The following is a 42,468-nucleotide window of genomic DNA, read 5'->3' on the forward strand; positions in this document are numbered from 1 at the left end:
CTCAATTGTCTATCTTTTGGTATTAACCTGTTTGTGCCTTAAGTCCTTCCCTGTATGGATTTCAGCTACTTTTGAGCGTAGGCGCTCTCATCGAATTTTATTTTAAGTTAATTATTTGCATAACAATTCCCGAAGAGCCGATTTTTCTTTGATAAAAATAGTTGCCTGAGTAAAGATCGGCCATTTGTTGGTCAGCTTGCAGAATTTCCCAAAGGGAGAGATTTTGACTAATTTCTCCTCTATCTCCTGCCAGTTGTTGGGCAGTTTTATAAGCATTTTTTGCTTCTGTCCAAGCTTGTTTAACTAAATAGACATTGCCTAAATTGATATAAAAAGGATAAAAATCTGCGCAGCTATTAATTCCCTGCTGATAGAATTTTTCGGCTGACTCTAGCTGCCCTAATCGATAAAATAAATTGCCCAGTTTATTATAAGCATCGACAAAATTAGCATTGAGATCAATCGCTTTTTGATAAGCTGATAAAGCTATATCTAAACGTGATTGTTTTTCTAGCACCATGGCCATAGTATAATGATATAAGGCTTGATTTTCCTCTAATTCGATGGCTCGTGCTAAACAGTTAAAAGATTCTGTTAGTCGGTTAATTATATAGTATAAGTATCCTAAATCGTGCCAGATGTAAGCTAATTGTTCACGCCAAGATAAAATTCTTAAGTAAAAGTCCTCAGCTAAAGTATATTCTCGCCGATTAATTGCCTCTTGCACCTCTTGAAGACAGGAGTTTATCGCAGTCAGGGCATAATTTTCTATCTCTTCATCCCCTTCTATTTCCTCTAATTCTAGCCACTGAAGATAGATTAATTTAGCTTGGCCAAACTGCCAGCAATCGAGATTTCTAATTATCTCTTTTTTGAGGAGCATAATTAAATCTTGACTAGACTCTGATTGTAATAGCCAAAATAACCAAATTTCTTGCGCTGTTGCTTGCTGCTCTAGCAGCAGATAAGCTAATCCCAGATAGGGATAATAATCAGTCACTTCCGGATGAACCGCGAGCGCTTGTTGACAAAATAACAATAACTGATTATAGTCTCCCGATGCTAACATTAGCTCGATCGCTTGTTGGTGATTACTGTTGATCATTATCTTTCACTCTCGTTGCTCTCATTCCACAATACCCTCGATCGAGCTTAGGGTAACATTTTGGGCTTATTGAATTTAACTAGCGATAGATTCGAGGATTTATTAGCCCCATCAAAACAAAAAACCCTGATTTTACCAGTATTTTCCCCCATTTACCGCCCTAGCCCGACAAATAATTTCTCGCACAGATAAGAATTATTCTCAATAGCTGTACAATAGGAAAAGACAACTTTGCCAAGAATCGAGCAATGAACGATAAAATAACTCGGAGAGTCTTTCTAGGCGCGGGAACAGCCACCTTAGCGTTAGCAGTGGGTCAATTAGGGAAAATAAACGAAGTTTCCGCCCAAACTAAACAATTAAACCTCTATTCCTCCCGTCACTACAACACCGACCGACGATTGTATGACAACTTCACCCGACAAACGGGAATAAAAATTAACCTCGTGGAAGGGGAAGCGGATCCATTAATCGAACGGATTAAAAGCGAAGGCAGCAATAGTCCTGCCGATATACTCCTGACGGTAGATGCGGGGAGACTATGGCGCGCCGACCAACAGGGAATTTTTGCCCCCGTCAATTCCCGCATTCTTACCCAAAGAATTCCTGCTAATTTGCGTCACCCCAAAGGTCACTGGTTCGGGTTTAGTAAACGCTTGCGGGTAATTATGTACAACAAAGACAGAGTTAACCCCAGAGAAATCGATTCCTATGCAGATTTAACCAATCCCAAATGGAAAGGAAAAGTCGTCACCCGGTCATCCAGTAACATCTATAGTCAATCTTTTACCGCTTGGTTAATCGACATCCAAGGGGAAGCGGCCGCAGAAAAATGGTGTCGAGGATTAGTGGCTAATTTTGCCCGTCCACCCCAGGGTAATGATAAGGCACAAATCGAAGCTGTAGCCGCAGGAATTGCCGATTTAGCCCTAGCTAACACCTATTACTTAGCGGGGTATGCCGAAGAAAAAGACCCCGCTAAACGGGCAATTTATGACCAAGTAAGCGTAATTTTCCCCGACCAAGCAGGCCGCGGCACTCACGTTAATATTAGCGGTGGTGGTTTAATTAAAACTGCCCCCAATCGAGAATCGGCCATTAAATTTTTAGAATATCTTTCTAGCAATGAAGCACAGAACTTTTTTGCTAAGGGTAATCGAGAATATCCCGTCGTTCCAGGGGTTGCTTTAGACCCTTTCCTAGCAAAACTCGGACGCGGGAAAGAAGATACAGTTAGCGTGGCTAATTATGGTCCTAATTTAGCCAAAGCGGTACAGGTAATGAATCGCGCTGGTTGGAAATAAGTTATCAGTTATCAGTTATCAGTTATCAGTTAAGGCAATTGAAATAAAACCGAGAGATTATTAGCTGGCATAGGAATTACTTCTAACAATTGTAAACCTCGATCGCTCGCTGCTTGCACCACATCTTCTAAATTCCTAACTCCCCAAGTAGAGTTTTGAGAACGGAGAGAAAAATCAAAGCTTTCGTTACTAGGAGAAGTATGTTTTCCCTGCCGTTTATAGGGACCATAAAGATAGAGAATTCCCCCCGAACCGAGAATGCGACTCGCTCCTGCCATTAACGCTAAACAAGCGGACCAAGGGGCGATATGAATCATGTTAATATTAACAATCGCATTAATAACGATATTTTCCGTCTCTACCGCCCAAACTGACTGATGAACATCGATAAATAGGGGGCGATCGAGATTAGAACTAGGACAATAATCGCACCAACTGCGAATACTATCTAGAGCCAGAGGGTTACAATCCGAGGGAATCCAACGACAAGGAGCAAGACGAGGAGCAAAAAAAACAGCGTGTTCACCCGTGCCGCTAGATATTTCTAGGATATTCCCAGTCTTCGGTAAAAATTGGCTGAGAACTTCTAAAATCGGCTGACGATTGCGTTCTGTTGCCGGAGCATATTGACGTAAATCAGACATAACTAGGGTTTGCGGCAAAAAGTTGGTTGGTGGGGTTAGGAGTCGGTCGTCAGGCGTTGGTCGTCAGGCGTCAGTCCTGATGAAAAAATTTTCACCACCACAGATGAAAGAGGTTTCCTTCCCTACACCCCACACCCCACACCCTACACCCTCTTTCCAGTCAGGAGGATTATTTTTATTTTTTCTCCCTTCTCCCCATCCTACTCTGCAATAACTACTGGCAGCCAGAAATACGTTGGGTTCATATCATACTTTGTGCTTTTTGTCAAAAAAACTTTTTTTTTGCAATAAAACTACACAAAAAAAAGATCATCGTTGTTGGTGAAATTGACTAATTTACCCGTCCTAATTAGGGGCTGCTGAAAAAGCTTTTCTGGGGGCAGGGTGTGGGGTGTGGGGTGTGGGGTGTGGGGTTTGCTCGATTTTCAGGTGGTCAACTACCTAATTTTCAGGGAAAAAGTACCTGAATTTTCCCCCCTATCCCCGCAATGGCTGGCACTTTTTGAGGGGAAAAAAGTCCAAAAGTCTTATCCAACAAGGTTTTTAGATTTATTCAGCAAACCCTAATTAGGATAACCTTCTAGGTTTGGTGAGGGTTTCAACCATTGCTGCCTAAAAAAGCACAGAATATCCCATTATGAAATTCAGTAAAATCGCTGTAACCATTGTAACATCGTTGTTAAATAAAAATCTTTCTCAATTAATTTTTAAGAATTTGTAAATATTGCGGAATGTTAATTTAAATATTCTCAAGTTTTTGGAGTCAATAAATAATTTTTGCTTATCTTTGGCGAACATTGGGTTAGGAGTCAGTATTCTCCGAGTCAGCTTTTTTCTCCCTTCTCCCTGCTCCCATCTCCCTGCTCCCATCTCCCTGCTCCAGAAAAATATTAAGTTTTGTTAAGAAGTTAGTGACAAAAGACCAGCTTTAATCTCTATTATCGTAGTAAGTGGCTTTTGACCCGAATCAAGCCGGTCAAGATAAATAGTAACTTTTGTCCATCATCAAACAACGATTGTCAGTCTAACTAAAACAGTCGCTGTGGCCATGCCCTCGTGATCAATTCCTATGTCAACCCTGGTTATTGTCGAATCCCCCACCAAAGCTCGGACGATCAGCAATTATCTGCCTAGCGGCTATCGAGTTCAAGCCTCCATGGGCCACATCCGCGATCTGCCCGCCTCCGCCGAAGAAATTCCCCCCGCCCACAAAGACAAATCCTGGGCCAACTTAGGCGTGGATGTGGAGAACGATTTCGATCCCCTCTACGTCGTCCCCAAAACCAAAAGTAAAGTCGTCAAAGAATTAAAAGAAGCCCTCAAAGGGGCCAGCGAACTGATCCTCGCCACCGACGAAGATCGGGAAGGCGAAAGCATCAGTTGGCATCTCTTGCAGGTACTCAACCCGAAAATACCCACCAAAAGGATGGTATTTCACGAAATCACCAAAGAGGCAATCCAAGCCGCCCTCAAAAATTGTCGCTCCATCGACGAAAATTTAGTTCACGCCCAAGAAACCCGCCGCATACTCGATCGCCTCTACGGTTATACCCTCTCCCCCCTACTTTGGAAAAAAATCTCCAAAGGGTTATCCGCCGGCCGGGTGCAATCCGTGGCGGTACGTCTGCTCGTACAACGGGAACGAGAAAGACGAGCCTTTAAAACCGCCAATTATTGGGACCTGAAAGCCACCCTCGAAAAGGACAAAAATCAATTCGAGTCGAAATTAGTCACCTTAAACGGTCAAAAAGTGGCAAATGGGAGCGATTTCGATGCCGACACCGGCAGAATGCTCCCCGGTCGCCAGGTGACACTTTTGGATCAAGCCACCGCCGCCGCCTTAAAAGAACGCATCGAAGACAAAATCTGGCGCGTTAGCCACACCGAAGAAAAACCCACCACTCGCAAACCTTCCCCCCCCTTCACCACCTCCACCCTACAGCAAGAGGCTAACCGGAAACTGGGCATATCCGCCCGCGACACCATGCGAATCGCCCAAAATCTCTACGAACAGGGCTACATCACCTATATGCGGACCGATTCCGTCCATCTTTCCGATCAGGCCATCACCGCCGCCCGCAGTTGTGTAGAACAAATGTACGGAAAAAATTACCTCAGTCCCCAACCCCGGCAGTACACCACCAAAAGCAAAGGCGCACAGGAAGCACACGAAGCCATCCGGCCCGCCGGTAGTAGCTTTCGCCTGCCCCGGGAAACCGGCCTGAGCGGACTAGAATTCGCCCTCTATGATTTAATCTGGAAACGTACCGTCGCCTCACAGATGGCCGATGCCCGCATTACCCAGATCGCCGTCAATATTCAGGTAGAAAATGCCGGATTTCGCTCCTCTGGCAAAAGAATCGACTTCCCCGGCTTTTTCCGCGCCTATGTGGAAGGTTCCGACGATCCCGAAGCCGCCATCGACGACCAAGAAATAATCTTACCCGCCCTCAACGTCGGTGACACCCCCAATTGTCGGAAACTAGAAGCGATTAGCCACGATACCCAACCCCCCGCCCGTTATAGCGAAGCCTCACTCGTAAAAACCCTCGAAAGTGAAGGAATCGGGCGACCCAGCACCTACGCCACCATTCTCGGCACAATTATCGATCGCGGTTATGCCCAAATGCGGAATAAAACCTTGATTCCCACCTTCACCGCTTTTGCCGTGGTTAGTTTGTTAGAAAATCATTTCCCCGACCTGGTAGATCCCAAATTTACCTCGAAAATGGAGGAAACCCTCGACGATATCGCCACCGGTTCCGCCCAATGGTTGCCCTATCTCGATCGCTTCTATCGCGGCGAAAAGGGGCTAGAAAGCCAAGTAAAAGAGCGCGAGAGTCAAATTAACTCTAGCACCGCCAAATCGGTGATTTTAGAGGATTTACAGGCAACTATCAAGATCGGCAAATACGGTCCCTATCTGGAAGTCTCCCGAGGCGATGAAATCCTCACCGCTTCCATCCCCGCCGATTTAACCCCCGCCGACCTCAACCCCGAACAGGTAGAAACCCTGCTGCGACAAAAAACCGAGGGTCCCGATAAATTAGGTCTTCATCCCGACAGCGGAGAGCCAATTTATCTGCTGGTGGGTAGTTACGGCCCCTACGTCCAGTTAGGAGATGTCAGCGATGACAACCCCAAACCGAAACGCGCCTCCCTACCCAAAGGAGTCAAACCAGAGGATGTCACCCTCGAACAAGCGGTGGGTTTATTGGCACTGCCGCGACTACTGGGAACCCATCCCCTCACCGGAGGCAAAATTAAAGCCAGTTTAGGTCGTTTTGGCCCCTATATAGTTCAGGAACAGGGTAAGGAAAAAGAATATCGTTCCCTGAAAGCCGGCGATGATGTCTTAACCATAACCCTCGATCGAGCTTTGGCCTTATTAGCCGAACCGAAAAAAACTCGCAGCGCCCGCGGTTCCACCAAACCACCCTTAAAAGAATTGGGTAAACATCCCGACGATGGGGAATCCGTGGGATTGTACGAAGGTCCCTACGGAGTTTATATCAAACACGGTAAGACCAACGCCAAGATTCCCGAAGGAGAAACCGCCGAAACCCTGACTCTAGAACAAGCTTTAGTCGCCCTAGCGGCCAAGACAACCACTGCCAAGAAAACCACTACTAAGAAAACTACTTCTAGCACCACTAAAAAAACTACTTCCCCAGGCAGTAAAACTGGCAAAAGTAAGACGGTTTAGCGGTTAGTGGTGGGGCGATTTTCTCCCTGGTTAATTCCTCGCCCTGATGCGAGGACAAATCTGGCTGGCTTTTTTGTCTTTTGCACCACTTTGAACGAGCTGCTCATATACCCCAAATTCCCTACTGTAAAGCAATCGCCATCGCTTCTTGGGGAATTTGCCGGTAAATTGGTTTTAAAAATTGTTCTATGGCATCTGATTCGGGGGCAGCGAGGGGAAAATTGCCTAAAATGTCGAGAATGGTTTGATTTTCATTCCCCGGCGTAATCACAACTAGGGAGGGGTCTAGCTCCTCATCGTACTGCCAAAAGCGATCAATAGTGCTGTCGGGGGCAGTTTTTTCGACTACTGTGGGGGGTTCACTGACTGCTAAAGGTTGATTATCAGAGGAATAGGAGCGTTTTTCCCGTAAAGCTTCCAGAATTTGGCTTTTGCTTCGGCCGCGCAGTTGCAAAAGCAGGAAGGGATCGACAATAAAACGATCACCCAATTGATAGTATACTGCTCCTATATGTTTGCAGGGGTTGGCTTGATCGGGACAGGTACAACGAGAGCGAATATCAGCTAGGGAAAAGGGAAATAAATTCACCCCACTATCGATAAAAACACGCTCGATATGATCGGGCATTTGTCCCGTGAGCAATTGAGCGGAATAAATGGCCTTTTTGGAGAGAAGCTTAATAATATAGTCCCATTCTTCATCACTAAAAGCGACTAGGGATAAATCCACTATATAAGGCTCTGGTTCACTGCCTTGTACTCTGGCAATAACTTGCGAGTCTTCAAAGTCAATACTTAAAACATTGCCTTCTCTGGCGTAAAGTCTAGCTCGTTCCAAGCGTTTTTTAAAGCGATAGGAATCGAGTAGTTCTAGCCATTTTTGTACCCACCAAGCTTGTTCTGTCATTTTTTATTTCGCCAATTCAAAAATGAAACACATCAACCTTAAGAGTTGACAGAGAAAGGCTCATCAGGTATATTCTGATCTTTAACAACAACAAATCAGACCCAAAAACGAAGCCCTCAACATCTTAACATAGAACAAAGAAACTTGCTCTACCAACTTGGTCAAGAGGTAAATTTATCTCAACGGCAAATAGCCGTCTTGCTGGGATGTCATGTCATCTATGAAGCAGAAACCCAAATTGTGAGTTTTGGGAATCGCCGTCCGTTTTACGGCGGTCAGGATGTCAAGAAACCATCTACAAAATTTCTTGGGAGAGGGGATTAAACGAGCATACTAATGGACTGTTAAGACAATTCTTTCCCAAGAAAAGGAATTTTAAAATCCTTAAGCCAGAGGAAATAGAAAGAGCCGTAAACTTGATTAACAATCGTCCTCGATAATGTCTTGACTATCGTACCCCGAATGAGCTATTATGTGATAGCTCAGACAGTGATGAAATTCAGGGCTCTTCTCGACTTTGTGTGATAATCTTTGCTTATGGAATCGTGAAGTGCTTATCGGGCAAGACTTTTAGGACTATTTTGCGGAAGAAACTATCAGTATAGACCTCGTTTCCACACAGAAACCAGAAGAGCCAATTCAGAATTGAATTGAATTGGCAAGATGTACACAAAAACGAGGATTTTAGGTATGAGGACAGAACAGAAAAATCCACAATTAAATTGTCAGAAATTAGCAGAAGTCTTTTTATCAAATCCCTTAATTGAAGATTGCTATTTTATGGTACGAGAGGATGAATTAGTCGCCTATATCGTTTCCTCTGGAGCTTGGAATTCTGAACAATTGTCCTCCGATTTACAGTCTCAGTTACCGGACAATCTTCTACCTAATATCTATGTGCAGATTTCCAGTTTACCCTTAACCGATAGCGGTGATGTCGATGAAACTGCATTAAAGAATATTGAAATTATCGATGATCATCAAGTTCAGAAAACAGAAGAAAAACTACGCTCTTTGTCAGATATTGATCAAGTTGCCGCTGTCATGACTTCCAAAAAAATCAAAATTTTACCCCTACATCTATCGGACTTATTGCCCTTAAAACTAGAGAAAAGAAATGATCATCAAAAATCTGAAACCCCGATTCATCTGGGGATTCACACTTCTAACACTCAAGCTAGAATCAGTCACGGACAGCTTTTAGAAGAATCTGAAATTCAGCCTAAAACCTTGGCAGAAATCCTCCAAAAAGCTGCTGAAAATCATTCAAATAAAGGGATTATTTATATTCAATCTAATGGATCAGAAGTTTTTCAATCTTATCAACAATTATGGGAAGAAGCTCAACAAATACAAGCCGGATTACAAAAGCAGGGTTTACAAGCTCAAGATAAAGTGATTCTTCAGCTATCGGAAAACTATGATATTATTTCCGCATTTTGGGGGTGTCTTTTAGGGGGATTTATTCCTGTTATTATTTCAGTGCCACCCAGCTATAAAGATTTTAATAATGAAATTCATAAAATATGTCAAGTTTGGCAGTTGTTAGATGAGCCTATTATTATCACAAATCAATCCCGTCAGCAAGAGATAAAATATTTAGAACAATGGTTGCCTAATCAAACCTTAAGCTTGAGTTTTATTGAAGAATTAAAAACTCATTCTCCCCATCAGCCTCCTATTGGTCAACCGGATGATATCGCGTTCTTTAATCTCACATCAGGCAGTACAGGAATACCGAAATGTATCTCATTAACCCATAAAAATGTCATCTCTCGTGCGCGAGGAACAAACATAATTTGTGAACATCAAAACGACGATATTATTCTTAATTGGCTTCCTTTTGATCATATTGGAAGTATTTCAGACTGGAATATTCGCTGTGTCGAGTTAGGATGCCAAATGGTTTATGTTCAAACTGAATATATATTAGGTCGTCCTTTGAATTGGTTAGATTTAATTGATCAATATCGAATTAGCCATAGTTGGGCTCCTAATTTTGCCTATAATTTGATCAATGAAGCTTTAAAAAAAGAACCGGATCAAAATTGGAATTTAGATTGTGTCAAATTCTTTTTAGCAGCGGGTGAAGCCGTTTCTGGTCAAGCAGTTGGAGAATTTATTAACACCCTTCATCTTCAATATAATCTGAAAAAAACGGCGATGCGTCCTGCTTTTGGGATGGCAGAAATGGGTTCAGGGATTACCTATTATCAGCCTACAGAACAACAGCCATTACTCTTTCACACGGTTGATAAATCCTCCTTGAATTCTTCCTTAAAACGAGTCCATCCTGAACATCCCAATGGTGCAACCTTTACGGATTTAGGATTACCCATTCCGGGTATATCAATTAGAATTGTTAATACTGATAATTCCCTATTACCAGAAGAAACCATTGGTCATTTACAAGTTAAAGGAGATGCAGTTTCACCGGGGTATTATAAAAACCCAGAAGCGAATCAAGACGCTTTCTTAAAAGATGGCTGGTTTAAGACAGGAGATTTAGCATTTATTAGTAACGGTCATTTAGTCATTACTGGAAGAAGTAAAGAAACCATTATTATTAATGGAGTGAATTATTATAGCCATGAAATTGAAACTGTAGTGGAAACTATTGAAGAAGTAGAAGTGTCCTACACCGCCGCTTGTGCTGTTTATGATCCTAGGAATAGTACCGATCAATTAGCTTTATTTTTTAGTGTAGAAACCTTTGACCACCAGCATCTAGCGGAACTTCTGAAAAAGATTAGACGAAAAGTAATTAACAGTTTTGGCGTTAATCCTGAATATTTAATCCCCTTAAATAAAACTGAAATTCCTAAAACTTCCATTGGTAAAATTCAGCGATCGCAATTAACAAAACGGTTTGGAAATGGAGAATTTAATTCTATTTTAAAAGAAATAGATATTTTGTTAGAAAATGCTCAAACCCTTCCTGATTGGTTTTACCAGAAAGTTTGGAAACCTCGATCTCCAGTTAACTTAAAACCCGAACTTTCCAAGTATTGTAGTTTAATTTTTCTGGATTGCTTGGGTTTAGGAGCATCTTTAGCAGAAAAAATTCAAGGGCAAAACTTACCCTGTATCACGGTTTTAGCAGCGGAAGAATTTTCTCAAATCAGTCAAAATTGCTATACCCTCAGACCCGGGACAGCCAATCATTATCAACAGTTAATGGCATCTTTATCCGAGCGAAAAATTATCCTTAGCAATATTATTCATCTGGGGACTTATCAAGACTATCAGGGAGAAATTTCAACAATTGAACAGTTAGAAAAAGCACTAGAAAAAGGAACCTATGATTTATTATTTCTAGTGCAAGCCTTAGCTAAAACTCATGATTTTAACTCAAAAATTCAATTGCTATTTGTTTCTAGTTATAGTCAATTTGTCATAGAAACCGATGAAATTGCCTATGAAAAATCTCCAGTTTTAGGACTGATCAAAACCCTAGCTCAAGAACTTCCTTGGTTAAATACTCGTCATCTGGATTTACCTCTGGATCAAACCGAAATTAATCTCAGTTATCTGCTGCAAGAACTATCGGTTTTATCCAAGGAAAGAGAAATTGCCTATCGCAACGGGAAACGTTTAATCGCAGGTTTGGAAAAAGTCAATTTACTTCAACACACCCAACAGGAATTACCCTTTAAATCAGGGGGAATTTATCTGATTACCGGAGGACTAGGAGGGATTGGCAGACAAATTGCTCAGTATTTGCTCAAAAATTATCAAGCTCGTTTACTATTAATTGGAAAAACACCTTTACCAGAAAAACACCTCTGGAGTGAGTACCTCAAAGTCGAAGATCAATTATCCTTAAAAATCAAAAATCTCCAAGCTTTAGAAAACCTTGGGGGAGAAGTCATTTACCAGTCGGTAGATGTGGCTAATTTCACTCAAGTTAAACAGGCTGTAGAACAGGTGAAAAAACAATGGCAAGGAGAACTTAATGGGGTGATTCATCTAGCTGGAATTTACAAAGATTGTTTACTTCTGGACGAAAATCAAGAGGGTTTATCGACAATTCTTCGTCCTAAAGTAATAGGAACTTGGGTTTTACATCAACTTCTCAAAGAATCTCAGGGAATTTTTATTAGTTTTTCTTCCTTGGCTAGTTTTTTTGGAGGAGCGGCTTTGGGTTCCTATGCGGCGGCTAATAGTTTCCTTGAGTCTTTGAACAGCTATCAAAAATCTAAGAATTTGTTCCCCAGTTATTGTTACAGTTGGACAACTTGGCAAGAAACCGGGATTAGCCAAGGTTATCAGATGCAATACATAACCCGATCTCAAGGGTATTATGATATGACAGTACGGCAAGGTTTAGACTCATTTCTAACCAGTTTATATCACAACCAAAGACAATTAATAATCGGTTTAGATGGGAGTAATAGCAAGATTAACCGGTTCACATCTAGGTCGGAAGGATGCCAAAAGTTAACGGCTTATTACACCCGTAAATCTACAGTTCAATCGGTCAATCTACCTAATCATGTTAGTCTAAAAGATCGATTGGGAACGTCCTATCAATGTCCCCTGGTGCTGCGACAATCTCTGCCTATTAAGGATAATGGAGACATTGATAAGCGGCAATTACTCAAGGAACTGCAAGGTAAAGAAAATAACGAATTGGTAGCACCCAGAACGGAAGCTGAACATCAAGTTGCTAAGATTTGGCAAAAGGTGTTAAATCTATCTCAAATTGGAATTCATGACAATTTCTTTGAACTAGGAGGACATTCTTTGCTGGCGAGTCAAGTCATCTCTCGTTTACGCGATATTTTCTCGGTAGAATTGTCGTTGCACAGTTTATTAGAATACCCAACCGTTGCCAGTTTAACTCAAACGATTGAGGTGCTTAATGTATCCAAAAATACTCAAAGTGCATCCAAAAGTGGTAAAGTTATGACAACAGCCGCAGAAAATTATGAAGAAGGAGAATTATGAAAATAGGTTAACTAAAATTTAAGCTTTTCAGAAGCCTTTTGGAAAAAAATGTAAAAAATTGTATCCATCACTAAAATTTATCATCCAGAATGTGCTATAAATAGCTTCGGTTTAAAACAGTCTTTTTGTGGAGTATGTAAGCGGTTGCTCCCATAGCAACTGACTTTAACAATAACCACCGACTCCCCGCCATTGATAATTTTTGTTTGGTCTATAGTGTTTAGTCTTTGAGGGACTTAAATTTATGAAAACAGTTGAATTTTTATCGAATCTGAATCATTTAGGTGTGACAATTTGGATGGAAGGGGATAAGCTGCGCTATCGTTCTCCTCAAGGTGTTATGACTCCCGATTTACTCGAACAATTGAAAGAGCATAAAGAAGAACTCATCGTTTTATTGCGTGAACAAGCTGACAATTTTAGTTCGGAAACAGACTATGATGTGGCAATTTGTGGCGGTGGATTAGCGGGTTTAACCTTAGGGAGACAGTTAAAACTTAAACAACCTAATCTTTCCGTTGTTGTTCTTGATAAAATGGCTCGTCCTTTACCCGAAGCTGGTTTTAAAGTGGGGGAATCAACCGTTGAAGTTGGTGCTTTTTATTTAGCAAATACGCTGCAGTTAACCGATTATTTTAACAATCAACATTTATCTAAACTGGGATTACGTTATTTTTTCAAACCTCAAGAAACTGAATTTCATAAAAGACCTGAACTGGGATTATCAGAGTTTCATGATCCTAAATCTTATCAAATTGATCGGGGGAAATTAGAAAATGATTTACGCCAATTTAATATTGAAGCTGGAATTGATCTTAAGGAAAGTTGTTCAGTTCAAGACATCGAGTTTGCTGAAGGGCTACAGCAACAGCATAAAATTATTTATACTCAAGGTAGTGGAGCGAATCAAAAAACTCATTGTATTAAATCCCGATGGGTTGTCGATGCGATGGGTCGCCGTCGATTTATACAGAAGAAACTCGGTTTAGCGAAACCTAATCATAATAATTACAGTGCGGTTTGGTTCCGAGTTGAGTGTCGTTTTGATGTCAGCAATTTTGTGCCAGCCAGTGAAGAAAAATGGCATCGGCGTGTTCCTAATAACAACCGTTATTATTCTACAAATCATTTATGCGGTGAAGGATACTGGGTTTGGTTAATTCCTTTATCCACAGGTTATACCAGTATTGGCATTGTGACTCGTCAAGATATTCACCCGTTAAAAAATTATCATAACTATGAATTAGCCTTGCAGTGGTTAAGGGAAAATGAACCCGTTTTAGCGGCTCATTTAGAAGGTAAATCCCCTGAAGACTTTAGAAAGATGCCGAAATATAGTTACTCCTCCAAACAAGTCTTTTCCTTTGATCGTTGGACTTGTGTTGGTGAAGCCGGTTTATTTCCCGATCCTTTTTATTCCCCTGGTTCAGATAGTATTGGTTTTGGCAATTCTTTAACCACCCAAATGATTGAACTTGACCTTAAAGGTCAACTAACTCCCGAAAGAGTTGACGATGCCAATCACTTTTATTTAACCTATCACGATGGGTTAACCTTTAATATCCAAAATTCCTACAACTGTATGGGAAATGGGATAGTGATGGCAACAAAAATGATCTGGGATACGTTAGCTGGATGGACATTTGGTTGCTTAATGATGTTTAATTCCATCTTCCTTGACCCGGAACTTAAGATGAAAGTTCAACAGATTAATGCAGAATTTTTCCCTCTTTCCTATCGAATACAACAACTATTCCGAGATTGGGCAAATCAATCCCTGGGTCGGGTTAGCTTTGAATTTATTGATTACTTAGCAATCCCCTTTGTGAATGAACTGCGAACCCGGAATTTACAATCTAATAAAACCGAAGCTGAAATCATAGAAGCTTATCGAGCCAGCTTAAAATTATTAGAAGAATTTGCTCAAGTCATTTTTCAAATTGCCTTAGAGGATACCAGTCCCGAACTGTTAACTAAAATTAACGAACACCCCTGGTTAAATGCTTGGGCAATTAGTTTGGATGCCAGTAAATGGGAGACTGATGGGCTGTTTTCGCCTAAGAGCGAACCTCGTAATTTACACAGCATTAAAAAACAATATTTAGAGGCAATAAACCGATAAAAATAGACGAATCAAGTTGATTATATCTCTAACAGTAGCTCTAGCTTGAGCTACTGTACTCAGCCAAATATCACCCCCATTCCAAAAATACCAGAACATTAATTAAGGAAAAGGATACTATTGATGAAAGTCGCAGAATTTTTATCTTACTTAAATAGTTTAGACATCAAGCTTTGGCTTGAGGAAGAAAAGTTAAAATATCAAGCTCCCCAAGGAGCAATGACACCAGAAATTAAGCAAGAAATCGGGACAAGAAAACCAGAAATTCTCACTTTTTTAAGAAGTGCAACAACACCATCTAAACCCCTTGAATCCGTAATTAATAGCGTTGCCCGAACTGAAGATTTACCCCTATCTTTTGCTCAACAGAGAATGTGGTTTCTCTATCAGATGGAGCAGCAAAATTCGGCTTATAATGAAGCTCTAACCATCCGTTTAACGGGACGCTTAAACATTGATATTTTAGAGCAAACGATTAATGCTATTATTCAACGCCATGAGAGCTTACGGACAACCTTTCCAGTGGTTGAAGGAAAACCTATTCAAAAAATTGCTCCATCTCTAAAGATTAAATTATTAGTTATTAATTTAAAAGATATTTCCCAAGATCAAATTGATAAACAGATTATTGAAGAACTACAAAAACCCTTTGATTTAACCCAATCTCCCCTATTACGATGTACTCTGTTTGATCTGGGATATGAAAATTATATTTTAGTTAACGTTTTCCATCATATTATTATCGATGGTTGGTCAAAGGGCATTTTATTTAAAGAATTATCTAAATTTTATCAAGCATTTTTATCCAATTCAACCGTAGATTTACCCGAATTACCTATACAATATGCGGATTTTGCGGTATGGCAAAGACAATGGTTACAAGGTGAAATCTTAGAAAATCAGTTAAATTATTGGAAAAAACAATTAACGGGCGCTCCTCCTTTATTAGAACTTCCAACCGATAAACCCCGTCCAGCTACTGCCAATTTTCGAGGTCATAGTATCTCGTTTCAAATTAACTCAGAACTCACCGAAAAACTGAAACTTTTGAGCCAAAAGTCGGGGGCGACTTTATTTATGACCTTACTGGCTGCTTTAAACACTTTACTCTTCCGTTATAGTGGCCAAGATGATATTTTAATCGGGACACCCACCGCCAACCGAAACCGACAAGAAATTGAACCTTTGATTGGTTTTTTTGTCAATACTTTAGTGCTGCGGAATTCCCTAGAAGGAAATCCGACTTTTTCAGGATTATTACAGCAAGCTCGCAATGTTGTTTTAGAAGCTTATGCCAATCAAGATGTACCCTTTGAGCAAGTGGTTGATGGGTTAGAAATCGAACGAAGTTTAAGTTATAATCCCTTATTTCAGGTCATGTTTGCGCTGCAAAATGCCCCCCTCAATGCTTTAGAATTACCCAATTTAAAAGCTCAATATCTAGCCGTTGAACAACAGAGAATTAAATTTGATCTCAGCTTAGTTTTAGAGGAAATCGAAACCGAAAAAGGAGCTTATTTAGAAGGTTTTTGGGAATATGATGGCGACCTATTTACCCCAGAAAGAATTACCCGCATGGTAGGTCATTTCCAAACTTTATTAAAGGGGATTGTAGCCAATCCTCAGCAAACCATCGGGGAATTACCGTTACTGACTGAATCGGAAAAACAGCAATTATTAGTAGAATGGAATCAAACTCAAACGTCTTATCCTGATCATTACTGTATTCATCAGTTATTTGAAGAACAGGTTGTTAAAACACCTGATGCTATAGCGGTCATCGATGGAGAAAAATCTTTGACCTATGAACAGTTAAATCAAAAAGCCAATCAACTCGCTTATTATTTGCAAAACTTAGGCGTTAAAACCGAGGACTTAGTAGGAATCTGTATCGAGCGTTCTGTTTTGATGATCATCGGACTTTTAGGCATTCTTAAAGCGGGTGCAGCTTATATTCCTTTAGATCCGAACTATCCATCAGAACGTCTAGCTTATATGTTAGAAGATTCTGCCGTATCGGTGTTATTAACTCAGGAAAACTTAGTTGACACTTTACCCAACTATTTAGGAACAATATTTTGTTTAGATCAGGATGGGAAAATTCTTGATCATCATCCGCAAGATAATCTCCTCCATCCGATGACATCTGAGAATTTAGCTTATGTCATTTATACTTCTGGTTCCACTGGAAAACCCAAGGGAGTTTTAATTCAACATCAAAGTTTATTAAACCTAGTTTCTTGGCATCAAAACGCCTTTGATATTACAACAATTGATCGAGTCACTCAATTAGCTGGAATTGCCTTTGATGCTTCAGTTTGGGAAATTTGGCCTTATTTAACAGCGGGGGCGTGTCTGGCGATTGTTCCCCCAGATTTGCTAACATCACCAAAACAACTGCAAGAGTGGTTAATTGCCAAAAAAATCACCGTTTCTTTCTTACCCACTCCTCTTGCAGAAACCCTAATTCCCCTAGATTGGTCTCCCAATTGTCCATTAAGATTAATGTTAACTGGAGGAGATAAACTCAATGATTTTCCCCCTACCTCCATTCCCTTTACATTAGTCAACAACTATGGTCCGACTGAAAATACTGTTGTTACAACATCTGTTAAAATAACCCCAGATTTATTAACCGAAAAAGCACCGCCTATTGGTCGTCCCATTAGCAATACTCAGGTCTATATTTTAGATCAATATCAACAACCTGTACCGATTGGAATTCCAGGAGAATTATACATTGGTGGTTCAGGATTAGCTAAAGGATATCTCAACCGTCCAGAGTTAACCGATTCTAAATTTATTGCCAATCCTTTTAGTCAAAAACTCAGTGATCGCCTTTACAAAACCGGTGATTTAGTTCGTTATGGAAACGACGGACAAATTGAATTTGTGGGTCGCATTGATCATCAAGTTAAGATTAGAGGTTTTAGAATTGAATTAGGGGAAATTGAAACCGTTCTCAATCAACATCCCCAAGTTAAAGAAGCGATTATTATTGCCAGAGAAGATCAACCCGGCGTTAAACGTTTATGTGCTTATGTGATTGCCTCTCAAAACTTAACTGTTTCTCAATTGCGTCTATTTTTGCAAGAAAAGTTACCTCAATATATGGTTCCTGCTTTCTTCGTTTTGTTAGACGCTTTTCCCCTAACCGCTAATGGTAAAATTGATCGTTGCGCTCTCCCACAACCTACACTAGAATTAGAGGATGAAGCTGCCCTCAATCTCAGTCCAGGTACAGAAAAAGAACGCATTCTCGCTGCAATTTGGCAAAGGGTTTTAGGACTTAAAAATATTAGTATTAACGATAACTTTTTTGAGTTGGGAGGAGATTCTATCTTAGCCATTCAAATTATTGCTCAAGCTAATCAAGCGGGATTACAAATTACTCCTAAACAATTATTTAGTCATCAAACTATCGCTCAATTAGCCACCGTAGCGGAGCGAGTTTCGGTTAATCAAACCACACAGGATTTAGTCATCGGTCACGTCCCCTTAACTCCGATTCAAAAATGGTTTTTTGAACAAAACTGGCCCGAACGTCATCACTTTAATCAATCTATCTTGTTAGAGGTTCCCAATAATCTACAACCAGATTTATTAAAACAAACTATTTCTAAATTACTCTATCACCATGATGCCTTGCGGTTACGGTTTGTTCAAAAAGGGGAACAATGGCAACAAAATCACAGCGATGATTGCAATAATTTTGCTTTTGAAAAGGTGGATTTATCCCGTCTATCTTGCGATGAACAATTGACCAAGATCGCAGAAATTTCCGAGGTTCAACAACGGGTACTGAATTTAGAGGAAGGCCCCTTAATGGCGGTGGTTTTCTTCGCCTTGGGTGAGAGGGGAAAAATGTTAATTGTAATTCATCATTTAGCAGTAGATGGAATTTCTTGGCGGATTATCCTCGAAGATTTCGTCACTATTTACCACCAATTAGAAACCCAAAAGCCCCTGCAACTTACTCCTAAAACCAGTTCTTTTAAAACTTGGGCTGAGGAACTGCAAAACTATGCGAAAACCCCAGAATTTCACGCTCAATTCAAGTATTGGCTAAACCGTGATTTTCCCTCAATTTCTCCTCTTCCTTTAGACCGTCAAGGTGAAGCTCAGTCCAACGTTGTTGCCCATGCAAAAACGGTCTCTTTCACCTTAACCGAAGAACAAACCCGCTTACTCTTACAGGAGGTTCCGCAAGCTTATAACACCCAAATTAATGATATTCTATTGACCGCTTTAGTCCAAGCTTTTGGCCGTTGGACAGGAAATTATAAGCTTTTGCTTGACATGGAAGGTCATGGAAGAGAGAATGTAATTGAATCCGTGAATTTATCTCGAACTGTGGGTTGGTTTACCAGTATTTTCCCCGTCTTTTTGACCTTAGAAAATCTTCACCATCCGGGTGAGTGTCTCAAGTCCATTAAAGAGCAGTTAAGACAAATTCCGAATCGAGGATTTGATTATGGAATTGGATATTATCTGAGTTCAGATTTAACGATTCAATCCCCGTTAAAAAACTATCCAAAAGCTCAAGTCAGCTTTAATTATTTAGGTCAATTTACCAGCCATCAAATCGGCGAGATAGGCTGGAAATTATCTCAAGAATCCACTGGTTCCATTCATAGTCCTTTGGGACAACGTTCCCATTTAATTGCGATTCATGGAATTGTGGTTGATGGGCAACTTGACATGGAATGGCAATATAGTGAAAATTTTCATCATCAAACAACGATCAAAAATTTAGCCGCTGCTTATCGAGATTCTTTAGAAAGCCTGATTAACCATTGTTTATCGGTAGAAGGAGGCTATACTCCATCGGATTTTCCCGATGCGGATCTTAATCAGGCAGAATTAGATGAACTGCTTTCAGAACTCGATTTTTAACCTCAACTTAATGTTTAACCCTCCTGCTTGATAACAACTATGCCATCACCTAATCTTCCCAGTGAAATTGAAAATCGTAAAAGTGAACATCTGCGAGTTTGTATCGAAAAAGATGTAGAATTTCAACAACTTACAAGCGGTTTAGAAAAATATCGTTTTACCCATTGTTGTCTTCCTGAACTTGACCGTAGCGATATTGAACTGGGGACAACCTTTTTAGGGAAATCTTTAAAAGCTCCAATTCTCATCTCTTCCATGACCGGAGGAACAGAATTAGCCCATTTAGTCAATACTCGATTGGCAACGGTCGCTCAACGCTATGGTTTAGCGATGGGGGTGGGTTCTCAACGCATTGCACTCGAACAACCGGAATTAGCGCCGACCTTTGCAGTCCGTTCTCTGGCGCCGGATATTCTCCTGTTAGCGAATTTAGGGGCTGTACAGTTAAATTACGGCTGCGGTTTAGAAGACTGTTTAAAATTGGTGGAATTATTAGAAGCTGATGCCTTAATTCTGCATCTCAATCCTTTACAAGAATGGGTGCAATCGGGAGGCGATTCTAATTTTAAAGGGTTACTCGCTAAAATTCAGCAAATTTGCGCTCAATTACCCGTTCCTGTCATCGCCAAAGAAGTCGGAAATGGCATCTCTGCGGTGATGGCCAAACAATTAATTGAAGCCGGAGTCGCCGCGATTGATGTGGCGGGAGCCGGAGGCACGTCCTGGGCCAAAGTCGAAAGCCAAAGAGCCAAAGACAACAGACAAAGGCATCTCGGACAAGTTTTTGCCGATTGGGGTTTACCTACGGCTGAATGTATTACCGCCATTCGGTCGATGAATTCAACCATTCCTTTAATTGCTTCTGGGGGCTTAAAAAATGGCTTAGATCTTGCCAAATCTATCGCTCTAGGAGCCGATTTAGGAGGGTTGGCTCGTCCGTTTCTCGTAGCAGCGATTGAATCAGAAGCCGCCGTTGATGAGTTGGTAAAATTTTTAATTGCTGAACTTGAAATTGTTTTATTTTGTACCGGAAATCCTAATTTATCCACCCTTAAAACTTCAGGAGCCTTAAAACCATGTTAAAGTTTTCAATGGAATTGTGTTATCCTCAGCTTGATATCAAAACTTTAAGCGTTGGCACTTTGGGTCCTAAAGAAACCAGCAGCGAACAAACCTTAAATTATCTAATTTCTCAATGGAAATTACAACAGATTTCGGTTAATAGTCATTTATTTGATAGCTTTACAGATTTAAAGGAATCTTTACTCCAAAATCAGATAGATTTGGCGTTAGTCCCCCATGCCTATGAAAAAATTAATGATTTCTATATGGAACAGAGGTTTAAACTAGGTTTTATCTTCACCTATCCCACACCCGTTTACGGATTAGCCAAGCGAAAAAATGAAGAAATCGTTTTAGAAAATTGTACCCTGGTTACTCATCCCGCTCCTCTTCCTTTACTTCCCTATTTATTACCTGGCGACCTGAATCAAAATAAGATTAAAATCAAATTTGTCAATTCTACCAGTGTGGCCGCTATTCAAGTTAAACAAGGGTTGGCAGATTTAGCCATTACCAATGAAAATGCCCTCCGAGAATATGATTTAGAATTTATTTCACAATATGGTAAAATTGAGATGAGTTGGTCTTTATTTCACAAAAAGGAAAACACCATGATTCAAAGTATTTATAGCGTTTCTGATTCACAAGAGGTACATTCCCGATCCTGAACAGCTTAATCAGCAAAGGTTTAAGTGTGCCGCACAGATGCGAGAACCGCTATATTTACCTGTGCATACCTAAAAAAGCTCCCTATCCGCTCAAAATAGTTGCCTTCATCACATAAAAATAATTGAGATTTAACCTCTCAATTTCATTTTGAACCTGTACCCTAAAATCATGTCTGAATTTTTCCCAATTCCCGATCCTCTTAAACTCAATCCTCATGTAGAATTAGAGGTTTTTCAATGCCAAGATACCATTTTTCAATTATCCGTTGTCGCTCCGAAGGCTAAACTTGAATCCCACCAACATCCTGAAAGTCAAATTGGCATGGTACTCTCAGGAGAACTGGAACTGTATATTAAAGATGTGATTAAACCTTTGAGAGCTTTACAAGATATTCATGTCGCCGATGCTAATGTTTCTCATGGTTTTGTTAATCCCTTGTCCGAAGCGATGATTGGATTTGATCTTAAACGGATTACCTATTCTTTTCCTTCAGAAGACGTTGTATTAACCCTATCAAACAACCAAGATAAAATCACTCATTTACCTTGTCAATCGGTTAAGGGTTCTTGGTTTGAAATCGTGATGATGAAAATACCTTCTGGTTATTCCATTCCCCCACATCAAGGTGAGCAAGAAGAAATCGGATTTATTTTGAATGGAAAATTAGAAATTTTCATAGAAAATGAAGAACAGTGTTTAGAATATGGTCAAATTTATTATGCTCCTTCAAAAGTTTTAAAAAAGGGATATAATTCATCGAACCAAGATATTAATTTGATTAAAATTTTAATTTAGTTCGTTTTATGATTTTAAGTTTAACCTCAAAATGCTAGGACAAAGTTTATGGATTTAGGATTAAAAGATAAAGTGGCTTTGATTACGGGAAGTAGTGCGGGAATTGGGTTTACTATTGCTGAAAAATTAGCAGAAGAAGGCTGTCACTTAATTATTTGTGGTCGCAATTCCCAACGCTTAGAACAAGCTTATCAATCTCTGGCTCAAGCTTATCCTGTCCAAGAAATTCTGAGTTTAGTGGCTGATGTCCATCAAGCTCAAGATTCTGAACAATTAATACAGAACTCTTTAAATCAATATGGCAAAATTGACATTTTAGTAAATAATTCTGAAGGAGCTAACTTTGCTGAGAATTTAATTGAAAACCTTTCCGATGAAGATTGGTTAAACGTTTTTCAAGGAAAATTAATGGGTTATATTCGATTAACCAATTTAGTGTTACCGATTATGAAAAAACAACATTGGGGAAGAATTGTTAATATCATTGGGACATCGGGAAAAGAACCATCTCCTCGTTTAGTTAAATCGGGTGTTGTCAATGCAGCTTTAATGAATTTTACCAAATCAGTAGCTAGACAAACCGCCCCCTATAATGTTTTAATTAATAGTGTTAACCCCGGCGTTATTGACACCCCTAGACATCGAGAATATTTAGAAATTTATGCCAAAAAGCAAGGAACAACCCCAGATTTAATCCGAGAAGGAATTCTAAAAACAATTCCCATGAATCGGATTGGTACGACTGAAGAATTTGCTAATCTCGTTGTATTTTTAGCTTCTGAATGTGCGAGTTATATAACGGGAATTACGATTCCGATAGATGGGGGTTTATCCTCGTCAGCATTTTAAATTGATCTGTCAAGCCAAAATCAACAACCACAAGTGTTATGAATAGCGAATCTAAATCTCAAATGTTAGACAAATTTGTTCCCTATTATCCGACTAAAGATACTCGTAACTTTCCCATTTTTTCCTATCTTATCAATAATGTTAATATTTGGAGGCTGAAACACAAATTTAAACAAGAGCTTGAACAACCTTCGGTGATCCTGGTTTATCAAATGGGTAAAGTTGGTTCTGCTAATCTTTATCTGGCTATTAAAAGAACCTTTCCAGAAAAAGCGGTGTATCATGTTCATAATTTAAACCCAGAAATTGTTGCCAAAATTTGGGATAAAATTCATCTTACTCAACCTTATTATTTGAGTACGATAGAACATTCTTTGACCACCAAATATTTAAGTGATCATCTCGAAACAATTAAGGATAAGGATAAGATCAGAATTATTGCGGGAGTAAGAGATCCCATCGCTCGTAATATTTCTTGGTTTTTCCAAATTATCGATTGTGAGTCTGCTTTTCCCCAATTTTTCCGAAAATTTAAGGAAGGATTAATTACAATTGACGATATGGTAAATTGTTTTTGGTCACAAAAATTTGTTTTTAGCAAACAGTTTGATTGGTTTGAATTAGAGTTAAAATCTGTTTTTGGAATTGATATCAGTGAGATTGATTTTCCCAAAGAAAAAGGTTATACAATTGTTGAATTTCCTGACAAAAAAATTGAGTTATTATTATTCAAATTAGAAAAACTTGACTCTTGTTTACAAGAAATGACACAAGCTTTCTTTGGAATTGAGAAATTAGATTACCAAAAATTGAAATTGATTGACGTAGATTTGGAGTATCATCGTATCTATGAAAATTTTAAAAATAGTCTCACCTTTAGTGATGAATATTTAGAAGAAATTTATGATCAACCATTAGTGAGTCATTTTTACACCGATGAAGAAATTAACAAATTTAAACTCAAGTGGTCTAGTCAACGTTAAAGGTAATTCGTTCTAAGTTTATCGTATTTATTGAATAAAATTTGATTCAATAAACTCACGCACATTTTTATTTAATCTATTGGGAAAAATAATGGTAACACCTCAACAATCTAGGGTTAGTAAAAAAGATATTGAATCCATTTATCCCCTTTCTCCCATGCAGCAGGGGATGCTGTTTCATTCTTTATATAATCCAGAATCAAAGACGTATTTATCACAAATTCAAATCACCTTGCAAGGCAATTTAGATATTAATGCGTTCCAACAAGCTTGGCAAAAAGTAGTAGATAGACATAGTATTTTACGGACTTGTTTTGCTTGGAAAAAAACCAAACAGCCTTTACAAGTGGTTAGAAAAAATGTCACCTTGCCTTGGTTTAATCAGGATTGGCGATCACATTCTCCCGCCGAACAAGAAACTAAATTTCAGGAATTATTAACCTCTGATAAAGAGCAATATTTTGAATTAGATAAAGTCCCCTTACTTCGATGTCATTTAATTCAAGTCGAAGATCAAAAATATGAATTTATCCATACTGGACATCATATTTTATTAGATGGTTGGGCAACAGCAATTCTGTTGAAAGAAGTTTTCGAGTTTTACGCTGGACTCATCAACTATCGACCCGTCAATTTACCGACACCCCGCCCTTACCAAGACTATATTAATTGGGTACAACAGCAAGATCAAACTGAAGCCGAACGATTTTGGCGACAAAATCTTCAAGGTTTTACCTCTCCAACTCCATTAGTCGTTGATAAACCGTTAAATCCTCTTGTTACTCAAAGTAAAAATTATCTTCATCAAAAATCAAAACTTTCTCCAGAAATTACCAGTCGTCTGAAATTACTCGCCCAAGAATATCGCCTTACTCTTTCTACCCTAATTCAAGGAGCTTGGGCTTTATTATTACATCATTATAGTAGTGAATCTGATATTGTATTTGGGGCAACCGTTTCGGGACGATCGCCCAATTTTACTGGGATTGAATCGATGGTAGGGATGTTTTTAAATACCTTACCCGTTCGCCTCCAAATTGAGCCTCAACTTGAATTATTAACTTGGTTTCAACAACTACAACAAGAGCATTTAGAACGAGAGCAATATAGTTATAGTTCTCTAATTGATATTCAAAAATGGAGTGAAATTCCGTCCCCTCATTCAGTTTTTGAAAGTTTTGTTGTCTTTGAAAATTTACCCTTTAGCGACAATGATAGTCAGAATTTAGGCGGTTTACAAGTCGGTGAAATGCAAGATTATGGCAATGCTGATTATCCCTTAACGGTTATTGTCACCCCTGGAGAAGCCTTAAGTATTAAAATTATTTATCCTCAAGAACGATTTGAAAATGACACCATTGAAAGGATATTAGGTCATTTTAAAACCTTATTAGAAGGAATCGCTATTAATCCCCATCGTCGGATTCAAGACTTACCTTTATTAACGGAAGCTGAACGTCAATTATTATTAATTGAATGGAATCAAACTGCACCCCAAAAGCCTCTTAAACACTGCGTTCATGAATTATTTGAACAACAAACCCTCAAAACCCCTTCAGCCATCGCCGTTGTTTTTCAAGAGCAAGAATTAACCTATCAAGAACTGAATGAATCTGCTAATCAATTGGCTCATTATTTACAAAAAATTGGGGTGAGTTTTCAATCTTTAGTCGGGATTTGTTTAGAACGGTCTGTTAATATGGTAATTGCCGTTTTAGCAGTGTTAAAAGTAGGCGGTGTTTGTGTTCCCCTAGACCCAACCTATCCTCAAGAAAGACTTTCTTACATCCTGCAAGACACCCAACTTAAATTCTTATTAACTCAAAAAGAGTGTCAATCCCTGTTAAACAGTGAAACGATTTCTCAACGGATTTTATTGGATGAACAAGGGTCAGAAATTGCCTTAGAACCCAAGACTAATATTAATATCCCAGTGGGTTTAAACGATTTAGTTTATATTATTTATAGTTCTGGTTCTACAGGTGTGCCCAAAGGGATTATGATCCTGCATCAATCCTTAACCAATATTATTGAGCATCATCAGGCGAAAATGTCACCGGAGAGAAATTTCTTACAATTTGCTCCCTTCAATTTCGATGTTAGCTATCACGAAATGTTTGCAGCCTGGTGTTTAGGGGGAAGCTTATTTATTGTTCCAGAAGATGCCCGCTTAGACCTTGCTAAAATAAGTCAATTATTGGCAAATAACCCCATTCATAAAGCGATTTTGCCCGTTACTTTGTTACAACAATTAATTGAAACCTATAGTGAGGAAACCTACTTATTTGCTAACTTGCGTGAAATTATTTCAGCTGGAGAGCAATTACAAATTACCCCAGCGATGATTTCTGCATTCAAGAAACTCGAACATTGTACGCTTTACAATTTTTATGGACCCACAGAAGCGGATATCGTTACCAGTTATACCTTTGACCCTAATCCTGAGCTTTGGCCGAAGTATATTCCCATTGGTAAACCCGCGATTAATGTGCAAGTTTATATTTTAAATTCTCATCTTCAACCTGTACCCATCGGAGTCACTGGCGAGTTATATGTTGCGGGTGGCGGTTTAGCGCGGGGTTATTTCAACAATCCCCAATTAACCAAAGAAAAATTTATTGCTAATCCCTTTAGCGATAATTCATTGCTGTATAAAACTGGAGATTTAGCTCGTTATTTACCCAATGGAGACATTGAATATTTAGGAAGAATTGATGATGTGGTCAAAGTTAGAGGTTATAGAATTGAATTAGGGGAAGTAGAAACTATTTTAAATCAACATCCTCAAATTGCCCAAGCCATTGCTACAGTTCAGGGAGAAACCGCCAGAGAAAAATATTTAGCCGCTTATTTTATTCCCCGTCCAGGTGAAACCGTAAACCAAGTTGAATTACGTCATTTCCTTGAAAACTGGCTACCCGATTATATGATTCCCTCTGCTTTTGTGGTGATGGAATCTTTTCAACTCAGTCCTAACGGTAAAGTTGATCGAAAAGTCTTACCAATACCCGATAAAAACCCCTTATCGTTAACTCAAAATTATGTCGCTCCTCGAACTGCAATTGAAGAAGTTTTAGCGGTAATTTGGGCAGAAATTTTAGAAGTAGAACGAGTTGGGATTGAAGACGATTTCTTTCTGTTAGGTGGGCATTCTTTAAAAGCGATTCAACTGATTAGTAAAATCCGTCAAACCTTAGAAATTGAAATTTCTGTGCGTCAACTTTTTAATCACTCAACTATCAGCCAATTAACTCAAGTCATGATTGAATTAGTGGGGCATGAAGGTTTACTGAATGAAATTGCCGTAACAGTTCAAGAAATTTCCAAACTTTCACCAGAAGAAGTTCAAGCTTTATTATCTCAAAGCTGAACCTAAATGAATTAAACTTTATATAATGGACATTGATTTAAACTGAAGGAAAAAAATGACAAATCATCTCTTTGATTTAACAGGTAAAGTTGCAATTATCACGGGTGCTGCCCGAGGAATTGGTCGGGTATTAGCCCAAGGATTAGCACAAGCTGGAGCTAAGGTGGTAATTGGTGATATTAATCAAGTTGGTGCTGAACAAACGGTTCAACTGATTCAAGAAGCAGGAGGCGAAGCCATCGCAATTGAGACCGATGTTCGTCAACGTCAAGCTTGTCAGAATTTAATTAACCAGGCGGTTGCTCATTATGGTCAACTCGATATTATGGTCTGTAATGCAGGAGTTGAAATTCTCAAAAACACTGATGAATTAGAAGAATTTGAATGGGATCAGGTTATTAATGTTGACTTAAAAGGTTATTTTAATTGCGCTCAACTCGCAACCAAACAAATGATCAAACAAGGAACAGCAGGTTCAATTATTATGAATTCTTCTATCTGTGCTTTCGTTGCTGTTCCCAAATCTTCAGGAGCATATAGCGCCGCAAAAGGTGGTGTCAATCAATTAGTAAAATCCCTAGCGGTCGAATTAGCTAGTCACAAAATTCGAGTCAATGCTTTTGCACCGGGCTATATGAATAATATGATGGAAGGAACAGAAGGTTTACGTTCAACTTCGGATGAAATGGACGAATTATATACTAGAATTCCCATGAAACGAACCGGAGATTTAGAAGAGTTAATTGGCCCTGTCGTGTTTTTAGCGTCTGAAGCTTCCTCTTATGTAACTGGAACAATTTTAATGGTAGATGGAGGTTATACCGCTATTTAGCATCAATAATTAAACAATTTTTAGGTTGATTTGTATCCATGAAACCAACCTAAAATCACTAAATTAAATAAATCCTATTAACTCATGTCAAAAATGAACCATAATTCTCAAGACCAACAAAAATTACTCAAGCTGTTACTACAAAAAAAAGGAATCGGTGTAAAAACGAATACAATACCGACTAGAAATCCGTCTCAATTTGTACCGCTTTCTTTTTCTCAAGAACGACTTTGGTTTTTGTACCAATTAGAAGCTCAAGGCTATACCTATAATATGCCGTTTCGCTTTCAAATTGAAGGCAATTTAGATATTGAAATCTTTAGAAAAGCTTTGGAAACTATTAAGCAACGTCATGAAGTGTTGCAGACCTGTTTTCAAGAAGTTGACGAAATTCCCAGACAAATTATTAACCCTAAAATTCATTTAAATTTTACCTTGCTGGATTTACAGTCTTTATCTTATGCGGAACAAACCCAAGAATTAGAGCGATTAACCGAACAAGAAATTTATACTCCCTTTGACTTAACCCAAGCTCCCTTAATGCGGACTTTTTTGGTTAAATTAAAAGCTGATTCTTATCTTTTGTTTTTGAGTTTACACCATTCTATTTTTGATGGCTGGTCAATGAAAGTTTTACTCGAAGAACTTTCTAGTTTATATCAAGCTTTTTTACAAAAACAATCTAATCCTTTACCCGATTTGCCTATTCAATATGGTGATTTTGCCGTTTGGCAAAGACAACAGTTACAAGGAGATAAACTCACCCAGGAAGTTAATTATTGGCAACAAAAATTAACGGGAATTCCACCCTTATTGGAAATTCCCACTGATCATCCTCGTCCTCCCATACAAACGTTTAAAGGCAATAATTGTACATTTAAACTAAGTCCAGAATTAAGCCAACACCTGAAAAATATTAGCCAAACGTCAACCGCTACCTTAAATATGACGCTGTTAACGGCTTTTAATATTTTATTATATCGTTATAGCAGTCAAGAAGATATTGTGATTGGAATTCCCAGTGGAAATCGACAGTTTCCTGAAATTGAACCCTTAATTGGTTGCTTTATTAATACCTTACCTATTCGCACTCAGTTTAAAGAAAATATCTCATTTAAAGCTTTATTAAATCAAGTTAAACAAGTAGTTTTAGAAGCTTATGAATACCAAGATTTACCCTTAGAAAAGGTGGTAGAAGCGGTAAATCCTCAACGAAACATAAGTTATAGTCCTTTATTCCAAGTGATGTTTTCTTGGGAAGATATGCTGCACATTAATCATTTTTCGATGGCGGATTTAAAATTAACTCCCGTCACGATGAATGCTTTAATTGCTCAATTTGATTTAACCTTAGCCATGCAAGAAACGACTGAGGGTTTAGTTGGCTCGTTTGATTATAATTGCGCGTTGTTTAATCAAGACACAATTGAGCGCATGATTACCCACTTTAAAACTTTATTAGAAGGAATTGCCATTAATCCTGAACAATCGATTGAATTATTACCTATTTTACCTTTATCAGAACAAAAGTTATTAGCTCAATGGAATCAGACTAATATTGCTGAAAATCCAAAGGTTTGTATTCATGAATTATTTGAACATCAAGTTTTAAAAAATCCAAATGGGATCGCAATAGAATGGGGCAGGGAAAAAATCACCTATCAAGACTTAAATCATCGTGCCAATCAATTAGCTCATTATCTCCAATCTAAGGGGGTTAAAGTTGAATCGTTAGTGGGAATTTGTTTAGAACAATCTGTATCTATTATTATCAGTTTTTTGGCAATTCTTAAAACTGGTGCTGCTTATCTTGTTCTAGCTCCCAATTATCCCCAAGAGCGTTTAAACTATATCTTAAATGATGCTCAAGTCTCGGTATTAATTACTCAAAATACCTTGGTTAATTTATTCCGTGATCATCAAGCAGAAGTGGTTTGTCTGGATACTGAAGAAAACTTAATTGTTAGTCAAAGCCAAAACAATTTAGTTAACCCTATTCAGCCAAATAATTTAGCTTATATTATTTATACCTCTGGTTCAACAGGCACTCCTAAAGGGGTTATGATTGAACATCAAAGTTTAGTTAATCATAGTTTAGGAATCATTAAATTCTATGATTTAACAAATCGTGATCGAATTTTACAATTTGCTTCTTTTACCTTTGATGTAGCTGCTGAAGAAATTTATCCAACTTTTTTAACGGGTGCAACTTTAGTTATGCGTCCTGCATTAATGTTCCCTTCTTTAGCTGATTTTACTCAATTTATTCAGCAAAAGTGTTTAACAGTCATTAATCTTCCGGCTACTTATTGGCATGAATGGGTATTAGATTTATCTCAAACTTTAATAACCTTACCTGAAACCCTACGCTTAGTGATTACAGGAAGTGAAGAAGTATTACCAGAGCGATTAATATTATGGCAAAAAATACTATCAAATAGTCAACGAGAAGATATCACTTGGTTGAATGCTTACGGTCCGACAGAAGCGACGATAACCAGCACAGTTTTTAATCCCAATTTCATTCATAAAATTGCTCAAATTCATTCTGTTGCCATTGGTAAACCGATTACAAATACACAGGTTTATATTTGTGATCGCTATTTGCAACAAGTCCCCATTGGAATACCAGGAGAACTGTTAATTGGAGGTTTAGGTTTGGCCAAAGGTTATCTCAATCGCGATGATTTAACCCGTGAAAAATTTATTACTCATGCTTTTAATTCATCAGAATATCAACGTTTCTATAAAACTGGAGATTTAGCTCGTTATTTACCCGATGGAAATATAGAGTTTTTAGGACGCATTGATAATCAAGTTAAAATTCGAGGGTTTCGTATTGAAATTGGCGAAATTGAAGCCGTATTAACTGAATACCCAGATGTCCGAGCGACGGCGGTAATTGTTCGAGAAGATCAAACAAATAATAAACAATTAGTGGCTTATATTGTGCCAAAATATCCATCCATTGATCCTGCAAAATTGCGGAGTTTTCTTAAACAGAAATTACCAGATTATATGATTCCAGCTTTCTTTGTACAGCTTCAAGAATTGCCCTTAATGAGCAGTGGGAAAATTGATCGTAACGCTTTACCCGCACCCACCGAAAGTCAGTATCAAAAAACGATGATTACACCCCGAACAGCTACGGAAAAAATTGTTGCTGAGATTTGGCAAGATGTTTTAGGGTTAAAGCAAATTAGTATTTTCGATAATTTCTTTGACTTAGGTGGTCATTCTTTAAAAGCTGCCCAAGTGATTTCTCGACTGCGAGAACAATTAGCTATTAATATTCCTTTAAACTATCTTTTTTCAGAACCGACGGTAGCAGGATTATCCTCTAATTTAGACTTGAATTTATCTGATACAATTGAGAGTGATCAAATCCCAGATTGGCAAGTCGAAATTGCCCTAGATCCCACCATTCAACCGCCGAATATTCTGACTTTCTTTCCTCAGAAACCTGCTGATATTTTGCTAACAGGAGCTACGGGTTTTCTCGGAATTCATTTATTAGCTGAATTGTTGGACAAAACAGAAGCTAATATTCATTGTTTAATTCGAGACAAAAGTTTAGAACAAGCTCAAGCGAAAATTTACCAGAAATTAAAAACCTTTCAATTATGGGATGAACAGAAAAGCTCTCGTATTATTCCTGTTATTGGTGATTTATCCCAAAAACGTTTAGGAATGTGTGAACCTGATTTTCTGGAATTAGCCAATCAAATTGATGTGATTTATCATAATGGAGCTTGGGTTAATGCAATTTATCCCTATTCAATACTGAAACCCACTAATGTTTTAGGAACAGCAGAAATCTTGAGATTAGCCTGCTTAATTAAAACCAAACCTGTCCATTTTGTCTCGACGATTTCTGTTTTTTCCCCCAGTTATGCTCAAGGAAACTTAATTCAAGAATCTGATCCCCTGGGTATAAATCATGGACTCAATGCCGGTTATACTCAAAGTAAATGGGTCGCTGAAAAATTAATCATGGAAGCTGGAAAACGGGGACTTCCGATGACAATTTTCAGAGCATCTCGAATTATTGGACATAGTAAAACTGGAATTTGTAATAGAGAAGATTTGTTTTGTCGTATGATTAAAGGCTGTATTCAATTAGGAATGATTCCTGATTTTGGCGATAGTACAGAAGACCTCACTCCTGTGGATTATGTGAGTGGTGCAATTATACATTTAGCCAGTCAAGAAAGCTCTTTAGGGAAAGCATTTCATTTGTTGAATTCTCACCCAACCTTAAATCGTGACTTATTTGATTGTGTTCGGGAAATGGGTTATCCGTTGCAGTTGGTTTCTTTTGAAAAATGGCGATCACATTTAACAGAACAATGTAAAATTAATACAGATAATGCTTTATCTCCGGTGTTAGATAATTTTTCAGATGAAAATTTATCCGCAGGTTATCCCCCCCAGTTTGATGATCAAAATACGATGATGGGGTTAAAGGGTACAGCGTTTAATTTTCCCCCGATTGATCAAAAATTGTTAAAAACTTATTTTGAATATTTTACTAAAAGTGGGTTTTTAACAAAATAAATGATCGATTTAATCAGACCCCATAAGCTGAATTGCGCAGCTTATCTCATCCCTAGATTCAAAAAAGTCAGATCATCAATTCCACGAGGAAAATATTATGTTTAACTTAAACCATAAATTATATTTATTAATTTCCAAATTCTTAGAAGAACAACAAAAAATCGAAAAACTCCAAAAACTGGCTGAAAGTGCAACGTTCGATAGTTCCGTAAAATTTTACGGAAATTGTGTAAATCATCAGAATGATAAAAGTTTAATTAAAATTGGAGAAAATAGAGTAATTCTCGGAGAATTAGCTATATTTGCTTATGGCGGAAAAATAGAAATCGGTAAAGATTGTTATATGGGTGAAGGAACTCGAATTAGATCAGCAAATTCTATCAAAATTGGAAACGAAGTTATAATTTCCGATGATGTCAGTATTTATGATACCGATGCTCATTCATTAAATTATGTTTTAAGACAGAAAGAATTTATGGAAGTACTCATTTTGAATAATCTGATTAAGGATGCTAAGGATGTTGATATACAATCTGCACCAGTGGTGATAGAAGATCATGTTTGGATTGGATTTAATGTTGTGATTCTTAAAAGGGTTACGATTGGGAAAGGAGCAATTATTGGAGCAGGTTCGGTGGTGACACAAGATGTAGAACCTTTTACTGTTGTTGCTGGTAATCCTGCCAAAATTATCAAACGATTATGAATCTGCTCCAATGCCTAAACAATAGGTTAATATTGATTCCTGATATGTAAAAAATCTAGAAAATAGTAGTAATAGAATTTGTGATAATAATGCAGATTTTTATGGTATGCTGAATTAGTGTCTAACTCAATAGATAGACATTAAAAGTTCTAATGTCCCCCATTTTAGTGCGAGAAGAATTCCATGAATGTTGCAGAAAAAGCCTCAGATACTATAAATCTCAAAGAAGATACCCGAACTTTCAATCAATCTCTTCAAGAATTTTTAAGATTTATTCAAGTTTATTGGTATCCGAAAGAACACCAGGATAGAGCTTTTTCGCAGATTATTCGTTCCTGGGGAATGCTCGTTTTATTGTTTTTATTATTAGTGGGAGTAGTAGGTCTTAATGCGTTTAATAGTTTTGTTTTTAGAGACTTAATTAGCGTCACAGAAGCTAGGGATGCAGAAAAATTAACTCATTTTGTCATTATTTATGGGATTACTCTAGGCAGTATGACGTTTTTCACAGGATTGTCTAGGTTTCTTAAAAAACTAATTGCGCTGGATTGGTATCAATGGATCAATAGTAGTATCTTGCAAAAATATTTTAAAAATCGTGCTTATTATCAAATTAATTTTAAAGGGGATATTGAAAATCCAGATCAACGTTTATCCCAAGAAATTCAACCCATTGCCAGAACAACGATGGACTTTTTAACAACCTGTGTTGAAAAAGTTATGGAGATGCTGGTTTTTATTGTCATCCTTTGGTCAATTTCTAAAACCATTTCTATTGTGCTTCTGGTTTATACGATTATTGGAAATATTCTTGCCACCTATATTACTCAACAACTAAATAAAGTCAATAAACAACAATTAGAAATCGAAGGAACCTATAAATACGCCATTACTCATGTTCGGACTCACGCTGAATCAATTGCATTTTTTAGAGGGGAAGAAAAAGAGTTAAATATTATTCAAAGAAAGTTCAATCAGGTGATTAAAATCATGATTGAAAGAATTAATTGGGAAAGAACCCAGGAATTTTTTAACCGCGGCTATCAATCCATTGTTCAAATCTTCCCCTTCTTAATTGTTTCCCCATTATATATTAGTGGTGAAATTGAGTTTGGACAAGTTAACCAAGTCAGCTATTGTTGCTATTTCTTTTCCACAGCCTTATCCGTGTTAGTGGATGAATTTGGACGCTCCGGTGAGTTTATTAATTATATTGAACGTTTAGAAGAGTTTTACCAAGCTTTAGAGGGTGTAAGCGAACAAACCAACCCAGTTAATACCATTAAAGTCATTGAAGATAACAATCTAACTTTTGAGGATGTCACCTTACAAACTCCCGATGCCGCTAAAGTGATTGTCGAACATTTATCCCTATCCGTTGAACCAGGGGAAGGTTTATTAATTGTTGGGCCAAGTGGTCGAGGAAAAAGTTCTCTTTTACGCGCTATTTCTGGGTTATGGAATACAGGGACAGGTAATTTGATGCGACCTCCCCTAGAAGATTTATTATTTTTACCCCAACGTCCTTACATCATTTTAGGAAACTTGCGCGAACAGCTAATTTATCCTCAAACGACAACGGAGATGAGTGAATCCCAATTAAAAGAAATCTTACAAGAAGTTAACCTACAAGATGTTCTTAATCGCATCAAAAATTTTGATGAGGAAGTGGATTGGGAAAATATTTTATCCTTAGGAGAACAACAGCGTCTAGCCTTTGCGCGACTATTCGTTAATCAGCCAGATTTTGTGATTTTAGATGAAGCCACCAGTGCTTTAGATTTAAAAAATGAAGATCATTTATATAAACAGTTACAACAAACTGGAAAGACCTTTATTAGTGTCGGACATCGAGAAAGTTTGTTTAACTACCATCAAAAGGTTTTGGAACTTTCCGAGGATTCTACTTGGCGCTTAATGAGGATGGAAGACTATCATCCATCAGCAGCGATTGCAACTCATTCTAACAATGCCAAAACCGTTGATGAAACGATAGAAATTGTCTCTGAAATTAACAATCAAGACAATTTTACCCATCAAGAAATGCAAAAACTGACCAACTATAGCTTAAGTACCATCAAAAATAAAGCCAGTCGAGGTCAAATAATTGTTGCCAATGATGGCATGAGCTATCGTTATGACAAAACCCTTGATATTGCCAAATGGGTGAGAGTTTAGCTTCTCAAGGAGCTTCGATCGAACTTAAAAAGGCATCTCGCCGCAGTTCGGGAACCTTCAAAGAAGATTCTCGACCCATTACATTGTTCGCCAATTCCGAGTTGAATTGGCGAATTAAAAGCCGCCAGGACTTAAATAACTGGGATTTTCCTGTAGGGAAGTATCGAAGGGATTGGGTAAATCTTGGGTGCGAATTAAGGGGCCAGACTGTTGCTGTTGCATGACATCATAGTATAAAGTTTCGACCAATTTCGCATCCCGGGTAATCATATTATCGAAATAGGAACCTTGCATAAAAGTACGCCAACCCTCCCGAGAGTTGAACTGTCCTAAAATGCTGGTGTAGTCGTAGAAACGACCCGTATTGTTATTAACAGCGCGGTTAAACAAACCGGGGATATTATTAAATCCCACCGCCGTATCGGGAGAGGGGACAAGTTGCAATTGTTGGGTTTTTACCGGTGCCGGAGTGGTGGCGGGGGAACGTTGGGCGATCGCAATAGGCGAACTCAACCAGACTAAACCGGTTAAACAAAACAGGGAAGGAAGTAAAAATTGAGCGCGCATGGCTAAAAATCTCCTCACAGGGATAGGGTTAATTAAAAAATCGCGTCAATGGGATGAGAAAGAAATCAATACTAGCGATCGAGTCAATATATAATGACTTTTGGCTCAATTGTAACCGAAATTTTGGAGTCAGTCAGGCTCCCAATCCTGAAAATATGGCTAATTCCTCGGTAGCGAATCTCGACACTGCTTCCCTGCGTCAATTTCTCCTCGATGCTCTTGTCCGTCTTGCCTATGGAGAGGGGGATTTCACCCTGTCTTCAGGAAAAAAAAGCAGCTACTATATCAACGGCAAACAAGTTACCCTCACTGCGGAGGGAGCTTTAGCCGTGGGGCGTTTATTGCTGTCGCTACTGCCTCCAGATACCCAAGCGGTGGCAGGATTAACCCTAGGGGCGGATCCGATTGTCAGCGCCGTTATTGTGGTATCTGCCTACGAAAATCGCCCGATTCCAGCTTTAATTGTCCGCAAAGAGGCAAAAGGTCACGGAACCATGGCTTATATCGAGGGGCCGATTTTAAACCCGGGTGCCGCGGTGGTTGTCCTCGAAGACGTGGTGACAACGGGCAAAAGTGCCATGGTAGCGGTAGAAAGATTACGCGATGCCGGTTATCAAGTAGATTTAATCATTGCTTTGGTGGATAGAGAGCAAGGAGGGGCGGAATTTTACCAATCTCAGGGAATAAAGTTTCAAGCTTTGTTTTCGATTCGGGATCTACAGGCGGCTTATCATAATAAATAGGGTTTGCGGCAAAAAGTTTTTCCTGGTGGCAGGGTGTGGGGTGTGGGGTGTGGGGTGTGGGGTTTTACCAGTTTTGAGGTGGCCAATTACCTAATTTTCAGGGAAAAAGTCCCGGAATTTTCCCCCTGATCACTCCCATGCCTGGTACTTTTTGATTGACAAAAAGTCTAAAAGTCTTACCCAACAAGGTTTTTAGATTTTTTCAGCCTACCCTAAATAGCGGGGAGTGGCCAGAAACGCTCGATAACTGGGTTTTAACAGTCGGTAAAACTTATCGCACAAGGGACTGGAGAGCTGCTTTAACTGCCTAAACGGTAAGTTATCTAGATTTTTTTCCTGTGAATAATTGGTCACTAGCTGAGGTTGTCGGCGCTAAGAAACAGCTGGGAACATTGATAGATTCAGAGTCTAACTATTGACTAATACCTATTCTCGGCGGGGGAATCAAGATTGCTTGACTCTCTTGGCTGCTAATGAGTTGAAGCCTTTGTCACTTTACTGATAACCCTCAGACCGACTAACTGTATACTAGGCTATAAGATTTGCTTAAAAATCTTCAGACCATGCCGAACTATCGACAGTACAGCGATCGCCAAATATGAATCAAGGCATAGATTTACAAGAAAGTTTCATTAAATCCCTAACAGACCTGGGATTAAGTGGAGGACTGGCTAAAGCGATTTGGATGCCTTTACCCATGTTCCTGATGATTATAGCCGCCACGGTGGGGGTTTTAGTCTGCGTCTGGTTAGAAAGAAAAATTTCCGCCGCCGTCCAACAGCGTATCGGGCCGGAATACGCAGGCCCCTTGGGCGTTTTACAACCGGTCGCCGACGGTCTGAAATTAGTCTTTAAAGAAGATGTCGTCCCCGCTAAGGCTGACCCTTGGTTATTCCTCTTCGGGCCGATTTTGGTGGTGATGCCGGTGTTTGTCTCCTATCTCATCGTCCCCTTCGGTCAAAATCTGCTGATTACTGACCTAAACGTAGGTATCTTTTTATGGATTTCCTTGTCCAGTATTGCCCCCATTGGCTTATTAATGGCGGGTTATGCCTCGAATAATAAGTATTCCTTGCTGGGAGGCCTGCGGGCGGCGGCGCAATCGATTAGTTATGAAATTCCCTTGGCTTTATCGGTATTAGCGATCGCGATGATGTCTAATAGTCTCAGTACCATTGATATTGTCGAACAACAATCCGGTTATGGCATTTTAGGCTGGAATATCTGGCGCCAACCGGTGGGGTTTCTGATTTTCTGGATTGCCGCTTTAGCTGAGTGTGAACGTCTGCCTTTCGATTTACCGGAAGCGGAGGAGGAATTAGTCGCCGGTTATCAAACCGAATACGCGGGGATGAAATTCGCTCTCTTTTATGTGGGTTCCTACGTTAACCTCGTGCTGTCGGCCCTAGTTTTCGCCGTCCTCTATCTTGGCGGTTGGGAATTTCCTATCCCCGTCAATGCTTTGGCCGGCTGGTTGGGAGTGAGTGAAACCAATCCCTGGCTACAAATTATCACCGCTTCCCTAGGGATTACGATGACAGTATTAAAAGCCTATTTTCTCATCTTCATCGCTATTCTCTTGCGTTGGACCGTACCCCGGGTTCGCATTGACCAATTACTCGATTTAGGCTGGAAATTCCTCCTACCAGTATCTTTAGTTAACTTACTACTTACCGCCGCCCTAAAACTAGCTTTTCCCTTTGCTTTTGGCGGTTAATTCCCGTTTTTGCCCTGTTAACCTACTACCCCTCTGACCATCATGTTTAACATTCTCAAACAAGTCAGCGATTACGCCAAAGGTAGCATTCAAGCGGCGAAATACATCGGCGAAGGTTTATCCGTTACCTTTGATCATATGCGTCGTCGTCCGATTACCGTCCAATATCCCTACGAAAAGTTAATTCCCTCGGAACGTTATCGGGGTAGAATTCACTTTGAGTTCGATAAATGTATCGCTTGTGAAGTTTGTGTGCGAGTTTGTCCGATTAATTTACCGGTAGTGGATTGGACTTTTAACAAGGAAATTAAAAAGAAAGAACTCAAACACTACAGTATCGATTTTGGGGTCTGCATTTTCTGCGGTAATTGTGTGGAATACTGTCCGACTAATTGTTTGTCCATGACCGAAGAATACGAACTAGCGACCTATGATCGTCATGAATTAAACTATGATAACGTCGCCCTAGGCCGTTTACCCTACAAAGTCACCCAAGACCCGATGGTGACACCTCTGAGGGAATTAGGTTATCTGCCTAAAGGTGTCATCGAACCCCACGATTTACCCGCCGGTAGTCAACGCGCCGGTAAACGTCCGGAAGAAATTACCGATTAATTAGCAGTTAGCTATCAGCCGTCAGCCGTCAGCCTTCAGAAGCTGATAACCAATAATTAATAACTCTCAAACATAAAAGGAGATGAAACTACTGTGAATTTAGCCGAGGGCGTTCAAATAGTATCTTTTGGCATTTTAGCAGCCCTGGTAATCGGGACAGCTTTAGGCGTGGTACTATTATCTAATATCGTTTATTCCGCCTTTTTATTGGGCGGTGTTTTTATCAGCATTTCCGGTTTATATCTCTTACTAAATGCTGACTTTGTAGCGGCGGCACAAATTCTAATTTATGTGGGCGCAATTAACGTTTTAATTCTCTTTGCCATTATGCTTGTTAACAAGCAAGAGGACTTTTCTGATATTCCTAAACGTTGGATTCGTCAGGCATCTACTGCTTTAGTTTGTGTGGGTTTATTTGTGCTGTTATCGACCATGGTTTTAATCACACCTTGGTCAATTTCTAGCACTTCTCCGGCCGTAGTGACTAATACTTTAGTAGAAATCGGTAAGCATTTCTTTAGTGATTTCTTACTACCCTTTGAATTAGCTTCCGTGCTATTATTAATGGCCATGGTCGGAGCAATTATTTTAGCTCGTCGTGACCTTATCCCCACCCTGAAAGCTGAAGAACCTACGGCCACAGCCTTAACATTACCCGAACGACCTAGAGAATTAACCGCCCCTAAATAGGACAAAAGAAAGAGGTATCATGCAGATTCAGTTAGAGTATTATTTGTTATTAGCGGCGGCTTTATTTTGTATCGGAATTTATGGTTTAGTCACCAGTCGCAATGCCGTCCGGGTTTTAATGTCGATCGAATTGATGCTCAATTCCGTTAACATTAACTTAATGGGTTTTTCCAACTATCTTGACCCCGCTAATATCCGAGGCCAAATTTTTACTATTTTCGTGATTACCGTAGCGGCAGCCGAGGCAGCCGTGGGTTTAGCGATTATCCTGACTATCTATCGTAACCGCGACACCATCGATATGGAACAGTTTAACCTGCTCAAATGGTAAGCTTTTAAATAGGGTTTGCTGAATAAATCTAAAAACCTTGTTGGATAAGGTTTTTAAACTTTTTTTCCCTCAAAAAGTGCCGACCATTGGGGTGAACCCCACACCCCACACCCCACACCCTGTCCCCACGAAAAACTTTTTCAGCAAACCCTAAATATTTACCCCCCCCCTCTCCCTTTTTTGGGGAGAGTTTTTTTTGGCTAATTTTTCCTGTTAACGGGGATAAATCTCGGTGACAACTCGATCGGGGGAACTACTGGTAACAACAATGTTATTATCTTCTAAAGTGCCGATCGCTTTATCGCCAGTGAGATTAAATTTTGGTTCCTGTTGTTCATAGATAATATTCCCCTCGGCCTCGACAATTTTTTCCGACATTTTCCAAGTTAAGATCTGACTATACAATTGCGCCCCAGTTTTCTGATTAATTCCCTTAACCCCATCCTTGAGATAAGCGATACGATTGCCTAATTCCACCACCACACGATTACCAGTAATAGTGATTTGATCTTGATATTGAAAAATTTCCGTGGGCCGATCGGAAGTTAAGGTACGATTTTGATAGTTCCAAATTGCCTGAGAACCAGAAATCTGTAAAGGTGGTTCTAAAGAGCGATATTCGAGGTTTTCTTGCAGGATAACCTGATTATTTTTTCTTTCCCAACGACCGCCGATAGCAGTAAGGCGATCGATAATAGTTTTATTAATATAGCGATCAAAAGCGACTTTTTGATCGGTACTAATGACTTGTTGAGGAATTTCCCAGTACAGGCGCTCGGTTTGCAGGACAACACGAGATTCCTTGGCGGTAGCCACCACTTGACCTTGTAATTCTAGTTTTTCTTGGCGCGTGTCGTACCGTCCTTGGCGCGCCTTAGCTTCTAGTTGTAGATGACTACCTTTGATCCCTTTGGGGGAGATTAAAATACCAGCCTTGGGTAGCCAACGCAATTCCGGCGCGTTAATAATGGCTTTATTGCGGGGATCTACAGCCACAATATTATCTTTGAGGAGAATTTCCTGGCCTTCCTTGTAAACTTCACCGCGGTCAGCACTAACCTGTAAAACTACTTTCCCATCTTGATAGATATTACCCTTGATATTTTCCAGACGGGCGATTTTTTGGTCTTGGGTGTAGGTAGCTTTTTTGACCTGAATTTTCCAGAGGGGTTGTCCCGAAGGGTTAGCCTGTTCTAAGGTGGCATTATTGAGAATTAAGCGGCCAGTTTCTTCAATTTTAGGCGATTCTGTCGGCGAAATTTTCGGCGGATCGGGAGGTTGACAGGCTGTTAATCCCAGCAAACCGATGAGAAGGGCAGCCCCGCGCCCAATTGATAGTTTTAATTGTAACCGCTGCCTCAATTTCGATCGCTCCGCTGCTATTTTATTAGGGGTCGAGAATAGAGTCGCCTCCATCCCCTCCCATCCAGAACCGTACATGAGACTTTTACCTCATACGGCTCCTCGTTTGACTGTTCCCTTGTTAAGGATACAGCCTGACATTCATTGGCTGTCTATATATCATTGTAGTTGACTCAAGGTCAAGTTAACTACGGATGATTCTAGGTTTCCATTGGCTGCCGTTTGATCACTGAAGACCTGACTAGGCAATTATTTCAGGCATTTCAGCCTTATTTGATGCCTAAACGTTTCGCACATCTTTAGTTATTTTATCTTGACCAAATTTCAATAGCCAGATCAGCTAGATAATTAGCTCGCTTTTCAATTTCTTCCTTATTCCAGACATTTTTGTCAGAAAAGTATTTGTTCAAAGAAACATTACTGTCTTTAAACAAAATAACTTTGTCCGAAAATGGTTTATTAGATAAGCCTGAATTGTCGGCCGTCAAAGTCAGATTACCTAAAGTATGTAGCCAAGTTTTATGTATTTGTTCGTGATTATCACCAAGCATATCTTGCCACTCCGCTGTTAAGTTCTGGGGCATTATATGCTCTATTGTCAGGTCCTTAGTATTAACCATCTCTTTGGTCATGCGGCGTTCTATGGTTTCCAGAATAAGCTTAACTCTATCATTTGTTTTGGCATTTTTACTATAGATGTCTTTTTTGATTAGTCCTTCACGAAATGGCTCTTCTGGTTTCTGTGTGGAAATGAGGTCTATACTGATAGTTTATTTAACAAAATAGTCCTAAAAGTCTTTCCCAGTAA

General features: G+C 39.2%; 28 protein-coding genes and 2 pseudogenes. 24 read left to right on the plus strand and 6 right to left on the minus strand.

Features of this window, described 5'->3' with window-relative positions:
• Positions 1-139: 139 nt before the first annotated feature.
• Positions 140-1,105: pseudogene (locus O9295_RS02170) on the minus strand (tetratricopeptide repeat protein); the annotation flags it as partial.
• A 248-nt stretch (positions 1,106-1,353) separates the two neighbouring features.
• On the opposite strand from O9295_RS02170, the gene O9295_RS02175 reads away from it, so the two are divergent.
• Complete coding sequence (locus O9295_RS02175) at positions 1,354-2,409, plus strand: Fe(3+) ABC transporter substrate-binding protein (RefSeq protein ID WP_288031316.1); 1,056 nt, start codon at positions 1,354-1,356, stop codon at positions 2,407-2,409.
• Positions 2,410-2,438: 29 nt separating this feature from the next.
• On the opposite strand, the gene O9295_RS02180 is transcribed toward O9295_RS02175, so the two are convergent.
• Positions 2,439-3,053, minus strand: coding sequence for a DUF938 domain-containing protein (locus O9295_RS02180; protein ID WP_125731038.1), 615 nt, complete (start codon positions 3,051-3,053; stop codon positions 2,439-2,441).
• A gap of 384 nt (positions 3,054-3,437) precedes the next feature.
• Here O9295_RS02180 and O9295_RS27230 point away from each other — a divergent pair, with 384 nt between their 5' ends.
• The 3 genes from O9295_RS27230 (at position 3,438) to topA (ending at position 6,759) form a co-directional block, all read left to right on the plus strand.
• Positions 3,438-3,620 (plus strand): hypothetical protein, encoded by a 183-nt coding sequence (locus O9295_RS27230; RefSeq protein WP_353851836.1) that lies wholly within the window; start codon positions 3,438-3,440, stop codon positions 3,618-3,620.
• A 157-nt stretch (positions 3,621-3,777) separates the two neighbouring features.
• Complete coding sequence (locus tag O9295_RS27660) at positions 3,778-3,957, plus strand: hypothetical protein (RefSeq protein WP_071825112.1); 180 nt, start codon at positions 3,778-3,780, stop codon at positions 3,955-3,957.
• Between the two features lie 165 nt (positions 3,958-4,122).
• Entirely contained in the window at positions 4,123-6,759 is a 2,637-nt protein-coding gene (gene topA, locus O9295_RS02185) for a type I DNA topoisomerase (protein ID WP_288031319.1), read from the plus strand.
• A gap of 121 nt (positions 6,760-6,880) precedes the next feature.
• Here topA and O9295_RS02190 read toward each other — a convergent pair whose 3' ends face one another.
• Positions 6,881-7,666, minus strand: a complete 786-nt coding sequence (locus O9295_RS02190; protein ID WP_147068690.1) for an SWIM zinc finger family protein — start codon at positions 7,664-7,666, stop codon at positions 6,881-6,883.
• Positions 7,667-7,810: 144 nt separating this feature from the next.
• Between O9295_RS02190 and O9295_RS02195 the strand changes: the two genes are divergently transcribed.
• The 15 genes and pseudogenes from O9295_RS02195 to O9295_RS02260 all read left to right on the plus strand — a co-directional run bounded on the left by O9295_RS02195 (position 7,811) and on the right by O9295_RS02260 (position 35,635).
• Positions 7,811-7,990, plus strand: coding sequence for a hypothetical protein (locus O9295_RS02195; protein ID WP_012267925.1), 180 nt, complete (start codon positions 7,811-7,813; stop codon positions 7,988-7,990).
• A pseudogene (locus tag O9295_RS27665) lies at positions 7,972-8,169 on the plus strand (transposase); the annotation flags it as partial. The gene O9295_RS02195 and the pseudogene O9295_RS27665, both read left to right, overlap by 19 nt.
• 187 nt (positions 8,170-8,356) lie before the next feature.
• A complete protein-coding gene (locus O9295_RS02200) occupies positions 8,357-12,616 on the plus strand; it encodes a non-ribosomal peptide synthetase (protein ID WP_288031328.1) in 4,260 nt (1,419 codons plus the stop codon).
• Between the two features lie 244 nt (positions 12,617-12,860).
• Positions 12,861-14,738 carry a TubC N-terminal docking domain-related protein gene (locus O9295_RS02205; protein ID WP_288031330.1) on the plus strand — a complete coding sequence of 626 codons (1,878 nt, stop codon included), beginning with the start codon at positions 12,861-12,863 and terminating at the stop codon, positions 14,736-14,738.
• 123 nt (positions 14,739-14,861) lie between these two features.
• Entirely contained in the window at positions 14,862-19,634 is a 4,773-nt protein-coding gene (locus tag O9295_RS02210) for a non-ribosomal peptide synthetase (protein WP_288031335.1), read from the plus strand.
• A 39-nt stretch (positions 19,635-19,673) separates the two neighbouring features.
• Positions 19,674-20,717, plus strand: coding sequence for a type 2 isopentenyl-diphosphate Delta-isomerase (gene fni, locus O9295_RS02215; RefSeq protein WP_002733320.1), 1,044 nt, complete (start codon positions 19,674-19,676; stop codon positions 20,715-20,717).
• Positions 20,711-21,364 (plus strand): LysR family transcriptional regulator, encoded by a 654-nt coding sequence (locus O9295_RS02220; RefSeq protein WP_288031339.1) that lies wholly within the window; start codon positions 20,711-20,713, stop codon positions 21,362-21,364. Before fni ends, O9295_RS02220 begins: the two co-directional genes overlap by 7 nt.
• A 169-nt stretch (positions 21,365-21,533) precedes the next feature.
• Positions 21,534-22,160, plus strand: coding sequence for a cupin domain-containing protein (locus O9295_RS02225; RefSeq protein WP_288031341.1), 627 nt, complete (start codon positions 21,534-21,536; stop codon positions 22,158-22,160).
• 48 nt (positions 22,161-22,208) lie between these two features.
• Positions 22,209-23,009 (plus strand): SDR family oxidoreductase, encoded by an 801-nt coding sequence (locus tag O9295_RS02230; RefSeq protein WP_227365860.1) that lies wholly within the window; start codon positions 22,209-22,211, stop codon positions 23,007-23,009.
• A gap of 38 nt (positions 23,010-23,047) precedes the next feature.
• Entirely contained in the window at positions 23,048-23,992 is a 945-nt protein-coding gene (locus O9295_RS02235; RefSeq protein WP_042790285.1) for a putative capsular polysaccharide synthesis family protein, read from the plus strand.
• A 91-nt stretch (positions 23,993-24,083) separates the two neighbouring features.
• Entirely contained in the window at positions 24,084-27,362 is a 3,279-nt protein-coding gene (locus tag O9295_RS02240; protein WP_288031351.1) for a non-ribosomal peptide synthetase, read from the plus strand.
• A 55-nt stretch (positions 27,363-27,417) separates the two neighbouring features.
• A complete protein-coding gene (locus tag O9295_RS02245; protein ID WP_002762089.1) occupies positions 27,418-28,194 on the plus strand; it encodes an SDR family NAD(P)-dependent oxidoreductase in 777 nt (258 codons plus the stop codon).
• Positions 28,195-28,278: 84 nt separating this feature from the next.
• Entirely contained in the window at positions 28,279-32,751 is a 4,473-nt protein-coding gene (locus O9295_RS02250; RefSeq protein ID WP_353851837.1) for a non-ribosomal peptide synthetase family protein, read from the plus strand.
• A 97-nt stretch (positions 32,752-32,848) separates the two neighbouring features.
• On the plus strand, positions 32,849-33,457 hold the full coding sequence (locus O9295_RS02255; protein ID WP_288031357.1) for an acyltransferase: 609 nt from the start codon (positions 32,849-32,851) through the stop codon (positions 33,455-33,457).
• A 183-nt stretch (positions 33,458-33,640) separates the two neighbouring features.
• Positions 33,641-35,635: an ABC transporter ATP-binding protein/permease gene (locus tag O9295_RS02260; RefSeq protein WP_288031360.1), complete on the plus strand. Its 1,995-nt coding sequence runs from the start codon at positions 33,641-33,643 to the stop codon at positions 35,633-35,635.
• A gap of 114 nt (positions 35,636-35,749) precedes the next feature.
• Here O9295_RS02260 and O9295_RS02265 read toward each other — a convergent pair whose 3' ends face one another.
• Positions 35,750-36,202, minus strand: a complete 453-nt coding sequence (locus tag O9295_RS02265; protein WP_002796351.1) for a hypothetical protein — start codon at positions 36,200-36,202, stop codon at positions 35,750-35,752.
• Between the two features lie 53 nt (positions 36,203-36,255).
• Here O9295_RS02265 and pyrE point away from each other — a divergent pair, with 53 nt between their 5' ends.
• The 5 genes from pyrE to nuoK all read left to right on the plus strand — a co-directional run bounded on the left by pyrE (position 36,256) and on the right by nuoK (position 40,298).
• The gene (gene pyrE, locus O9295_RS02270) at positions 36,256-36,945 is read left to right on the plus strand and encodes an orotate phosphoribosyltransferase (RefSeq protein WP_288031362.1); all 690 of its coding nucleotides are present in this window, start codon (positions 36,256-36,258) and stop codon (positions 36,943-36,945) included.
• Between the two features lie 598 nt (positions 36,946-37,543).
• Complete coding sequence (gene nuoH / locus O9295_RS02275) at positions 37,544-38,662, plus strand: NADH-quinone oxidoreductase subunit NuoH (RefSeq protein ID WP_002734266.1); 1,119 nt, start codon at positions 37,544-37,546, stop codon at positions 38,660-38,662.
• Positions 38,663-38,704: 42 nt separating this feature from the next.
• On the plus strand, positions 38,705-39,277 hold the full coding sequence (gene ndhI, locus O9295_RS02280) for an NAD(P)H-quinone oxidoreductase subunit I (protein WP_002733194.1): 573 nt from the start codon (positions 38,705-38,707) through the stop codon (positions 39,275-39,277).
• 93 nt (positions 39,278-39,370) lie between these two features.
• Positions 39,371-39,967, plus strand: a complete 597-nt coding sequence (locus O9295_RS02285) for an NADH-quinone oxidoreductase subunit J (protein ID WP_002734810.1) — start codon at positions 39,371-39,373, stop codon at positions 39,965-39,967.
• 25 nt (positions 39,968-39,992) lie between these two features.
• Positions 39,993-40,298 (plus strand): NADH-quinone oxidoreductase subunit NuoK, encoded by a 306-nt coding sequence (gene nuoK / locus O9295_RS02290; RefSeq protein ID WP_197533180.1) that lies wholly within the window; start codon positions 39,993-39,995, stop codon positions 40,296-40,298.
• A 213-nt stretch (positions 40,299-40,511) separates the two neighbouring features.
• Here nuoK and lptC read toward each other — a convergent pair whose 3' ends face one another.
• Both lptC and O9295_RS02300 read right to left on the minus strand, forming a co-directional pair.
• The gene (gene lptC, locus O9295_RS02295; RefSeq protein ID WP_147068701.1) at positions 40,512-41,660 is read right to left on the minus strand and encodes an LPS export ABC transporter periplasmic protein LptC; all 1,149 of its coding nucleotides are present in this window, start codon (positions 41,658-41,660) and stop codon (positions 40,512-40,514) included.
• Between the two features lie 308 nt (positions 41,661-41,968).
• On the minus strand, positions 41,969-42,427 hold the full coding sequence (locus O9295_RS02300) for an HNH endonuclease family protein (RefSeq protein WP_353851838.1): 459 nt from the start codon (positions 42,425-42,427) through the stop codon (positions 41,969-41,971).
• Positions 42,428-42,468: the final 41 nt, after the last annotated feature.

This window comes from Microcystis sp. LE18-22.4A (assembly GCF_027531105.1).
GTDB lineage: Bacteria > Cyanobacteriota > Cyanobacteriia > Cyanobacteriales > Microcystaceae > Microcystis > Microcystis aeruginosa.

Coding starts and splice junctions, on each gene's coding strand:
- O9295_RS02175 (WP_288031316.1), top strand. CDS start 1,354: ATGAACGATAAAATAACTCGGAGAGTCTTTCTAGGCGCGGGAACAGCC.
- O9295_RS02180 (WP_125731038.1), bottom strand. CDS start 3,053: ATGTCTGATTTACGTCAATATGCTCCGGCAACAGAACGCAATCGTCAG.
- topA (WP_288031319.1), top strand. CDS start 4,123: ATGTCAACCCTGGTTATTGTCGAATCCCCCACCAAAGCTCGGACGATC.
- O9295_RS02190 (WP_147068690.1), bottom strand. CDS start 7,666: ATGACAGAACAAGCTTGGTGGGTACAAAAATGGCTAGAACTACTCGAT.
- O9295_RS02200 (WP_288031328.1), top strand. CDS start 8,357: ATGAGGACAGAACAGAAAAATCCACAATTAAATTGTCAGAAATTAGCA.
- O9295_RS02205 (WP_288031330.1), top strand. CDS start 12,861: ATGAAAACAGTTGAATTTTTATCGAATCTGAATCATTTAGGTGTGACA.
- O9295_RS02210 (WP_288031335.1), top strand. CDS start 14,862: ATGAAAGTCGCAGAATTTTTATCTTACTTAAATAGTTTAGACATCAAG.
- fni (WP_002733320.1), top strand. CDS start 19,674: ATGCCATCACCTAATCTTCCCAGTGAAATTGAAAATCGTAAAAGTGAA.
- O9295_RS02220 (WP_288031339.1), top strand. CDS start 20,711: ATGTTAAAGTTTTCAATGGAATTGTGTTATCCTCAGCTTGATATCAAA.
- O9295_RS02225 (WP_288031341.1), top strand. CDS start 21,534: ATGTCTGAATTTTTCCCAATTCCCGATCCTCTTAAACTCAATCCTCAT.
- O9295_RS02230 (WP_227365860.1), top strand. CDS start 22,209: ATGGATTTAGGATTAAAAGATAAAGTGGCTTTGATTACGGGAAGTAGT.
- O9295_RS02235 (WP_042790285.1), top strand. CDS start 23,048: ATGAATAGCGAATCTAAATCTCAAATGTTAGACAAATTTGTTCCCTAT.
- O9295_RS02240 (WP_288031351.1), top strand. CDS start 24,084: ATGGTAACACCTCAACAATCTAGGGTTAGTAAAAAAGATATTGAATCC.
- O9295_RS02245 (WP_002762089.1), top strand. CDS start 27,418: ATGACAAATCATCTCTTTGATTTAACAGGTAAAGTTGCAATTATCACG.
- O9295_RS02250 (WP_353851837.1), top strand. CDS start 28,279: ATGTCAAAAATGAACCATAATTCTCAAGACCAACAAAAATTACTCAAG.
- O9295_RS02255 (WP_288031357.1), top strand. CDS start 32,849: ATGTTTAACTTAAACCATAAATTATATTTATTAATTTCCAAATTCTTA.
- O9295_RS02260 (WP_288031360.1), top strand. CDS start 33,641: ATGAATGTTGCAGAAAAAGCCTCAGATACTATAAATCTCAAAGAAGAT.
- O9295_RS02265 (WP_002796351.1), bottom strand. CDS start 36,202: ATGCGCGCTCAATTTTTACTTCCTTCCCTGTTTTGTTTAACCGGTTTA.
- pyrE (WP_288031362.1), top strand. CDS start 36,256: ATGAGAAAGAAATCAATACTAGCGATCGAGTCAATATATAATGACTTT.
- nuoH (WP_002734266.1), top strand. CDS start 37,544: ATGAATCAAGGCATAGATTTACAAGAAAGTTTCATTAAATCCCTAACA.
- ndhI (WP_002733194.1), top strand. CDS start 38,705: ATGTTTAACATTCTCAAACAAGTCAGCGATTACGCCAAAGGTAGCATT.